General features: G+C 67.8%; 57 protein-coding genes, 1 tRNA gene and 4 pseudogenes (1 of these 62 running past the window's edge). 32 read left to right on the top strand and 30 right to left on the bottom strand.

Annotated features, from left to right (window positions below; genetic code table 11):
- Both TY51_RS03775 and TY51_RS03780 read left to right on the top strand, forming a co-directional pair.
- Positions 1-1,155, top strand: a 1,155-nt coding sequence (locus TY51_RS03775) for a cbb3-type cytochrome c oxidase subunit I (RefSeq protein ID WP_042246052.1), incomplete at its 5' end; no start/stop codon positions are given.
- 13 nt (positions 1,156-1,168) lie between these two features.
- Entirely contained in the window at positions 1,169-1,663 is a 495-nt protein-coding gene (locus TY51_RS03780; protein ID WP_042246054.1) for a DUF2244 domain-containing protein, read from the top strand.
- On the opposite strand, the gene TY51_RS03785 is transcribed toward TY51_RS03780, so the two are convergent.
- The gene (locus tag TY51_RS03785) at positions 1,660-1,848 is read right to left on the bottom strand and encodes a DUF3008 family protein (protein ID WP_042246056.1); all 189 of its coding nucleotides are present in this window, start codon (positions 1,846-1,848) and stop codon (positions 1,660-1,662) included. The genes TY51_RS03780 and TY51_RS03785 overlap by 4 nt on opposite strands.
- 45 nt (positions 1,849-1,893) lie before the next feature.
- On the bottom strand, positions 1,894-2,355 hold the full coding sequence (locus TY51_RS03790; RefSeq protein ID WP_042246217.1) for a GatB/YqeY domain-containing protein: 462 nt from the start codon (positions 2,353-2,355) through the stop codon (positions 1,894-1,896).
- A 154-nt stretch (positions 2,356-2,509) separates the two neighbouring features.
- Between TY51_RS03790 and carA the strand changes: the two genes are divergently transcribed.
- Both carA and TY51_RS03800 read left to right on the top strand, forming a co-directional pair.
- Positions 2,510-3,658 (top strand): glutamine-hydrolyzing carbamoyl-phosphate synthase small subunit, encoded by a 1,149-nt coding sequence (carA, locus tag TY51_RS03795; RefSeq protein WP_042246059.1) that lies wholly within the window; start codon positions 2,510-2,512, stop codon positions 3,656-3,658.
- Between the two features lie 107 nt (positions 3,659-3,765).
- The gene (locus TY51_RS03800; RefSeq protein WP_052649740.1) at positions 3,766-5,901 is read left to right on the top strand and encodes a glycosyltransferase; all 2,136 of its coding nucleotides are present in this window, start codon (positions 3,766-3,768) and stop codon (positions 5,899-5,901) included.
- Here the strand turns inward: TY51_RS03800 and TY51_RS03805 are convergent.
- A pseudogene (locus TY51_RS03805) lies at positions 5,898-8,697 on the bottom strand (glutamine-synthetase adenylyltransferase). The gene TY51_RS03800 and the pseudogene TY51_RS03805 sit on opposite strands and share 4 nt — an antisense overlap.
- A 207-nt stretch (positions 8,698-8,904) precedes the next feature.
- On the opposite strand from TY51_RS03805, the gene TY51_RS03810 reads away from it, so the two are divergent.
- From TY51_RS03810 to ilvN, 3 genes and pseudogenes are all read left to right on the top strand, one after another.
- A complete protein-coding gene (locus TY51_RS03810; protein ID WP_042246223.1) occupies positions 8,905-9,744 on the top strand; it encodes an arginyltransferase in 840 nt (279 codons plus the stop codon).
- 160 nt (positions 9,745-9,904) lie between these two features.
- Positions 9,905-11,658, top strand: a pseudogene (locus TY51_RS03815) (acetolactate synthase 3 large subunit).
- Positions 11,659-11,683: 25 nt separating this feature from the next.
- Positions 11,684-12,244 (top strand): acetolactate synthase small subunit, encoded by a 561-nt coding sequence (ilvN, locus tag TY51_RS03820; protein WP_042246061.1) that lies wholly within the window; start codon positions 11,684-11,686, stop codon positions 12,242-12,244.
- A 6-nt stretch (positions 12,245-12,250) separates the two neighbouring features.
- Here the strand turns inward: ilvN and TY51_RS03825 are convergent, their stop codons facing one another.
- Positions 12,251-12,622 carry a hypothetical protein gene (locus TY51_RS03825; protein WP_156117867.1) on the bottom strand — a complete coding sequence of 124 codons (372 nt, stop codon included), beginning with the start codon at positions 12,620-12,622 and terminating at the stop codon, positions 12,251-12,253.
- Positions 12,623-12,806: 184 nt separating this feature from the next.
- Positions 12,807-13,577, bottom strand: coding sequence for a M48 family metalloprotease (locus TY51_RS03830; protein ID WP_052649743.1), 771 nt, complete (start codon positions 13,575-13,577; stop codon positions 12,807-12,809).
- A 140-nt stretch (positions 13,578-13,717) separates the two neighbouring features.
- On the opposite strand from TY51_RS03830, the gene TY51_RS03835 reads away from it, so the two are divergent.
- The 3 genes from TY51_RS03835 (at position 13,718) to TY51_RS03845 (ending at position 15,312) form a co-directional block, all read left to right on the top strand.
- Positions 13,718-13,963, top strand: coding sequence for a hypothetical protein (locus TY51_RS03835; RefSeq protein WP_042246064.1), 246 nt, complete (start codon positions 13,718-13,720; stop codon positions 13,961-13,963).
- A 63-nt stretch (positions 13,964-14,026) separates the two neighbouring features.
- Positions 14,027-14,599, top strand: a complete 573-nt coding sequence (locus TY51_RS03840; RefSeq protein ID WP_042246066.1) for a nitroreductase family protein — start codon at positions 14,027-14,029, stop codon at positions 14,597-14,599.
- On the top strand, positions 14,596-15,312 hold the full coding sequence (locus TY51_RS03845) for an EI24 domain-containing protein (RefSeq protein ID WP_231558898.1): 717 nt from the start codon (positions 14,596-14,598) through the stop codon (positions 15,310-15,312). The genes TY51_RS03840 and TY51_RS03845 overlap by 4 nt, the downstream gene beginning before the upstream one ends.
- Here TY51_RS03845 and TY51_RS03850 read toward each other — a convergent pair.
- Positions 15,269-15,538: a DUF1467 family protein gene (locus TY51_RS03850; protein ID WP_042246069.1), complete on the bottom strand. Its 270-nt coding sequence runs from the start codon at positions 15,536-15,538 to the stop codon at positions 15,269-15,271. The two genes, TY51_RS03845 and TY51_RS03850, sit on opposite strands and share 44 nt — an antisense overlap.
- The gene (gene mce, locus TY51_RS03855; RefSeq protein ID WP_042246072.1) at positions 15,538-15,942 is read right to left on the bottom strand and encodes a methylmalonyl-CoA epimerase; all 405 of its coding nucleotides are present in this window, start codon (positions 15,940-15,942) and stop codon (positions 15,538-15,540) included. Before mce ends, TY51_RS03850 begins: the two co-directional genes overlap by 1 nt.
- 129 nt (positions 15,943-16,071) lie before the next feature.
- Here mce and TY51_RS03860 point away from each other — a divergent pair, with 129 nt between their 5' ends.
- Positions 16,072-16,806, top strand: a complete 735-nt coding sequence (locus TY51_RS03860) for a response regulator (RefSeq protein ID WP_081994695.1) — start codon at positions 16,072-16,074, stop codon at positions 16,804-16,806.
- A 1-nt stretch (position 16,807) separates the two neighbouring features.
- On the opposite strand, the gene TY51_RS03865 is transcribed toward TY51_RS03860, so the two are convergent.
- The 6 genes from TY51_RS03865 to TY51_RS03890 all read right to left on the bottom strand — a co-directional run bounded on the left by TY51_RS03865 (position 16,808) and on the right by TY51_RS03890 (position 23,195).
- Positions 16,808-17,983, bottom strand: coding sequence for a DUF1501 domain-containing protein (locus TY51_RS03865; RefSeq protein WP_042246076.1), 1,176 nt, complete (start codon positions 17,981-17,983; stop codon positions 16,808-16,810).
- Positions 17,984-18,019: 36 nt separating this feature from the next.
- Positions 18,020-19,354, bottom strand: a complete 1,335-nt coding sequence (locus TY51_RS03870) for a DUF1800 domain-containing protein (protein WP_231558899.1) — start codon at positions 19,352-19,354, stop codon at positions 18,020-18,022.
- 65 nt (positions 19,355-19,419) lie between these two features.
- The gene (gene aspS / locus TY51_RS03875; protein WP_042246079.1) at positions 19,420-21,195 is read right to left on the bottom strand and encodes an aspartate--tRNA ligase; all 1,776 of its coding nucleotides are present in this window, start codon (positions 21,193-21,195) and stop codon (positions 19,420-19,422) included.
- A 75-nt stretch (positions 21,196-21,270) separates the two neighbouring features.
- The gene (locus TY51_RS03880; RefSeq protein ID WP_042246240.1) at positions 21,271-21,933 is read right to left on the bottom strand and encodes a CPBP family intramembrane glutamic endopeptidase; all 663 of its coding nucleotides are present in this window, start codon (positions 21,931-21,933) and stop codon (positions 21,271-21,273) included.
- Entirely contained in the window at positions 21,906-22,703 is a 798-nt protein-coding gene (locus tag TY51_RS03885; RefSeq protein ID WP_042246243.1) for a GH25 family lysozyme, read from the bottom strand. The genes TY51_RS03880 and TY51_RS03885 overlap by 28 nt, the downstream gene beginning before the upstream one ends.
- A gap of 183 nt (positions 22,704-22,886) precedes the next feature.
- Positions 22,887-23,195 (bottom strand): hypothetical protein, encoded by a 309-nt coding sequence (locus TY51_RS03890; protein ID WP_042246083.1) that lies wholly within the window; start codon positions 23,193-23,195, stop codon positions 22,887-22,889.
- Positions 23,196-23,322: 127 nt separating this feature from the next.
- Here TY51_RS03890 and TY51_RS03895 point away from each other — a divergent pair, with 127 nt between their 5' ends.
- Both TY51_RS03895 and TY51_RS03900 read left to right on the top strand, forming a co-directional pair.
- Positions 23,323-24,171, top strand: coding sequence for a glycosyl transferase (locus tag TY51_RS03895; protein ID WP_042246086.1), 849 nt, complete (start codon positions 23,323-23,325; stop codon positions 24,169-24,171).
- Positions 24,171-24,725, top strand: a pseudogene (locus tag TY51_RS03900) (NAD-dependent epimerase/dehydratase family protein); the annotation flags it as partial. The gene TY51_RS03895 and the pseudogene TY51_RS03900, both read left to right, overlap by 1 nt.
- A 55-nt stretch (positions 24,726-24,780) precedes the next feature.
- Here TY51_RS03900 and cobT read toward each other — a convergent pair.
- Both cobT and cobS read right to left on the bottom strand, forming a co-directional pair.
- Positions 24,781-26,916 carry a cobaltochelatase subunit CobT gene (gene cobT / locus TY51_RS03905; protein WP_231558900.1) on the bottom strand — a complete coding sequence of 712 codons (2,136 nt, stop codon included), beginning with the start codon at positions 26,914-26,916 and terminating at the stop codon, positions 24,781-24,783.
- A gap of 30 nt (positions 26,917-26,946) precedes the next feature.
- Positions 26,947-27,918: a cobaltochelatase subunit CobS gene (gene cobS / locus TY51_RS03910; RefSeq protein WP_042246092.1), complete on the bottom strand. Its 972-nt coding sequence runs from the start codon at positions 27,916-27,918 to the stop codon at positions 26,947-26,949.
- 154 nt (positions 27,919-28,072) lie between these two features.
- Here cobS and TY51_RS03915 point away from each other — a divergent pair, with 154 nt between their 5' ends.
- The 10 genes and pseudogenes from TY51_RS03915 to TY51_RS03960 all read left to right on the top strand — a co-directional run bounded on the left by TY51_RS03915 (position 28,073) and on the right by TY51_RS03960 (position 36,879).
- On the top strand, positions 28,073-28,627 hold the full coding sequence (locus TY51_RS03915; RefSeq protein WP_042246095.1) for a sigma-70 family RNA polymerase sigma factor: 555 nt from the start codon (positions 28,073-28,075) through the stop codon (positions 28,625-28,627).
- Positions 28,624-29,328 carry an anti-sigma factor domain-containing protein gene (locus TY51_RS03920; protein ID WP_042246098.1) on the top strand — a complete coding sequence of 235 codons (705 nt, stop codon included), beginning with the start codon at positions 28,624-28,626 and terminating at the stop codon, positions 29,326-29,328. The genes TY51_RS03915 and TY51_RS03920 overlap by 4 nt, the downstream gene beginning before the upstream one ends.
- Before the next feature lie 102 nt (positions 29,329-29,430).
- The gene (locus TY51_RS03925; protein ID WP_042246101.1) at positions 29,431-29,997 is read left to right on the top strand and encodes a fasciclin domain-containing protein; all 567 of its coding nucleotides are present in this window, start codon (positions 29,431-29,433) and stop codon (positions 29,995-29,997) included.
- Positions 29,998-30,181: 184 nt separating this feature from the next.
- Entirely contained in the window at positions 30,182-31,237 is a 1,056-nt protein-coding gene (locus tag TY51_RS03930; RefSeq protein WP_081994697.1) for a DUF808 domain-containing protein, read from the top strand.
- A gap of 52 nt (positions 31,238-31,289) precedes the next feature.
- Entirely contained in the window at positions 31,290-32,603 is a 1,314-nt protein-coding gene (gene ugpB / locus TY51_RS03935) for a sn-glycerol-3-phosphate ABC transporter substrate-binding protein UgpB (protein WP_042246103.1), read from the top strand.
- A 79-nt stretch (positions 32,604-32,682) separates the two neighbouring features.
- Positions 32,683-33,561 carry a sn-glycerol-3-phosphate ABC transporter permease UgpA gene (gene ugpA, locus TY51_RS03940; protein ID WP_042246106.1) on the top strand — a complete coding sequence of 293 codons (879 nt, stop codon included), beginning with the start codon at positions 32,683-32,685 and terminating at the stop codon, positions 33,559-33,561.
- Complete coding sequence (ugpE, locus tag TY51_RS03945; protein ID WP_042246109.1) at positions 33,561-34,409, top strand: sn-glycerol-3-phosphate ABC transporter permease UgpE; 849 nt, start codon at positions 33,561-33,563, stop codon at positions 34,407-34,409. The genes ugpA and ugpE overlap by 1 nt, the downstream gene beginning before the upstream one ends.
- 1 nt (position 34,410) lies before the next feature.
- Positions 34,411-35,417 (top strand): annotated as a pseudogene (locus tag TY51_RS03950) (sn-glycerol-3-phosphate import ATP-binding protein UgpC).
- A gap of 84 nt (positions 35,418-35,501) precedes the next feature.
- A complete protein-coding gene (locus TY51_RS03955) occupies positions 35,502-36,572 on the top strand; it encodes a M4 family metallopeptidase (RefSeq protein ID WP_042246112.1) in 1,071 nt (356 codons plus the stop codon).
- Positions 36,573-36,600: 28 nt separating this feature from the next.
- Positions 36,601-36,879, top strand: a complete 279-nt coding sequence (locus tag TY51_RS03960) for a protealysin inhibitor emfourin (RefSeq protein WP_045981624.1) — start codon at positions 36,601-36,603, stop codon at positions 36,877-36,879.
- On the opposite strand, the gene TY51_RS03965 is transcribed toward TY51_RS03960, so the two are convergent.
- The 6 genes from TY51_RS03965 to TY51_RS03990 form a co-directional block, all read right to left on the bottom strand.
- Positions 36,876-37,838 (bottom strand): magnesium transporter CorA family protein, encoded by a 963-nt coding sequence (locus tag TY51_RS03965; RefSeq protein WP_042246118.1) that lies wholly within the window; start codon positions 37,836-37,838, stop codon positions 36,876-36,878. The two genes, TY51_RS03960 and TY51_RS03965, sit on opposite strands and share 4 nt — an antisense overlap.
- 114 nt (positions 37,839-37,952) lie before the next feature.
- Positions 37,953-38,150, bottom strand: coding sequence for a CsbD family protein (locus TY51_RS03970; RefSeq protein WP_042246121.1), 198 nt, complete (start codon positions 38,148-38,150; stop codon positions 37,953-37,955).
- Between the two features lie 59 nt (positions 38,151-38,209).
- On the bottom strand, positions 38,210-39,157 hold the full coding sequence (locus TY51_RS03975) for a D-glycerate dehydrogenase (RefSeq protein WP_042246124.1): 948 nt from the start codon (positions 39,155-39,157) through the stop codon (positions 38,210-38,212).
- Positions 39,154-39,483, bottom strand: a complete 330-nt coding sequence (locus TY51_RS03980; RefSeq protein WP_042246127.1) for a tRNA-binding protein — start codon at positions 39,481-39,483, stop codon at positions 39,154-39,156. Before TY51_RS03980 ends, TY51_RS03975 begins: the two co-directional genes overlap by 4 nt.
- Positions 39,480-40,289, bottom strand: coding sequence for a pyrroline-5-carboxylate reductase (gene proC, locus TY51_RS03985; RefSeq protein ID WP_042246130.1), 810 nt, complete (start codon positions 40,287-40,289; stop codon positions 39,480-39,482). Before proC ends, TY51_RS03980 begins: the two co-directional genes overlap by 4 nt.
- Before the next feature lies 1 nt (position 40,290).
- Positions 40,291-40,794: a YbjN domain-containing protein gene (locus TY51_RS03990; protein ID WP_042246133.1), complete on the bottom strand. Its 504-nt coding sequence runs from the start codon at positions 40,792-40,794 to the stop codon at positions 40,291-40,293.
- A gap of 178 nt (positions 40,795-40,972) precedes the next feature.
- Here TY51_RS03990 and cobD point away from each other — a divergent pair, with 178 nt between their 5' ends.
- Positions 40,973-41,935 carry a threonine-phosphate decarboxylase CobD gene (gene cobD / locus TY51_RS03995; protein WP_042246136.1) on the top strand — a complete coding sequence of 321 codons (963 nt, stop codon included), beginning with the start codon at positions 40,973-40,975 and terminating at the stop codon, positions 41,933-41,935.
- Here cobD and TY51_RS04000 read toward each other — a convergent pair.
- The gene (locus tag TY51_RS04000; protein ID WP_042246139.1) at positions 41,932-42,228 is read right to left on the bottom strand and encodes an alkylphosphonate utilization protein; all 297 of its coding nucleotides are present in this window, start codon (positions 42,226-42,228) and stop codon (positions 41,932-41,934) included. The genes cobD and TY51_RS04000 overlap by 4 nt on opposite strands.
- Positions 42,229-42,404: 176 nt before the next feature.
- On the opposite strand from TY51_RS04000, the gene TY51_RS04005 reads away from it, so the two are divergent.
- Genes TY51_RS04005 through TY51_RS04025 form a run of 5 tightly spaced genes read left to right on the top strand, consistent with a single transcriptional unit; the run spans position 42,405 to position 45,425 of the window.
- Positions 42,405-42,821, top strand: a complete 417-nt coding sequence (locus TY51_RS04005) for a hypothetical protein (protein ID WP_052649746.1) — start codon at positions 42,405-42,407, stop codon at positions 42,819-42,821.
- Between the two features lie 54 nt (positions 42,822-42,875).
- A complete protein-coding gene (gene ppk2, locus TY51_RS04010) occupies positions 42,876-43,778 on the top strand; it encodes a polyphosphate kinase 2 (RefSeq protein WP_042246142.1) in 903 nt (300 codons plus the stop codon).
- Between the two features lie 17 nt (positions 43,779-43,795).
- A complete protein-coding gene (locus TY51_RS04015; protein ID WP_042246252.1) occupies positions 43,796-44,653 on the top strand; it encodes a PhzF family phenazine biosynthesis protein in 858 nt (285 codons plus the stop codon).
- The gene (locus TY51_RS04020; RefSeq protein ID WP_042246145.1) at positions 44,650-44,943 is read left to right on the top strand and encodes a DUF1330 domain-containing protein; all 294 of its coding nucleotides are present in this window, start codon (positions 44,650-44,652) and stop codon (positions 44,941-44,943) included. Before TY51_RS04015 ends, TY51_RS04020 begins: the two co-directional genes overlap by 4 nt.
- 38 nt (positions 44,944-44,981) lie before the next feature.
- Positions 44,982-45,425, top strand: coding sequence for a TerB family tellurite resistance protein (locus TY51_RS04025; RefSeq protein ID WP_307534528.1), 444 nt, complete (start codon positions 44,982-44,984; stop codon positions 45,423-45,425).
- Here the strand turns inward: TY51_RS04025 and TY51_RS04030 are convergent.
- From TY51_RS04030 to TY51_RS04040, 3 genes are read right to left on the bottom strand one after another with little or no spacing between them, the layout of a single operon-like run.
- Entirely contained in the window at positions 45,414-46,709 is a 1,296-nt protein-coding gene (locus tag TY51_RS04030; protein ID WP_042246151.1) for an FAD-binding oxidoreductase, read from the bottom strand. The two genes, TY51_RS04025 and TY51_RS04030, sit on opposite strands and share 12 nt — an antisense overlap.
- Positions 46,706-48,061: a glutamine synthetase family protein gene (locus TY51_RS04035; RefSeq protein ID WP_042246154.1), complete on the bottom strand. Its 1,356-nt coding sequence runs from the start codon at positions 48,059-48,061 to the stop codon at positions 46,706-46,708. The genes TY51_RS04030 and TY51_RS04035 overlap by 4 nt, the downstream gene beginning before the upstream one ends.
- A complete protein-coding gene (locus TY51_RS04040) occupies positions 48,058-48,765 on the bottom strand; it encodes a type 1 glutamine amidotransferase (protein WP_042246157.1) in 708 nt (235 codons plus the stop codon). Before TY51_RS04040 ends, TY51_RS04035 begins: the two co-directional genes overlap by 4 nt.
- A gap of 138 nt (positions 48,766-48,903) precedes the next feature.
- Between TY51_RS04040 and TY51_RS04045 the strand changes: the two genes are divergently transcribed.
- Together TY51_RS04045 and TY51_RS04050 are read left to right on the top strand one after the other, a co-directional pair.
- The gene (locus TY51_RS04045) at positions 48,904-50,043 is read left to right on the top strand and encodes an aminotransferase class V-fold PLP-dependent enzyme (RefSeq protein WP_042246160.1); all 1,140 of its coding nucleotides are present in this window, start codon (positions 48,904-48,906) and stop codon (positions 50,041-50,043) included.
- Positions 50,044-50,110: 67 nt separating this feature from the next.
- On the top strand, positions 50,111-50,572 hold the full coding sequence (locus tag TY51_RS04050; RefSeq protein ID WP_042246164.1) for a GNAT family N-acetyltransferase: 462 nt from the start codon (positions 50,111-50,113) through the stop codon (positions 50,570-50,572).
- Positions 50,573-50,622: 50 nt separating this feature from the next.
- Here TY51_RS04050 and TY51_RS04055 read toward each other — a convergent pair whose 3' ends face one another.
- Positions 50,623-50,919 (bottom strand): hypothetical protein, encoded by a 297-nt coding sequence (locus tag TY51_RS04055; protein ID WP_042246166.1) that lies wholly within the window; start codon positions 50,917-50,919, stop codon positions 50,623-50,625.
- A 170-nt stretch (positions 50,920-51,089) separates the two neighbouring features.
- Here TY51_RS04055 and TY51_RS04060 point away from each other — a divergent pair.
- Positions 51,090-51,166 (top strand) — tRNA-Arg (locus TY51_RS04060).
- A 169-nt stretch (positions 51,167-51,335) separates the two neighbouring features.
- Here TY51_RS04060 and TY51_RS04065 read toward each other — a convergent pair.
- The 4 genes in view from TY51_RS04065 to nikC are tightly spaced (at most 1 nt apart) and all read right to left on the bottom strand, a layout consistent with a single transcriptional unit that may run on beyond the window.
- A complete protein-coding gene (locus TY51_RS04065; protein ID WP_042246168.1) occupies positions 51,336-52,727 on the bottom strand; it encodes a M20 family metallopeptidase in 1,392 nt (463 codons plus the stop codon).
- Positions 52,724-53,485 carry an ABC transporter ATP-binding protein gene (locus TY51_RS04070; RefSeq protein ID WP_042246171.1) on the bottom strand — a complete coding sequence of 254 codons (762 nt, stop codon included), beginning with the start codon at positions 53,483-53,485 and terminating at the stop codon, positions 52,724-52,726. Before TY51_RS04070 ends, TY51_RS04065 begins: the two co-directional genes overlap by 4 nt.
- A 1-nt stretch (position 53,486) precedes the next feature.
- Positions 53,487-54,326 carry an ABC transporter ATP-binding protein gene (locus TY51_RS04075; RefSeq protein WP_042246174.1) on the bottom strand — a complete coding sequence of 280 codons (840 nt, stop codon included), beginning with the start codon at positions 54,324-54,326 and terminating at the stop codon, positions 53,487-53,489.
- On the bottom strand, positions 54,323-54,365 hold the 3' portion of the coding sequence (gene nikC / locus TY51_RS04080; protein WP_042246177.1) for a nickel transporter permease. It continues 881 nt past the right edge of the window; the window shows 43 of its 924 coding nt (coding positions 882-924); its start codon lies beyond the right edge, outside the window — the gene reads right to left on this strand; the stop codon is at positions 54,323-54,325. Before nikC ends, TY51_RS04075 begins: the two co-directional genes overlap by 4 nt.

Below are 54,365 nucleotides of genomic sequence, written 5' to 3' on the forward strand. Positions count from 1 at the left end.
GGCGGGTATTCGACCGACCTCGCGATCTTTGCGGTGCACGTTTCGGGCGCCTCGTCGATCGTCGGCGCGATCAATATCATCACCACCTTCCTGAACATGCGCGCCCCCGGCATGACCCTGTTCAAGGTGCCGCTGTTCGCCTGGTCGGTGTTCATCACTGCCTGGCTGATCCTGCTGGCCCTGCCCGTTCTGGCCGGCGCCATCACCATGCTGCTGATGGATCGCAACTTCGGCACGAACTTCTTCAACCCGGCCGGCGGCGGCGACCCGGTGCTGTACCAGCACATCCTGTGGTTCTTCGGCCACCCGGAAGTGTACATCATCATCCTGCCCGGCTTTGGCATCATCAGCCACGTCATCGCGACCTTCTCGCGCAAGCCGATCTTCGGTTACCTGCCGATGGTCCTGGCGATGGCCGCGATCGGGATCCTGGGCTTTGTCGTGTGGGCGCACCACATGTACACCGTCGGGATGTCGCTGACCCAGCAGAGCTATTTCATGCTGGCCACCATGACCATCGCCGTGCCCACGGGCATCAAGGTGTTCTCGTGGATCGCGACGATGTGGGGCGGCTCGGTCGAGTTCAAGACGCCGATGCTCTGGGCCTTCGGCTTCCTGTTCCTGTTCACCGTCGGCGGCGTGACCGGCGTGGTGCTCAGCCAGGCGCCGCTGGACCGCGTGTATCATGACACCTACTACGTCGTGGCGCACTTCCACTATGTGATGTCGCTTGGTGCGGTCTTCGCGATCTTTGCCGGCGTCTATTACTGGATCGGCAAGATGTCGGGTCGCCAGTACCCGGAATGGGCCGGCAAGCTGCACTTCTGGGCGATGTTCATCGGTTCGAACATGACCTTCTTCCCGCAGCACTTCCTGGGACGTCAGGGCATGCCGCGCCGCTACATCGACTATCCGGTCGAGTACGCATTCTGGAACGCGATCAGCTCGTGGGGCGCCTATCTGTCCTTCACCTCCTTCGTGTTCTTCATCGGCGTGGTGTTCTACACCCTCTTGGCCGGCAAGCGCGTCACCCAGAACAACTACTGGAACGAGTACGCCGACACGCTGGAATGGACCTTGCCCTCGCCCCCGCCCGAGCACACGTTCGAGCAGCTGCCCAAGCGCGAGGACTGGGACCGCAGCCCGGCCCACTGAAGGCACATCCTCGATGCCATATCGTTGGACAGAAACGGCCCCGGACACGTCCGGGGCCTTTTTGCAAACCGTGATCCTGTGGCCGCACCGATCTCTGCCCAAGCGGGGCTTCGTGTGGTTCATCGGCATCACGGCCGTGCTGCTGCTGCTGCCGATCCTGGCGGTGCTTGGCACGCAGGTGCTGTGGGGGCTGCTGCCGTTCATGGCGCTGACGGTGGGGGGCGTCTGGATCGCCCTGCGCCAGACCTATCGCACCGGCCAGACGCGCGAGGAGCTGGTCATGGACCGCACCCACCTGCAGATCCGGCGCAATGATCCGGGTCGCCCGGAACGCCTGTGGCAGACCAACAGCTATTGGGTGCGCCCCGGCCTGCGCAACGGACCAGTCGAGGCCTATCTGACCCTGTCGGACGGCCAGCGCGAGATCGAGCTGGGCGCGTTCCTAACCCCCGACGAACGCCGCACCCTGTGCGACGAGCTGATGCGGCGGCTGGCGCGCCTGCGCTAGTCGTCGTCGGCGCGGTCGGGCAGGCCGTCGTGGTCGGTCGCGGCAAAGTCTTCCAGCTCGGCCTCGGTCATGCTGTGATACATGTCCTTGGACGCGCCCTGCAGGTCGCAGACCTTTGTTTCGCCGCGCTTGGCGGACAGGGCGGCGCCGGCGGCGCGTTGCTGGGCTTTGGATCGTGCGGGCATGGGGTCACCTCCTGCCCGCACAACGCCTGATCCGCCGGGGCGGTTTCAGGCCAGCAGGCGCGCCTTGACCGCCGGACCCACGGCGCCAAAATCCATCTGTCCGGCATGGCGTTCCTTCAGCGCGGCCATCACGCGACCCATGTCGCGGATGCCCTCGGCGCCCAGATCGGCGATGGCGGCATCGATCGCGGCGGTCGTCTCGGTGGCGTCCATCGGGCGGGGCAGGAATTCCTGGATCACGCCGATCTCGTCCTCTTCCTTGGCGGCCAGTTCCAGACGGCCGCCCTCCTCATAGGCACTGGCCGATTCCTGGCGCTGCTTGACCATGCGCGACAGGATCAGGACCAGGTCGCCCTCGGTCAGGGTGCCGTCGGTGTCGCCGCCGCGCGCGGCGATCTCGCGGTCCTTGACGGCGGCGGCGATCAGGCGCAGCGTCGACAGCCGGGCGCTGTCGCGGGCCTTCATCGCCTCTTTCGTGGCGGCTTGCAGCTTGGCGCGCAGATCCATCTTCGTCTCCAACCCAAGGCGCGGGATGCGCCCGAAAGAACCGCATCTAGCCCCCCGCGGTCCGTGTTTCAAGCGCGGCCCCCGGACCGCTGCGGGTTGACCTTGGGGCGCGCGCCCCCTATTCACCGCCTGATTTCATTCCAGAGGTGCCGACATGGCTGCTAAACCGACCGCGTGCCTGGCGCTTGCCGACGGGACCGTCTTCTATGGCATGGGCTTCGGCGCCCCCGGCGAAGTCGTCGCCGAACTGGTCTTCAACACCGCGATGACCGGCTACCAGGAGATCATGACTGATCCCTCCTATGCCAGCCAGATCGTGACCTTCACCTTCCCCCATATCGGCAACACCGGCGTCACCGAAGAGGATGACGAGGCACCCGACCCGGTCGCCAGCGGCATCGTCGTGCGGTGGGACCCGACAGAGCCGTCGAACTGGCGCAGCACGTCGGAACTGACCGACTGGATGGCGCGCCGCGGCCGCATCGGCATCGGCGGCGTCGACACCCGCCGCCTGACCCGCGCGATCCGCCAACAGGGCGCGCCGCACGTCGTGCTGGCCCATGACCCCGACGGCAATTTCAACATCGAGGCCATGATCGCCCGCGCCCGCGACTGGCCGGGTCTGGTCGGGCTGGACCTGGCCCGCGGCGTCAGCTGCGCCCAAAGCTATCGTTGGGACCAGGGCGCATGGGAATGGGGCACGGGCTTTGGCACCGCGCCCGGCGACCGGCCGTTCAAGGTCGTGGCGCTGGACTACGGCGCGAAACGCAACATCCTGCGCTCGCTTGTGGCGTTCGGGGCCGATGTCACCGTCCTGCCGGCCACCGCCACCGCGGCCGAGGTGATGGCGCATGAGCCCGAGGGCGTGTTCCTGTCCAACGGCCCCGGCGATCCGGCCGCGACCGGCGCCTATGCCGTGCCGATGATTCAGGACCTGCTGGGCCGTGACATGCCGATCTTTGGCATCTGCCTGGGTCACCAGATGCTGGCGCTGGCGCTTGGCGCCAAGACCGTCAAGATGAGCCACGGCCATCACGGCGCGAACCATCCCGTGCGCGACGTGGAGACCGGCAAGGTCGAGATCACCTCGATGAACCACGGCTTTGCGGTCGATTCGCAAAGCCTGCCTGTCGGCGTGATCGAGACTCATGTCAGCCTGTTCGACGGCAGCAACTGCGGCATCCGCATGCAGGACAAGCCGGTCTTCTCGGTCCAGCACCACCCCGAGGCGTCCCCCGGGCCGCAGGACAGTCTGTACCTGTTCAAGCGGTTCACCGATTCGATGCGCGCACGCCGCGCCTGACGGTGAAATGCCCCCGTGCGACCAGTTTTTACCGGTCGCACGGGATCGCTTAATCTTCTGTTAACGCATGACGTTCCAAGACGGGTCGATCCTGATGGGAAACGACCATGGCGCAGCCTGCCCCCCTGCCCCGGCCTGCCAACCTGCCCGATCCGGCGACCGCCGGCAGTGCGGTCCTGTGCGGGCCGACGCTGGCCCCGCGCGACCGTCGGTCGCTTGGGCAGATCCTGCTGGAGGATGGGGCGGTCGATGCGGGCGACCTGCTCAAGGCGACGGTGATCCAGCAAAGGCTGCGCATTCGGCTGGACCAGGTTCTGCTGGCCCAAGGAATGGTCCAGCCGTCAGCCCTGGCCCGCGCGCTGTCGCGCCAATGGCGCACCACCGCGATCGACCCCGACGTGACGCCCGCCGATCCGCGGCTGATCGACGATGCGGGCGCCGGGTTCTGCCTGACGCACGGGCTGCTGCCCTGGCGGCGAATCGGCGGGGTGACCTGGATCGCAACCGCGCGGCCCGATGATTTTGCGGCCGTGCTGCCCCTGCTGCCGCGCCAGTTCGGCCAAGTCCGCATGCTGCTGTGCAGCGCCGACCAGGCCCAGGGCGGGGTGCTGAATTCGCGCCGCACCCGCCTGATCCGCGAGGCGGAGACCCGCGTCCCCGCCATCGAAAGCTGCCGCACTCAGAACCAGGCCCGCACCGCACGCCTGGCGATCGCGGCGCTGGCCCTGACCGGGGCGGGGCTGGTCCTGATTCCGACGGTGATCGTGGGACTGCTGACCTTTTGGGCGGTGCTGACCCTGGTGACGCAGAGCGGGCTGAAGCTGGCCTCGTTCCTGGCGGCGCGGCGTGCGGTGCGCGAACAGGACGAACATGCGCTGGCCGTTCGGCAGGGGCATTTGGTCCCCCCGCAAATGGAAACCGCGCTGCCGCTGATATCGGTCATGGTGCCGCTGTTTCACGAAGACGACGTGGCGGGCAAGCTGGTCGCGCGGCTGGCCCGGTTGGACTATCCCCGAGAGCTGACCGACATCCTGCTGGTGATCGAGGCCAGCGACGAGATCACCGAGGCCGCGCTGGACGGCGTGCGCCTGCCGCACTGGATCCGCGTCGTGCGGGTGCCGGACGGGCCGATCAAGACCAAACCCCGGGCGCTGAACTATGCGCTGAATTTTTGCCGCGGGCAGATCGTGGGCATCTGGGACGCCGAGGATCGCCCCGACCCCGATCAGCTGCACAAGGTCGCGCGGCGGTTCCATTTCGCCCCGGCGGACGTCGCCTGCCTGCAGGGGGCGCTGGATTATTACAACCCGCGCACCAATTGGCTGGCACGGTGTTTCACCATCGAATACGCAGGCTGGTTCCGCATTCTTTTGCCGGGGGTGGCGCGGCTTGGGCTGATCGTGCCCCTGGGCGGCACCACGTTGTTCTTTCGCCGCGATCTGCTGGAACAGGTCGGTGCCTGGGACGCGTGGAACGTGACCGAGGATGCCGATCTGGGCGTCCGTCTGGCGCGCCGCGGCTATCGGACAGAGATCATCGAGACGACCACCGACGAGGAGGCCAACTGTCGCGCCCTGCCTTGGGTCAAGCAGCGGTCCCGCTGGCTCAAGGGTTACGCGATGACTTGGGCCGTGCACATGCGCGATCCGGCAGCGCTCTATCGCGATCTGGGGGCGTGGCGGTTCTGGGGCTTTCAGGTCCAGTTCCTGGGCGCGCTGTCGCAATACCTGCTGGCGCCGATCCTGTGGAGCTTCTGGCTGCTGACCTTTGGCCTGCCGCATCCCCTGCGCGCGCCGCTGGAGACCAGCGTCGGATCCTGGGCGATCGCCGGCCTGTTCGGTCTGTTCGTCGCCTCCGAGGCGCTGAGCATCTTTGTCGGCATGCGCGCGGTCAGCGGCGCGAAACATCGCCACCTGATGCCGTGGGTTCCGACGCTGCATTTCTATTACCCGCTTGGCTGCCTGGCGGGATGGAAGGCCATCTACGAAGTCGTGGCCAAGCCCTTTTACTGGGACAAGACCGCCCACGGCCTGTTCGTCGAGGCCGGTGACGCGCCCGAGATCCCGCTGGCGCCGGGCATGGTGTCGATCCCGGTCCTGGGCCAGATTGGCGGCCGGTCCCTGGCCGAGGTCGCGGCAGACCTGCAGGCCAGCGCGGGACACGCCCGCGTCGGGCAAATCGATGCCCCGACCGTCGAACCCGAATCCATGCGCTTTCCCCAGGATCGCGCCGCCAGCGGCTAGCCGGGCGGGGTGTCGCCGGACAATCGTTCTTCGACGATGGCCTGCACCGTGTCGAAATCCCGAACCAGACGGTCGCGCAGGGCCTGCGGGCTGTCCGCCTCGACCTCGCGCAGCAGGAAGTCCTGGCCGCCGCGTCCGATCTCGTCCATGTCCAGCGGCCTGTCGGTCAGCAGGCGGGCGGCGGCATGCACGCGCCACAACCCCCGCCAGATCGACGACAGACGGTCCGCCTGTTCCGCGGACAGCAGGCCTGCCCTGCGACCCGCGCGAAGCTGCGCCAGCGTCGACCGCGCCGGATCGCCCGCCCGCAGCGCACAGCTTTGCGCCAGCAGGTCGATGTCCTGCAGCCGCCCGGCCCCCTGACGCACGTCGAAGACCCCGCCCGGCGGCTTGGCCGCGAACAGGCGGTCGCGCATCTGGCCGGTGTCGGGCAGCACCCGGGGGTCGGTGCCGCGTTCGGTCAGGACCTGCAGACGCAGGGCCTCGATCTGCTGGCACAGCGTCTCCGCGTCGGGACCGATCTGCGCCACGCAGCGGGCACGGGTCAGGGCCAGATGCTCCCACGTCCAGGCCTCGGTCATCTGATAGGTGCCGAAACTGTCGATGGAGGTCGCCACCGGCCCCTGCCGCCCCGACGGGCGCAGCCGCATGTCGACCTCGTAGAGGCGGCCTTCGGCGGTGGGGGCGGACAGGGCGGTGACCATCGCCTGTGTCAGGCGCGCGTAATAGGGGCGCGCGGCCAGCGGGCGCGGCCCATCGGATGCGTCGACCCCGTCCGCGTCATAGATCACGATCAGGTCCAGATCCGACCCCGCGTTCAGCACCCGCGCACCCAGAGAGCCCATGCCCACGACCACCGCGCCCCGCCCCGGCGGCGGGCCGTGGCGGCGGGCGAAATCGGCGGCCGTCACCGGCAGCAGCGCCGCCACGCAGCGCCGGCAAGGTCGGCGTATTGCACCGCGGCCTCGTCCGCGCCGATCAGGCCGCGCAGGTGATGGACGCCGATGCGGAACTGCCATTCATGCGCCCACCGGCGCGCCGCATCCAGCGCGCGTTCATAACCGCCGCCGGGCTGGGTCAGCGCGCGCTGCAGGACCGCGTCCAGCTCCGCCACCAGACCCGCCTCGGCGGGCCATGGCGCGAAGAAGCTGCCCGCCAGCACGCCGTCCAGGACCGACGGGTGGCGCGCCAGGTAGGCGGCCAGCGCGGGCGCGGTGCCGCAGATGTCGACGATCAGGTCGATCAGCTGGGGATTGGCCTCGAACAGGGAAAACAGCTGGACCCCCGCAGGCAGCCCGGACAGGACGCTGTCGAACCGGGCCAGCGCCTCGGCCGGGTGGCCGGCGCGGGCCATGCGCGACAGAAGCGGCGCCTCGATCCGGTGAAAGATCTGGCGCGCGCGGTCGGACCGCAGCGCCGGATAGGTCTGCCAGCCTGGATCACCGCCCGCGATTCGTCGGACAGGTCGGGAACGGTGTCGGTCGGCTCGGACGGGGCGAAGAAACGCTCGGTCAGCGCATGCACGCGTTCCAACCGCGATTTCAGTCGGGCGCACCACGCATCGGCATCGGGCTCGCCCATCAGGGCGGCGATGGTGGTCAGGCCCTGATCGTCCTTGGGCAGGCTGTGGGTCTGGGCGTCATTCACCATCTGGATACGGTGTTCGATGTCGCGATGTTCGCGGTAATGCGCCGTCAGTTCGTCGGCGACGTCCCGGGGGATCCAGTTCTTGGCCGCCAGCGCGGCCAGCCCGCCGACCGTGTCGCGGCATTGCAGGTCGCGGTCGCGCCCGCCCGCGATCAGCTGACGGGTCTGGGTAAAGAACTCGATCTCGCGGATGCCGCCGCGGCCAAGCTTCAGGTTGTGGCCCGCCACCTCCAGCCGCCCGCCCAGACCCTTGTGGTCGCGGATGCGCAGCCGCATGTCATGGGCGTCCTGGATGGCCGCGAAATCCAGATGCTTGCGCCAGACAAAGGGACGCAATTCGCGCAGCAGGCGTTCGCCCGCGGCGATGTCGCCCGCCGCCGCGCGCGCCTTGATGAAGGCCGCGCGTTCCCAGGTCCGCCCCTCGGCCTCGTAATAGGCCAGCGCCGCGGCGGTCGAGATGCAGACCGGCGTCACTGCCGCATCGGGCCGCAGCCGCAGGTCGGTGCGAAAGACATAGCCGTGGTCGGTCACGTCAGACAGGGTCGCGGCCATCCGCCGCGTGGCACGGATCAGGGCGGCGCGGGCCTCCATCTGGTCGGCCTCGGCGTAGGCGGTCTCGTCGAACAGCACGATCAGGTCTATGTCGGAACTGTAGTTCAGCTCTCGTGCGCCGCCCTTCCCCATCGCCAGCGCGAAGATGCCGCCCGCATCGGCGGTGGTGGCGGGCAGCTTGCCGCGCCGGATCTCGGTCGCGACATGAACGCGCAGGGCCAGGTCGACGGCGCGGTCGGCCAGGTCGGACAGCGCGCCCGTCACCTGCTCCAGTGACCAGACCCCGCCCAGATCGGCCAGCGCCGCCAGCAGCGCCACCCGCCGCTTGGCCCGGCGCAAGGCCACGCCAAGCGCGTCCGCGTCCAGCGATTGCAGGCCCTGCGTCTCGCGCGCGACGACATCGTCGTGGTCCAGCGCATCGGGCAGCCAGTCGGCCTCGGACCGCAGCAGGCCTGCCAGATAGGGGCTGCTGCCCGCAGTACCCGCGATCAGGTCGCGCATCCGGTCGGACAGGGTCGGGAACAGCGCCGCGACATCCGCCCCACGGGCGGCGTCGACGGGCAGCGGAAGGCGGGTGATGCGGGTCTGAAAGCTCATGCGCGCCACCTTGCCGGGGCCGCCCCGGCCCGTCAACGCAACGCGCGGTAAACCATGTCGGACGGAACCGTCCGGCGCGCTGCTTTCCCCGCTTGGCCTGCCGGGAAATCGTTGCTAGGCTTTCGCGCATACCAACCCGCGATATGGAACCTTCCGCGCCCGCATGATCAGTCGCGACCTGACCAGATGCTGCAAGGGGCGCACCTGATGCGCCATACGTTGCCCCATGCGCCACAGTTCTATGTGACCGCGCCCCAGCCCTGCCCGTATCTGCACGGCCGCGCCGAACGAAAGCTGTTCACCGCACTGCAGGGGGACAACGCCGCCGAACTGAACAACGCGCTGTCGCGGCAGGGTTTCCGGCGGTCCCAGAACGTGCTGTACCGGCCCAGCTGCGAAAGCTGCGTGGCCTGCATGTCGGCGCGCATCCGGGTCGCGGATTTCCACCCCTCCAAGACGCAGCGCCGCATCACCACCCGCAACGGTGCCCTGCGCCGCCTGGCCACCAGTGCCTGGGCGACCGAGGATCAGTTCGAACTGTTCCGCCGTTATCTGGACAGCCGCCACGCGGATGGCGGTATGGCGGACATGGACATCTTCGAGTTCGCCGCGATGATAGAGGAGACGCCTGTCAAGACCCGCGTCATCGAATACCGCTGCAGCGACGATGCGATGCCGGTGCTGGCGCAGGGCGACGATCATCTGGCCGGGGTCTGCCTGACCGACGTGCTGGATGACGGGCTGAGCCTTGTCTACAGCTTCTATGACCCGCTGCTGCGGCCGGCCAGCATGGGCACCTATATCATTCTGGACCATATCGAGATCGCGCGCGCCGCGGGCCTGCCCTATGTCTATCTGGGCTATTGGGTGCCCGGCAGCCGCAAGATGGACTACAAGGCCCGCTTCAGCGCGCTGGAGATCTACAAGGGCGGCGTGTGGCAGGATATCGGCAACCCCGAGGATCATTCGAACGAGGCGCACCCCCTGTCGGTCGATCCCATCGTCGAACAGGTCGCCCGCATCGCCCTGCCGCAATTCGACCGATAGCGTCGGCCAAACCGCGAAATAAAGTTTCAATTTACGCCGCCCCTGCGTCACTTTCTCCACCAAATGCCATTGACCCTGTCGGAGCCTGACCCTAGGTTGCGCCGACGCGGGGCTGCAAATGGTGCGCCTTGCAGGTGTTTTTGATGGATGGAGCAAGACGATGTCCCGAACAATGACGGGTGCGAGAATGGTGGTCGAGGCGCTGCGCGATCAGGGCGTCGATACCGTATTCGGCTATCCGGGCGGGGCCGTGCTACCCATCTATGACGAGATCTTTCAGCAGAACGACATCACCCATGTCCTGGTCCGCCACGAACAGGGCGCCGTCCACATGGCCGAGGGCTATGCCCGCGCCACGGGCAAGCCGGGCGTCGTGCTGGTCACCTCGGGTCCGGGGGCCACGAACGCGGTGACCGGCCTGACCGATGCGCTGCTGGATTCGATCCCGCTGGTCGTGCTGTCGGGCCAGGTCCCGACCTTCATGATCGGCACCGACGGGTTCCAGGAGGCCGACACGGTCGGCATCACCCGCCCCTGCACCAAGCACAACTGGCTGGTCAAGGACACGGACAAGCTGGCCGCGACGATCCACAAGGGCTTTCACGTCGCCACCTCCGGTCGCCCCGGTCCGGTCCTGATCGACATTCCCAAGGATGTGCAGTTCGCGACCGGCACCTATGTCGGACCCAAGCAGGTCGACAATGGCCGCTACAACCCGACGAAAAAGGGCGATCTGGGCGCGATCACGCGTCTGGTCGAGCTGATGGAACAGGCCGAACGCCCGATCCTGTATACCGGTGGCGGTGTCATCAACTCCGGTCCCGGCGCCAGCCAGCTGCTGCGCGAACTGGCCGAGGCAACGGGATTCCCCGTGACCTCGACCCTGATGGGGTTGGGCTGCTATCCGGCGTCGGGCGACAAGTGGCTGGGCATGCTGGGCATGCACGGCACCTATGAGGCCAACCTGGCGATGCACGGCTGCGATCTGATGATCAACATCGGCGCGCGCTTTGACGACCGGATCACCGGGCGGATCGCGGATTTCAGCCCCGGCTCGGTCAAGGCGCATATCGATATCGACCCCTCCTCGATCAACAAGGTCGTGCGCGTCGACGTGCCGATCGTCGGCGACGTGGGCCATGTATTGGAGGATCTGCTGAAGGTCTGGAAGTCGCGCGGCCGCAAGACGAACAGCCCGGCGCTGAAGCAGTGGTGGGGCCAGATCGCCGAATGGCGCGCCAAGAAATGCCTGGCCTATCGGGGCAGCGACACGATCATCAAGCCGCAGCACGCGCTGGAACGCCTTGAGGCGCTGACCAAGAACCACGACCGCTATATCACCACCGAGGTCGGCCAGCATCAGATGTGGGCCGCACAGTATCTGGGCTTCGAAGGACCGAACCGCTGGATGACATCGGGCGGTCTGGGCACGATGGGTTATGGCCTGCCGGCGTCGATCGGCGTGCAGATGGCGCACCCCGAGGCGCTGGTCATCAACGTCGCGGGCGATGCCAGCTGGCTGATGAACATGCAGGAGATGGGCACCGCGGTGCAGTTCCGCCTGCCGGTCAAGCAGTTCATCCTGAACAACGAACGCTTGGCATGGTGCGCCAATGGCAGCAGCTGCTGCATGGCGAACGTTACAGCCAGTCCTGGTCTGACAGCTTGCCCGATTTCGTCAAGTTGGCCGAGGCATTCGGCTGCAAGGGCGCGCAGGTGCGCGACCCCAAGGATCTGGATGCCGCGATCCAGCAGATGATCGACTATGACGGTCCCTTCATCCTGGACGTGCTGGTCGAGAAGCACGAGAACTGCTTCCCGATGATCCCTTCGGGCAAGCCGCATAACGAGATGCTGCTGGGCGAGGCCGAGACCCTGGGCGTGATCGAATCCGAAGGCGCGGTGCTGGTCTGAGACCGGCCTGAGAAAGAGCAGAACCATGAACGCTTTGAACATCCAGAAGGGCATGTCCAGCCATTCGGCCTATGACCTGCGCGACCCGCATTCGCCCATCGAGGAAAGCCACACCTTGGCTGTCCTGGTCGAGAACGAGCCCGGCGTGCTGGCGCGCGTGATCGGCCTGTTCGCGGGCCGCGGCTATAATATCGACAGCCTGACCGTGGCCGAGGTCGACCATACTGGCCACCGGTCGCGCATCACGGTGGTGACGCGCGGCACGCCCGCGGTGATCGAACAGATCAAGGCGCAGCTGGGCCGAATCGTGGTCGTCCACGAGGTGCATGACCTGACCGTCGAGGGTCCGGTGGTGGAACGCGAGCTGGGCCTGTTCAAGGTGCGCGGCACGGGCGACAAGCGCGTCGAGGCCCTGCGAATCGCCGAGATCTTTCGCGCGAACGTGGTCGATTCGACGCTGGAGAGCTTTGTCTTCGAACTGGTCGGCACGCCGTCCAAGCTGGAGGCATTCGCCGATCTGATGCGCCCGTTGGGCCTGACCGATCTGGCGCGCACCGGGGTCGCCGCGCTGTCGCGCGGCGCCTGATCGCCCCTAGCGCGCGGCCCCGCTGCGGGGTCGCGCATAGGTCGTGGCCGGACGGCGGGTCGCCGACGGCACGGACCCGCCCGGAAACGTATCCTGATGCGCCACCACCCGCAGGGCCGGACGCGGAGCCTGCTGCGCATCGGCCAGGATTCGCGGCAGTTGCAGACAGGTCTTTTCCGACAGCATCGTCACATTCAGCGCATGGCGCAGATTGCCGACGGTCTGAGTTTCCAGTTCGACCAGATCGCCAGGCTGGGGCCATTCGCCGGGACCGGCGAAATTCGCGGTTCCCTGCAGATAGGCCAGCGTTGCTTGATCTTCGCACCAGATGATCGCCTTTTCACGCGACCCGCTGCTCCATACGACAACCCCGATCATGGGCGCCCCTTCATAGAAAAAGCGCCGAAGCGCCGGATGGTATCAATTCAAGGATCTGTCTTGTGCGAACCTATGGCGACTAAAGCAGAAAACCGCCGACATGCCAGCTTTTTCCTTTCATAGCCTGAATTTTGTTGCAGCCAGAGGTTGTCGCGTTGCGGCGCAGGCACAACCCGATCCGCGCTCAGCGGATGCGCCCGGCCTGCACGTCGGCCACGGCGCGACGCACCTGCGCCAGCCGCTGCGCCCGCGCCGGGTGGGTGCCCAGAACGTGGTTTCCGGGGTCCGGGATGCGCTGGAACAGGCCTGACCCGCTGATCGGATCATAGCCGGCGTTCAGGGTAATGATCGCGCCCAGATAGTCGGCCTCCAGCTCCCACTCCTTGGAGTAGTAGCGCGCGCCGACCGATGCGCCGATCTCCTGCGCGCGAGCGATGGCGCCGGTGTCGCCGCCATAGGCGGAGGCCAGGCTGCCCAGAACCACGGCCGCGGCGGTGGCCGCGCCCGACTTGCGGTCCAGGTGGTTCAGGATGTGGTGCGCGGCCTCGTGACCCACGACGAACGCGATTTCGTCGGGGTTCTGCGTCTGCGCGATCAGCGACAGGGTAAAGCCCACCACCGGGCGTCCGTTGCGGTCGACGGTCTGGAAGGCGTTCGGCTCCAACCCCGGCCGGTCGTCGACGACGAAGATGAAATCACAGCTGATCGGCGCGGTGCGGCGGTTCAGGCAGTCTTGGCGGACCGCGGGCTCCATCCGGCGCATGACCTGAACAAAGCTCCGCGCGGCCCCGTCGGGCGTCGCCGCATGTGGGGCCGAAGGGGCCGGCAGGGCCGGTCCCTGCTGGACGGGCGCCGGTGCGGTGCCGACGCCGGGGGCGGGCAACGGTGCACAGCCCGCGACGGCCAACGCCGCGATCAACCCTGCCAGCCAGCTGCGCGCGATCATCTGTCCCATCGTTCCTGCCCTGTTGCGACGCCCCGCGTCGGCGCGATCCTGAGGGCGCAGAATACCCCCTGCCCGTCCGGCGTAAACCCCGACCGCTTGCCGCAGGCCCCCTTTCACGCGATTGTCGGGCCTTTCCCAAGGAGATTCGGATGTTCACCATCGAACACGACTTCGACGCGACCGTGATCACCCTGATCGACGAGGCCGAGGCCCAGACGCGCCCCCTGAACGAGGACGTCGTCATTCTGGGTTTTGACGACCGGGTGATTCTGGAACAGATGAGCGACGACGGCGAAGAGGTCGTCCGCATCACCCTGTCCATGCATCAGCTGACCGAACTGCGTCTGGCGCTGAACCTGCCCGAAGGCAATTACCGGATCGAAAAGGAAGGCTGACCGCGTGCTTGCGGGCCGCGACCGGTTCATGAGACACCGCCCCCGACCCTACAGGAGATCCGCATGGACCACCGCAACGACGCCGCCCTGCAGTTTCTGGCCACCCGCCGGTCACACCCGCCCAAGATGATGATCGGTCCGGGCCCGGACCGCGATCAGCTGGCCGAGCTGCTGACGCTGGCGGCCCGCGTTCCCGATCACGGCAAGCTGGAGCCGTGGCGTTTCATCGTGCTGGGCCGGCAGACGCTGGATGCGCTGGCCCCGACCCTGCGCGATGCGGTCTTGGCGGCGGGGCAGGATCAGGCGGCGGCGGACAAGGCGGCCTCGGCCATGGCGTCGCCGGTGATCGTGGCGGTGGTGTATTCGCCGGTCGACAGTGCCAAGGTGCCCGAATGGGAGCAGGTCCTGTCGACGGGCGCGCTGTGCCTGGGGTTGGTGAACGCAGCGCTGGCATCTGGCTGGGCTGCCGCGTGGCTGACCGGGTTCGCGGCGCTGAACCAGGATTTCGCGCAGGCGCATCTGGGCATCGCGGCGCATGAACGCGTCGCAGGGCTGGTCCATATCGGCACGCGCGGCGCGCCGCCGCCCGAACGTCCCCGCCCCGATGTCATGGCCAAGACCCGGTGGCTGCCATGATGCCCGTCCGCGCGCTGCTGCGGGGTTGGGCCGACCTGCTGCGCCCGTCGGTGCTGCGGCTGGTGCTGCTGGGCATCGGGCTGACGCTGGTGCTGTTCGTGGCGCTGCAGGCGGCGATCTTCTGGGCGCTGCGGCTGTGGCTGCCGGGCGGGGTCACCCTGCCTTGGCTGGGCCAGATCGAATTCGGGCAGGTGCTGTCCTGGGGGTCGCTGGCGCTGTTTCCGGTGATGGGGATCTTCCTGATGGCCCCGGTCGCCGCCGGCTTTGCGGGCCTGTTTGCGGAAACCGTCGCCGAAAAGGTCGAGGCGATCCACTACCCGAACCGTCGCGGCACGTCGCTGGATTTCTTCGACGGGCTGCTGGAATCGGTGGCGGTCGTGCTGGCCGTGCTGGGCGTTCTGGTGGTCAGCCTGATCCTGACGCCGTTCATCGGCCCCTTCGCGCCCCTGCTGTTCCTCGGCGCGAACGGTTGGCTGCTGGGGCGCGAGTTCTTTCAGATGGCCGCCCGCCGCCACCTGGACGAAGGCCCGGCCAGCGACCTGCGCCGCGCGCATTCGGCCCGCGTGACCGTGACGGGCGTGCTGGTCGCGATCGGTCTGGTCATCCCGGTGGTCAACATCGCGGTGCCGCTGCTGGCGGCCGCCGCCTTTACCCACCTGTTCCAGATGATCAGCGGATCCACTGATCCAGGTTCGAGATATCCGCGCGCGTGATCACGCCGCCCAGGATGATCCAGGCCAGCACCGCCCACATCGCGCTGGTGATGGCCGTGGTCCAGATCAGCTTGCGCCGCCAGTTGATGCCCGACGGCGCGCCCGCATGGGTGCCGGGGATGACCTCTCCGGCATCGGCCTGACTGCGCTGCCCGATCGGCATGACGCAGAACAGGGTCAGGAACCACAGGGAAGCGAACAGAACGATACCGCCGGTCAGGTTCATCAGATTTGCTCCAGTTCGATCAGGCAGCCGTTGAAATCCTTGGGGTGCAGGAACAGCACGGGCTTGCCATGGGCGCCGATCTTCGGCTCTCCGGTGCCCAGCACGCGGGCGCCTTGTGTCTTCATGTGGTCGCGCGCGGCGATGATGTCATCCACCTCGAAGCACATGTGATGGATGCCGCCCGACGGGTTCTTGTCCAGGAAACCGCGGATCGGGCTGTCGTCGCCCAAGGGGTACAAAAGCTCGATCTTGGTGTTCGGCAGCTCGATGAAGACGACGGTGACGCCGTGGTCGGGTTCGTCCTGGGGCGGGCCCACGGTGGCCCCCAGGGTGGTCTGGTACTGTGCCGCCGCCGCCTGCAGGTCGGGGACGGCAATGGCGACATGGTTCAGGCGACCGATCATCGTCACATCCTCCGTTTTGTGGGGTTCTAAGGGTTTGCGCGTCGGCGGGAAAGGAAAAGCATCGCCGTTAACCGGTTCTTAGCGAATCGCGGCTTAACTGAGGGTGAAGACGTGGATGGGGACACAGACATGCTGACGGATATCACGGCCGACACGCCCAAGCCCTTGCCGCAATGGCGTTTGTCGCTGCCCAACCGACCGCTGACCGGCCTGACCGTGCTGGTGATCGAGGATTCGCGCTTTGCCAGCGAGGCCGTGCGGCTGTTGTGTCTCAAGTCCGGTGCGCGGATTCGCCGCGCGGATTGCCTGCGGTCCGCGGCGCGCCATCTGCGCAGCTATCGCCCCGCGGTGGTGGTGATCGACCTGGGCCTGCCGGATGGCGACGGGGTCGCGCTGATTGCCGAACTGCACGCGGCCGAGCTGCGGGTGCCGGTGATCCTGGCGATGTCCGGCGACCCCGACCGCGCGTCCGAGGCGCTGGCGGCGGGTGCGGACGGCTTCCTGCCCAAGCCGGTCGAGAGCCTGGCGGTGTTTCAGCAGGCCATCCTGCGGGTGCTGCCTGCCGATACCGGTGCCATGACGCTGCGCGCCCTGCCCGACGACGTGATCCAGCCCGACCCGTCTGGCCTGCGCGACGACCTGGCCCATGTGGCCGAGGTGCTGTCCAGCGCCCATGACACGACCGAGATCGACTATATCGCCCGCTTCCTGGCCGGGGTGGCGCGGTCCGCCCACGACCCCGCGCTGGAGGCTGCGGCCACGGCGCTGGCGCGCGACTACAACGCCGGGCACGCGCTGGCGACCGACCTGGCGCGCATCAGCGGCATGGTCCAGGACCGCCTGTCGCGCGTGGCCGAGATGTAGGTCAGGCGGTCATGCCCGGATCGGACCCCATGTCCAGTCCGGGAAAGACCGACCCCTCCAGCGTGGCGCGGGAAACGCCGAACTTGGCGTGCATGGCCCAAGCCGCATAGGCGCGAATGTCGCGCAGGGGCATCAGGTCGCGCCCGTCATACAGATCGCCCTCGGCCAGACCTGGCCAATCGCCCATCGCGCGCCCGCCCCGCACCGCGCCACCCGCCACCAGCAGCGTGCCCCCGGTGCCGTGATCGGTCCCCGCCGATCCGTTCTCGCGCACGGTGCGCCCGAACTCGGTCATCGCCATGACGGTCGTGCGGTCCCAGTTCGCGCCAAGATCGGCCTTCAGCGTCAGGATCGTGTCGGCCAGCCGCCCCAGCATCCGCGGCAGCGACCCCGCCTGCCCCGCATGCGTGTCCCACCCGCCGATGGAAAAGCTGGCGATCCGCGTCTGCCCGTTCAGGCGATCGGCGGCGAAACGCGCGATCTCAAGGTGGTCCTGTCCGGGCTTGCCGGTGGCAAGGTCCGGCGACAGGCTGGCCACGATCTCCATCGCCTGCGTGCTGGCGTCGCGGAACAGCGGATCGTCGTGATAGATGCGCGTCAGCAGCTGCTGCGCCTGCGGGCTGAGGTCCATCTCCGCCTTGGGGGTCCAGCTTTTGGCCGGGGCCTGCCCCTGCAGGATGCGCATCTGCGAGACGCCCACCGAATAGGCGGTCTCCGACGCCTGCCCCGGCATCGCCTGCAGCAGCCGGTTCAGCCAGCCGTCCTGCTGGGCATCCAGGTCCAGGTCGGTGCCGGTGCCGGCCTCCAGCATGTTCTGGCCATCGAAATGGCTGCGCTTGTCGCGGTAGGGCGTCGAGACCGCGGGCGCGAACGTCAGCTGTCCCGCCTGCCACAGTGGCAGCAGCTCCGACAGGGCCGGATGCAGCGCAAAGAACCCGTCCAGATCGGTCGCCCCGTGATCCGGTCCAAGCGACAGGGTCCGGCGCAAGCCGCCAAGCGCGCGGTCGCCATAGGGCTGGAAGGCGTCCAGCCCGTCCATCGCGCCGCGCAGGATGATGACGACCAGGCGGTTGTCGCCCGGCGCCGCCGCGAAGGTCGCCGACGACAGCAGCGGATGCGCCGCCGCAGAACAGCCGATCAGCGCGGTGGATTTCAGGAACAGCCGCCGAGACAGCATCGCGTCACCTCCGGTTGAAATCGGCCGAGGCCAGGATCAGGGCCACGCCCTCGGCCTGGCTTCCGCGCGCGGGACGGCCCAGGACAGCGCCTCGGACGCTGTGTCGCCCAGGGCAGTGCGCAGCAACGTGCGCGCATCGGGCAGCGGGTCGGCCAGCAGCGAAGGCGCGCTGAGCGCCCAGGTGATGCGCATCGCCAGACCCTGGGGGCTGGCCCAGGCGGCCTGTTCCTCCGGCCAGCCGTCGGGGCCAAGCGGGCTGCCCCAGGCCTGCCCCATCGCGGTCATCGGCTGCAGCAGCAGGCGTTGCACCTGCGGCGGCTTCATCGCGCGGACCCGGAGACCGTCGATGCCAAGGCTGCGCATCGCGGCCACCAGAAAATCAAAGGGCTGGCGCATCTTCTGGCGGAACTGCTGCTGCAGTTCAGGCGCCTGCGCCAGCGTCAGGTTCATCGCGCCCAGATCGCCGCCGGTATCGACGAACACCGCCGCCAGCCGGTCGACCAGCGGTTGCGGCGGATCGTCGGCGACGAAATGCACCGCCATCTTGCGGGCGATATGCCGGGCTGTCGCCGGATGGCGCGCAAGATCGGCGATGACCCCGCGAATGTCGTCCAGGCTGGCCCTGCCGCCGCCATAGCTGGCGCCCAGAACCGTCTCGGCCCCCGGCTCGGCCTGGACGGGGCGAAAGATGCCGGTCTGGCGGGGGTGATAGGCCAAACCGGTCAGCAATTCGGCCAGCTGTGTCACGTCCTGCTGGGAATAGTCGGCCCCGACGCCCAGGCTGTGCAGCTCGATCATCTCGCGCGCCAGGTTTTCGTTCAGGCCCAACGGCTTGTCGGGGTTCCTGCGCGCACGGGCCGAGTTCGGGCCGACCGACCGGTCCTGATCCAGATAGCGCACCATCGCCGGATGGGTTTCGGCCGCCAGCATCATGTCGGCAAAGCGCCCGTTCAGATGCGGCCGGATCGCGTCCTGGACAAAGGCGTCGGTCATCAGGTTCCAGTAGACCGTCCCGCCGGTGACCGTGAAATGATCGGCCCAGAACCAGACCAGCCGTTCCCCGAAGCCCGACGGGTCGTCGACCGCGCGGGCGAAACGGTTCTGGATCGTCGCGCGATAGATGCCGCCCAGCCTGCGGCGATAGGCGACGTCACGCTCGCGGGCAGCAGGGTCGCCGGTGCGGCCCGCGGCCCCCAGGTCCAACCCCCGATCCTGCCACGCGCGCACCCTGTCCAGGGTCACGGCCCCCTGCCCGATCCGGACGGACCCCGCGACCGATGCAGCCATCCCCGCCGGATCGGCGGGCGACGTCAGGCGCGGCGACAGGCCGAACCCAAGGCGGATCGCGGCGATTTCGGCATAGGACGGCATCGGGCGAGGAGCTCCGGCTTGTGCTGCTGTGCAGCATCATGCCATGCCGGTCGCCCGGGGTCAGGTCACTCTTTCGGCAACGCGCGCAGGCGCAGGTCGCGCATCTGCTCGTTGGTGGGCTCGCTTGGCGCGCCCATCATCAGGTCCTCGGCACGCTGGTTCATCGGGAACATGATGACCTCGCGGATGTTCTGCTCATCGGCCAGCAGCATCACGATGCGGTCGATGCCGGCGGCACAGCCCCCGTGCGGCGGCGCGCCATAGCGGAACGCCTTGACCATGCCGCCGAACCGCTTTTCGACCTCGGATGCCGGATAGCCAGCCAGCTCGAACGCCTTGAACATGATCTCGGGCTTGTGGTTCCGGATCGCGCCGCTGATCAGCTCATAGCCGTTGCAGGCCAGGTCATACTGGTATCCCAGCACCTCCAGCGGGTCGCCGTTCAGCGCCTCCATCCCGCCCTGCGGCATGGAGAAGGGGTTGTGGCTGAAGTCGATCTTGCCGTCGTCGGTCTTCTCGTACATCGGGAAATCGACGATCCAGGCGAACTTGAACTGGTTTTCGTCGATCAGGCCCAGCTCTCGGCCGATCTCGGTGCGGGCCCGGCCCGCGACGGTCTCGAACTGGTCGGGACGACCGCCCAGGAAGAAGGCCGCGTCACCCTCGGCCAGACCCAGCTGAGCGCGGATCGCCTCGGTCTTCTCGACGCCAAGCGCCTTGGCGATCGGGCCCGCGGCCTCGGTCGATCCATCCTCGGCCTTGCGCCAGATGATGTATCCCATGCCGGGCAGGCCCTGCTGTTGGGCAAAGGCGTTCATGCGGTCTGCGAACTTGCGGCTGCCGCCGGTGGGCGCGGGAATGGCGCGAACTTGCGTCCCCTCCTGCTCCAGCAGCTTGGCAAAGATGCCAAAGCCCGACCCGCGGAAATGCTCGCTGACGACCTGCATCTCGATCGGGTTGCGCAGGTCCGGCTTGTCGGTGCCGTATTTCAGCAGGCTGTCGGCATAGGGGATCAGCGGCCAGTCGGCATCCACCCGGCGACCATTGCCGAACTCCTCGAACAGGCCCTGGATGACCGGCTGGACGGTGGCGAACACGTCCTCCTGGCGGACAAAGGACATCTCCATGTCCAGCTGATAGAAATCGGTCGGGCTGCGGTCGGCGCGGGGGTCCTCGTCGCGGAAACAGGGCGCGATCTGGAAATACTTGTCGAAACCCGCGACCATGATCAGCTGCTTGAACTGCTGGGGGGCCTGCGGCAGGGCATAGAACTTGCCCGGATGCAGGCGCGACGGCACCAGGAAATCGCGCGCGCCCTCAGGGGACGACGCGGTGATGATCGGTGTCTGGAATTCGGTGAAATCCTGGTCCCACATGCGGTTGCGGATCGACCGCACCACCTTGGACCGCAGCATGATGTTGTTGTGCAGGCTCTCGCGGCGCAGGTCCAGAAAGCGATAGGCCAGCCGCGTTTCCTCGGGATAGTCCTGGTCGCCAAAGACCGGCAGGGGCAGCTCGTCCGCGGGGCCCAGCACCTCGATCTCGGTCGCATAGACCTCGATCTCTCCGGTGGGCAGCTTGGCGTTGACCAGCGAGGCGTCGCGCATCTTGACCCGGCCGTCGATGCGCACGACGGTCTCTGCGCGCAGCTTGTCCATCGCGGCAAAGGCCGGGCTGTCGCTGTCGGCCAGCACCTGCGTCATGCCGTAATGATCGCGCAGGTCGACGAACAGCACGCCCCCGTGGTCGCGGACCCGGTGGACCCAGCCCGACAGGCGGACGGTGGTCCCGGCATCGGCGGCCTTCAGGTCGCCGCAGGTATGGCTGCGATAGGCGTGCATGAGCGTTTTCCCCAGTTTTTCAGCCCCCGCACAAAGCGCGGGACGGCGGGGAAGTCAACCTCTCAGAATGGGCGCTCAGAACGGGCGCACCACATTGCCGCTGTAGAAATAGACCCCCATGCCGACCGCGAACAGCACGTTCCCCGCCACCGCATGCAGCGCCCAGGCCGCCGGAAAGCCGTGGCGCAGATAGGCGCGGGCAAAGAACCAGCCGCCCACAAAGGTCATGATCGCCACGATCCAGGACCAGTACATCAGGTGCGCGAAGGAAAAGATCGCCGCGTTCAGCGCGATGGCGGCCCGCCCCTCGGGCAGGATGGCGCCATAGCGGTGAAAGAACAGCGGGCGAAAGATCAGCTCCTGCGGCAGGGCCGACAGGATGGGATAGAAGGTCCAGATGACCAGCAGGAATTCGGGCCGGTTCCGGGGGATCGAAAACAGCGCTTCGGGGCGGGCGATCGCCAGGATCACCCATCCCGCCGCCAGCGTGGCCAGCGCGATGCCCGCCAACTCCTGCCACGGCATCCGCCGCCAGCCCCGCACCAGCACGCGCCAGCGGAAACCGCCCGTGACCCACAGCAGCGCCATGCCCGCCAAGCTGAACACCGCCAGCGCGGTGAACAGCTGATCCGGCGGCAGGAACAGCGCGATCGCCATCGGCGCGCCGACATACAGCGCCGCGAATTCGACCCGCAGCCAGCGCCGGGACGCTAGCGGACCAGACGTGCCTGCAACCATCGCGCCCAATCCGCAGCAGAGCCCGCAAAGGCGTTGATGTCCGTGTCACCCTGGATGCCCGGAACGATGCCCGTGCCCGTGTACTGCCAGAAGGTCCAGCGCTGGCCCGGATAGGTGACGCTGGGATGGTCCGCGACCGAACGCAGCCAGAATTCGGCGTTCATGCGGCCCATCTGGTTTTCGCGATAGAAATCGACGGTGGTGTAGATGATCGGGCGCTGGCCATAGTGGCGGCCGACGATCTGCATGAACACCTCGGCCTCGCGCAGGACCTCGGCGGCCGGGGGCCGGCGGGGACAGTTGCGCGAGTTCGTCCATTCCATGTCCAGAACGGGGGGCAGCGATCCCGCCTCGCGCGGGACGTTGCGGATGTACCAATAGGCGTTCTCGGCGCCCGTCCGGCAGAAATAATAGAAATGGTACGCCCCCCGCGGGATGCGCGCCTGCGCGGCCTGTGCCCAGTAGCGGCGGAAGTTAGGGTCGGCATGATCGCCCCCCTCGGTCGCCTTGATGAAGGCAAAGCTGATGCCCGCGCCGCGAACGCGGTTCCAGTCGATATCCCCCTGCCAACGAGAGATGTCGATGCCATGGACCGCATGGCCATAGGGTGCGCCGTTGCGCCACTGGTGCGGCGCACGGTCGCCCAGCTGGGGATTCGCGCCGGGTCCCGGTGCCACCTGATACCCGGAAGGCGCACCGCCGCGCGGCGGCGTTCGTCCGCAGGACACGGCGAATGTCACCACCGCCAATCCCAGCAACAGCTTTGTCAGAAATTTCATGCCTGCCCCGTCCTTCCGTCCGAAGATACCGCCCGCAGCGCTTTGCGCGCCATTCTGTGGCCGTTATCTCAAAACCGTGAGGCAATGTCATGGGTCCAAGGCGGTCACGGTTGCGTCAGCAGAACGCCCGGACCTTTTCGGGTCCGCGCGGGTATCGCGGTCAATGGTGGTGGATCAGTTCGCGGGCGCCGGGGTGGCTTCGCCTGCGGGCCGATCGGCCGTGCCGGTGGGGCCGGTGGTCGCGTCGGCTGGGGTTTCCGCACCCGGCGTGATGGGCTCTGCGACATCTTCGCCCAGACCCTCGGCATCGCTGATCGGGGTGTCGCCCGGCGGGGCGGTGGTGGCGATGCCGTCTTCCTGTTCGTTCACGCCGGGCGTGAAGACAAAGAACACCAAGGCGGCCACAACCAGCGCGGCGATGATGGCGATGATGGCGGGCTTGTGGTTGCGCGCGGCTTTTTCCGGCTCGTGGTTGTGGGACATGGGGTCACTTTCCTGTTGGGGTCGCAAGCCAACGTGGCCGAAGGGGGGCGGTTCCGCATCAGCTTGGCAAACCCCGCACCCGTCTGCCATGAAGGCCGGACACCCGCACCGATCAGGACCCCCGCCGATGACCGACCCCACGCTTCCCACCGGCCTTGTCGCAGACGGCCCCGCGACCGCGCGCCGGGCCTTTGTCACGCTGGTCAGCAACGCGGCCTATCTGCCCGGCGCCGAGGCGCTGCTGCGGTCGCTGCGACTTACGGGAACGCAGGCCGATCTGGCGGTGATGCATCGCGGCCTGGATGCCGACGCGCAGGCCCGCCTGTCGGCGCATGGCGCCCGGCTGATCCGGGCGGACCTGCTGCCGACGTCGGATGCCTTCGATCAGGCCCATGCCCGCGACGCGCTGCATGCGCGGGCCGCGTTCCTGAAGGGCGGCAAGCCCGACTTCCACACGCCACTGGACAATTTCATCAAGCTCCGGCTGTGGCAGCTGGACTATGACGCCTGCGTGTTCATCGACGCCGACGCGATCGTGCTGCGCCCGGTCGACAAGCTGTTCGATTTTCCCGAATTCTGCGCCGCGCCGAACGTCTATGACGGGCTGGACGGGTTCGGGCGCATGAATTCGGGCGTGTTCACCGCGCGCCCCGACCCCGCGACCTTCGCGGCGATGATGGCGCATCTGGACCGGCCGGGCGTCTTCTGGCGGCGCACCGACCAGACCTTCCTGCAGGATTTCTTTCCCGACTGGCAGGGCCTGTCGATCCATCACAACCTGCTGCAATACGTCTGGACGCACATGCCGCAGCTGTGGGACTGGACCCAGATCCGCATCCTGCATTTCCAGTATGAAAAACCGTGGCAGGACCACGACAAGGCCGATGGCCTGCGCCCGCTGATCGACCTGTGGCGGCAGGTGGCGGCGGGCGGACCTGTGCCCGACCTGTCGGCCCTGCCCGGCCCGCCCGCCTGATGCGCGTGGCCCTGACCGGCGCGTCCGGGATCATCGGCCGCTATGCCGCGCGCGCCCTGTGCCGGGCGGGCCACGACGTCACGCCCCTGGACCGCGCCCACGGCTGGACCCTGGGGCAGCCCGCGCCGCTGCAGGGTCACGACGCCCTGATCCATTGCGCCTTCGCCCATGCCCCGGGCCGCTATCGCGGCGGAGAGGGCGACGATCCGGCGGCGTTCGTCGCCGCGAACCTGGACGGCACGCGCGCCCTGTTCGACCAAGCGGTGCAGGATGGCGTGCGGCGGGTGCTGTTCCTGTCATCGCGCGCGGTCCATGACGGCCACCCGCCGGGGATGCGCCTGCCGGACGACCTGCCCGCAGCGCCCACCACCCTCTATGGCCAGGTCAAGGCCGGGGCCGAGGCGCATCTGGCGACGCTGCCCCTGACCGGCTGCGCGATCCGCGCCACCGGGGTCTATGGCCTTGGCCCGGCCCACAAATGGCACGCCCTGTTCGCCGATTACCTGTCCGGCCGCCCCATCCCCCCGCGCATCGCGACCGAGGTTCACGCCGCCGACCTGGCCCGTGCGCTGGTCCTGTTACTCTCGACGCTCACGCCCCCGCCGACGGTCAACTGCAGCGATCTGGTCCTGGACCATCACGACCTGCTGGCGATCGTCCGCGATGCCACCCGCAGCCGCCATCCGCTGCCCCCGCGTGCCGACGCGTCGCGCCTGCGCATCCCGGACTGCACGGCACTGATCGCCGCCGGATGGCGACCCGGCGGCCAGCCCCTTCTGCGCCGCATGGTCCGGCAGTTGCTGCTGGGATAGCTGTCGGATCAAAGATGCCTTCGGGGGGTCCGGGGGGCAGCGCCCCCCGGCGTCGCGGGACGCAATCAGCCCCGCCGAATCGACGCCATGCCCAACACCCGCGCCGCTTGCGCGGGTCGCTGTCAAACAGTGCCGCCAGCTGTTCGGTGATCGCCCCGGCCAACTGCTCGGCATCGGTGATGGTCACCGCCCGCTGATAGTATCGGGTCACGTCATGGCCGATGCCGATGGCCAGCAGTTCGACCGCGCGGCGCTTTTCGACCATGGCGATCACGTCGCGCAGGTGGCGTTCCAGGAAATTTGCCGGGTTGACCGACAGCGTGCTGTCGTCGACCGGCGCGCCGTCGGAAATCACCATCAGGATCTTGCGCGCTTCGGGGCGGCGGGTCAGGCGCTTGTGCGCCCATTCCAGCGCCTCGCCGTCGATATTCTCCTTCAGCAGCCCCTCCTTCATCATCAGCCCCAGATTGGGACGGACGCGGCGCCAGGGCGCATCGGCGGACTTGTAGATGATATGGCGCAGGTCGTTCAGGCGACCGGGCTGGGCGGGACGGCCCGCGGCCAGCCACGCCTCGCGCGATTGCCCACCCTTCCAGGCGCGGGTGGTAAAGCCCAGGATCTCGACCTTGACGTTGCACCGCTCCAGCGTGCGCGCCAGAACATCGGCGCAGATCGCGGCGATGCTGATCGGACGCCCGCGCATCGACCCGGAATTGTCGATCAGCAGCGTCACCACGGTGTCGCGGAACTCTGTGTCCTTCTCGATCTTGAAGGACAGCGGCATAGTCGGGTTCGCCACCACGCGGGCCAGGCGGCCGGCGTCCAGAACGCCCTCCTCCTTGTCGAACTCCCAGCTGCGGTTCTGTTGCGCCTGAAGGCGGCGTTGCAACTTGTTCGCAAGGCGGCTGACCGCCCCGCGCAGGGGCTCCAGCTGCTTGTCCAGATAGGCGCGCAGACGCTCCAGCTCGGCGATGTCTGCCAAGTCCTCGGCGCGGATCTCCTCGTCCCAGGTCTGGGCAAAGACGCGGTAATCGGGGCTGGCCTCGCTGACCGGGGGCGGCAGGTCGGGCGGGCTGTCCTGATCGGGCATCTCCGCCTCGTCGGCCATCTCATCGTCGGCACTGTCGTCCATGCCGACCTGAGCCTGGCGTTCGTCCTGGGTCTGCTCCTGGCTGCGCTCGGGGCTGGCATCGCTCTCCTCGCTGTCGTCCTGATCCTGCGATTCGCTGTCACCGGACTCCTCGTCCTGCTCGGCGTTCTCGTCGCTGTCGTCGTCCTGCGGCTGGTCGGGGTCCTCGCCCAGCTGGTCGCCATAGCCGAGGTCGGTGATGATCCGCCGCGACAGGCGCGAGAACGCGGCCTGATCGGCCAGCGCATCGTTCACATCCGCCAGCGCACCCGCCGCCTGGCTTTCGACGAACGGACGCCACAGATCGGCCACGTGCTGCGCCCCGGACGGCAACGCGCGCCCGGTCGCCGCCTGGCGCAGGATGTATCCCGCCGCCACCGACAGCGGCGCATCGGCCGGGGCCTTGATCTGGGCATAGCCCTTCTTGTCGGCCTCGGCGCCGATCTTGGCGTCGATGTTGGACAGCGCGCCCGGCATGTCGCGGGCACCCAAAGCCTCGCACCGCGCGGTCTCCAGCGCCTCGTACAGCTCCTTGGCCATAGGGCCCGCGGGGGAATAGCGCGCATGCGTGCCGGCGTCGTGGTGGCGCATCCGCATCGCCAGCGCGTCGGCGGTACCGCGCGCCAGCAGCACCTCGTCGCGGCCCATGCGGCGGCTGACCTGCGGCAGGCGCATCGTGTCGCCCGCAACCCCGGCCGGGTCCGCGCTGAAGGTCACGTTGAGCTCGTGTTCACCCGCCAGCGCCCGCGTCGCCTCGGTCAGGGCCTTCTTGAACGGGTCGGCGGGGTTGTCGGATTTCTTCATCTGCGGATGGCCCCCTTGGCCGCGCGGGCCTCAGCCCGCCTTGGCGGCTGCGCTTTCCGGCAATTCCTCGTCGAACAGGCGCTGATAGAACTCGGCCACGGTCTGGCGCTCCAGCTCGTCGCACTTGTTCAGGAAGGTCAGGCGGAACGCGTAACCCACGTTGTCAAAGATGCGCGCGTTCTGCGCCCAGGAAATCACCGTGCGCGGGCTCATGACGGTGGACAGGTCGCCCTGCATGAAGGCGGTGCGCGTCAGGTCGGCCAGCGTCACCATCTGCCCGATGATCTTGCGGCCCTTCTCGGTGTTGTAATGCGGCACCTTGGCCAGCACGATCGCCGCCTCGGCGTCGTGGCGCAGATAGTTCAGCGTGGCGACCAGCGACCAGCGGTCCATCTGGCCCTGGTTGATCTGCTGGGTGCCGTGATAAAGACCCGTCGTGTCGCCCAGGCCCACGGTGTTCGCGGTCGCGAACAGGCGGAAGAAAGGGTTCGGCGTGATGACCTCGTTCTGGTCCAGCAGGGTCAGCTTGCCGTCGGCCTCCAGCACGCGCTGGATCACGAACATCACGTCCGCGCGGCCGGCATCGTATTCGTCGAACACGATCGCGGTCGGGTTGCGCAGCGCCCAGGGCAGGATGCCCTCGTGGAACACGGTGACCTGCTTGCCGTCGACCAGCTTGATCGCGTCCTTGCCGATCAGGTCGATCCGGCTGACATGGCTGTCCAGGTTCACGCGCACGCAGGGCCAGTTCAGGCGCGCCGCGATCTGTTCGATATGCGTGGACTTGCCCGTCCCGTGATAGCCCTGGACCATGACCCGGCGGTTGTAGGCAAAGCCCGCCAGGATCGCCATCGTGGTGTCGGGGTCGAACTTGTAGGTGCTGTCGATCTCGGGGACGCGCTCCGTGCGGTCGGCAAAGCCCTTGACCTTCATGTCGCTGTCCAGACCGAACACCTCGCGCAGGTCGATCTCTTCGGTGGGTTTCGCGTTCATGTCCAGCATCGGCCCTAGCCCTTTCCATCACATCGGCGCATTGATCGCGCATTCGGGCAACGGGTGCAAGGCACGGCAAGGGTCTGCCGCGGCCCCGTGCGCGCGTTGACGCGGGGGGGTGTGCTTCATAAGGTGCCACAACCCTTGGAAGGATGCCCCGGTTTTGACAGACGCACGCCGTTCCGAACTGGAAACCCTGATCGCCCGTACCGCCATGGGCGATCGCGACGCTTTCGACCGCCTGTACGACGCGACCTCGGCCAAGCTGCACGCCGTGTGCCTGTCCGTCCTCAAGGACCGCCCCGAGGCCGAGGAGACCCTGCAGGAGGTGTATATCCGCGTGTGGCAAAGCGCCGCCCGCTATGCCTCGAACGGGCTGTCGCCGATGACCTGGCTGATCACCATCGCCCGCAACCGGTCCATCGACAAGCTGCGCGCCCGCGGATCGCGCCCCGTCACCGCCCCCGAGGATGCCGCGGCCTTTGTCGCCTGCAGCGCGCCGGGCCCCGAATCGGCGACGATCATGGCCCAGGAACGCCGCATGCTGGACGACTGCCTGGCCAGGCTGGCCGAGGCGCAGGCCGGCGCCGTGCGCGCGGTGTACCTTGAGGGCGTCAGCTATGCCGACTTGGCCGCACGCGAAGGTCTGCCCATCAACACCGTGCGCAGCTGGCTGCGCCGCAGCCTGTTGCGACTGAAGGATTGCGTAAGCCAATGACCGACGACGCCCCGCTGACCCCGTCCCAGGAAGACCAGGCGCTGGCGGCCGAGCTGGCGCTTGGCCTCTTGGACGGACCCGAGGCCGCCGCCGCCACGGCCCGCATGTCCACCGACGCGGATTTCGCCCGCATCGTGCATGACTGGTACGAACGCATGGCCGGCATGGCCGAGGCGCTGACCCCGGTCATGGCCCCGGCGCGCGCGCGCCAGGCGATCCGCGAACGGCTTGGCCATATCAACGCGCCGCTGGCCAACGATCCGACCGAACGCCGCGCCTGGTGGCGTGGGCCGTTGGTCGCGCTGACCGGCGTGCTGGCCGTTGCCGCGACCGCCGCGTTCCTGTGGCTGCCCGGACTGCAGCAGCCCGCCGCCCCCGGCTATCAGGCCCAGCTGTCGACCCAGGATCAGGCCCTGCGCGTCGCCGCCCGCATCGACGGCCGCGACATGGAGATCGCGCTGGAAAGCGGCGCCGCCCCCGAAGGCCGCGACTGGGAGATCTGGTGGGTCGAACCCGACGGATCGGCGCCGGTCTCGATCGGGCTGGTCCCGCGCGACGGCAGCCTGCGCATGACCCTGCCCGATGGGTTGGACCCGTCGGCCGACATCCAGATCGCGTTGTCGGACGAACCGGCGGGCGGATCGCCCACCGGTCAGGCGACCGGCCCGGTCGTGGCCATCGCGCCGCTCACGTCTTTGTGAACACGGATTGACCGGGGGCTGGCGCAACTAACCCGCCCCTGCCGCGTGTTTGGTCCTGTCGGGCGCAGAAATGCAGCCCAGAACCAAACCCGGAGGAAGTCCATGACCACCCGCTTCACCAAAGTCGGCGCTTCGATCATTGCTGCCACCATCGCGCTTGGCGCACCCGCATTCGCCCAGAACACCATGGTCGGCGGCGCCGAGATGCTGCCGTCGCGCAACATCGTCGAAAACGCCGTGAACTCGGCAGACCACACCACGCTGGTCGCCGCCGTTCAGGCCGCGGGCCTGGCCGAGACGCTGTCGGGCCCCGGCCCGTTCACCGTCTTCGCCCCCACCAACGCGGCCTTTGAAAAGCTGCCCGACGGCACCGTCGAGGGCCTGCTGGAGCCGGAAAGCCTGGAAGCCCTGCAGACCATCCTGACCTGCCACGTCGTGCCGACCGAGGCGATGTCCTCGGCCGTGGGTCGCATGATCCAGCAGGGCGGCGGTTCGGCCGCGCTGGAGACCGTGGGCGGCTGCACGCTGACCGCGACCATCCGCGCCAGCGACAACGCACTGCAGATCACCGACGAGAACGGCAACGTCGCCACCGTGCTGATCCCCGACGTGGACCAGTCGAACGGCGTGATCCACTCGATCGACACCGTGCTGCTGCCGGCGTCCTAAGACGCCCCGCAGGACCTGCCCGTCCCCCGACAGGCAGGTCATGGCCCGCGCAGTCCCCTCTGCGCGGGCCTTTTCTATGCGGATCGGCATGGGGCGGTGAAACCGCTTGCGCTGGCGCGCGTTGCCGGGTGCTGATGGCCTGCGGCACGGCGCCGCACTGGGCCAATTTCCGAAGGGACACTGCATGAGCGGGTTGATCGCGCTTCTGGACGACGTTGCGGCAATTTCAAAGGTCGCGGCGGCGTCCATCGACGACGTGGCGGGTCAGGCGGCCAAGGCCGGGGCCAAGGCCGCGGGCGCGGTCATCGACGACGCGGCGGTGACGCCGAAATACGTCCACGGTTTCGACGCCAGCCGCGAACTGCCGATCGTGTGGAAGATCGCGCGCGGATCGCTGTTCAACAAGATGGTCATCCTGCTGCCGGTGGCGCTGCTGCTGTCCGCCTTTGCGCCCTGGGCCATTCCGCCGCTGCTGATGCTGGGCGGCGCCTATCTGTGCTATGAGGGCGCGCACAAGGTCGCGCACCTGTTCCACAAGACCGACACCCACGACAGCGAAAAGCATACCCATCCCGACACCGATGGTGCCGCGCTGGAGGAGGCCCGCGTCGCCGGCGCCATCAAGACCGACTTCATCCTGTCGGCCGAGATCATGACAATCGCCCTGTCCACCATCCCGACCGAAGACAGCCTGGTGATGAAGGCCGTCATCCTGGCGCTGGTCGCCGTGGCGATCACCGTGGCGGTGTACGGCTTCGTGGCGCTGGTGGTGAAGGCGGACGACGTGGGCGTGCACCTGGCGCAGCGTCGCAGCGGCGCGGTCGCGGCATTGGGTCGGGGCATCGTCAAGGTCATGCCGGGCTTCATGACCACGCTGACGGTCGTCGGCACCGCCGCGATGATCTGGGTCGGCGGGCAGATCATCGTGCACGGTCTGGACCAGATGGGTTGGGGCGCGCCCTATCACCTGATCCATGACTGGGCCGAGGCCGCAGCCGCCGCCGTTCCCGCAGCCCCCGGGGTCGTCGCGTGGATCGTCACCGCCTTTTGCGACGGCGTCATCGGCCTGATCCTGGGGCTGGCCCTGCTGCCGGTCGTGACCAAGGTCATCAACCCGGTGATCGGGGCCGTCATGGGGTCATTCGCGCAACTTCGGAAAAACCGAACGCCAACGAAACCCGTTGACCCAAACCTCCCGACGTCACAAGACTGTCATATGAGCGTTGCGATGCTGTCGTGAACTGCCGATAGGCGGGGTCAGTATCGCAACTCTGTTAGGGAGGGAAGACAACATGATCCGATACGGAACCGCATCCGCGGTGGCGCTGGTCGCGTCGCTGACTGCAGCGCAGGCACAAACGAACATCGAGTGGTGGCACGCCATGGGTGGCGAGCTGGGCGCGAAACTGGAAGAGATCGCCCAGGGCTTCAACGACAGCCAGGACGAATACACCGTCACCCCCGCCTACAAGGGCACCTATCCCGAGACGATGACCGCCGCGATCGCCGCCTTCCGCGCGAACCAGCAGCCCGCGATCGTCCAGGTCTTCGAGGTCGGCACCGGCACCATGATGGCGGCCCAGGGCGCCATCGTCCCGGTCCACGAACTGATGGAACAGCACGGCCAGGCCTTTGATCAGGCGGCATTCCTGCCGTCCGTGGTCGGGTACTACACCGATGCCGACGGCAACATGCTGTCGATGCCGTTCAACAGCTCGACCCCGATCCTGTATTACAACAAGACCGTGTTCGAGGCCGCGGGCCTCGACCCCGAGACGCCCCCAAAGACCTGGGCCGAACTGGAACAGTTCAGCAAGCAGATCATGGAATCGGAAGCCGCCAGCTGCGGCTTTACCACCCAGTGGATCAGCTGGGCCCAGACCGAAAACCTGTCGGCCTGGCACAACCAGCCCATCGGCACGCTGGAGAACGGCTTTGGCGGTCTGGACGCGCGCCTGTCGCTGAACGGTCCCGTGCAGGTCAAGCACTGGGAGAACCTGAAGCGCTGGTCCGACGAGGGCGTGTTCAAGTACGGCGGCCCGGTGGGCGCCGACAACGCGGCCCCGATGCTGTATTCGCAGGAATGCGCGATGATGATGGGCAGCTCGGCCAGCCGTGCGGGCGTCGTCGCCAACTCGACCGCGTACGAGGTCGGATACGGCATGCTGCCCTATTACGACGACGTCGAGGGCGCGCCGCAGAACTCGATCATCGGGGGCGCCTCGCTGTGGGTGCTGTCGGGCAAGTCGGACGAGGAATACGCGGCCACCGCGGCCTTCTTCGAATACCTGACCCAGCCCGAGGTGCAGGCCGATTGGGCGTCCTTCACCGGATACCTGCCGATCACCGCGGCCGCGCGTGAACAGATGGCCGACTACTATGCCGAGAACCCCGGCGCCGACACCGGCATCAACCAGATCACCCTGAACGAGCCGACCGAGAACTCCAAGGGTCTGCGGTTCGGAAGCTACGTCCAGATCCGCGGCGTCATCGACGAGGAGTTCGAGCAGCTGCTATCGGGCGACAAGGACGCACAGGGCGCGCTGGACGCGGTCGTCAGCCGCGGCGACGCGCTGCTGGAAGAGTTCCAGGCGCAGAACCAGTAACGTCCCCACCCTCCTTCGGCCGGGGCCGCGCATCAGGCGCGGCCCCGGTCTTTTCCCGTTTACGCCCCAAGGTCCCGCGATGAAGCGCACCATTTTTCGAAACCAGCTGCTGCCCTGGCTGCTGCTGGCACCCCAGCTGATCATCACCTTCATCTTTTTCCTGTGGCCTGCCGGTCAGGCCATCCGTCAAAGCTTTCTGCGCGAGGATGCCTTTGGCACCCGGACGACCTTTGTCGGGCTGGAAAACTTTGCCCGCCTGTGGGGCAGCCCCGAATACCTGAACAGTCTGCAGGTGACGGCGGTCTTCGCCATTTCGGTCACGGTGCTGTCGATGGGGCTGTCGCTGCTGCTGGCGATCGCGGTGGACCGGATGATCCGCAGCACGCGGGTCTATACGACGCTGCTGGTCTGGCCCTATGCGGTCGCGCCTGCGGTCGCGGGCATCCTGTGGTGGTTCATCTTCAACCCCACGATCGGGATCATGCCCTATCTGCTGGGGGGCCTGGGCTATGACTGGAACCACATCCAGGACAAGGACGACGCCATGACCCTGGTGGTCATCGCCAGCGCGTGGAAACAGATCAGCTACAACTTCCTGTTCTTCCTGGCGGGCCTGCAGGCGATCCCGGCCTCCCTGCGCGAGGCTGCGGCCATCGACGGGGCGGGCCCGGTGCGGCGGTTCTTCGACATCACGTTTCCGCTGCTGTCGCCGACCACGTTCTTCCTGCTGGTCGTCAACATCGTCTATGCGATGTTCGACACCTTCGGCGTCATCGACGCCACGACCGAGGGCGGCCCGGCACAGGCCACCAACATCATGGTCTACAAGGTCTATTTCGACGGCTTCGTGGGCCAGAACCTGGGGTCGTCCGCCGCGCAGTCGGTGGTGCTGATGGCGCTGGTCCTGGTGCTGACGGTGATCCAGTTCCGGTTCGTTGAAAAGAAGGTGGCCTACTGATGATCGAGAACCGTCCCTTCCTGAACCTGGCCGCCCACCTGACGCTGATCCTGGGGGTCTGCGTCGTGGCGCTGCCGGTCTGGGTGGCCTTCGTGGCCTCCACCCACAGCGCGACCGCCTTCATGTCGGGCACCATCCCGATGTGGCCGGGCGACCAGATGATCCAGAACTACAGCCAGATGCTGGGCGCGGGCGTGTCCACCAGCGGCACCCCCCCGGTCGGCGTGATGATGTTCAACAGCTTGATCATGGCGCTGGCGATCGCCATCGGAAAGATCGTGATCTCGGTCCTGTCGGCCTTTGCGGTGGTCTATTTCCGCTTTCCGTTCCGCGGTCTGGCCTTCTGGTGCATCTTCATCACGCTGATGCTGCCGGTCGAGGTGCGCATCGTGCCGACCTTCCAGGTGGTGGCCGATCTGGGCATGCTGAACAGCTATGCCGGCCTGTCCATCCCGCTGATCGCGTCGGCCACGGCCACCTTCCTGTTCCGCCAGGTCTTCCTGACCATCCCGGACGAGCTGACCGAGGCCGCCCGGATCGACGGCGCCGGACCCATGAAGTTCTTTCGTGACATCCTGCTGCCGCTGTCGCGCACCAACATCGCAGCGCTGTTCGTGATCCTGTTCATCTATGGCTGGAACCAGTACCTCTGGCCCCTGCTGATCACGACCAGTTCGGACTATTACACCATCGTTGCGGGGATCAAGCGCATGGCGGATGCCGTGGACGGTCTGCCGCAATGGCACCTGGTCATGGCGACCGCGATGCTGGCGATGATCCCACCCGTGATCGTGGTGGTCGCCATGCAGCGCCTGTTCGTCAAAGGTCTTGTCGAGACGGAGAAATAAGATGGCTTCCATCACCCTGAACAATGTCGGCAAGATCTATGCCGGTGGAGCCCGCGCCGTGGGCGGCGTCAACATCGACATCGCGGATGGCGAATTCCTGGTCCTGGTCGGGCCGTCTGGCTGCGGGAAATCCACCCTGCTGCGCATGGTCGCGGGCTTGGAAAGCATCAGTGAGGGCGAGGTCCGCATCGGCGACCGCGTCGTCAACGAGGTCGAGCCCGCGGACCGCGACATCGCGATGGTGTTCCAGAACTATGCCCTGTACCCGCACATGTCGGTGCGCCAGAACCTGGCCTACGGCCTGAAGAACCGCGGCACCCCCAAGGCCGAGATCGAGCGCCGCGTGGGCATCGCCTCGGACATCCTGCAGATCGGTCCGTTCCTGGACCGCAAGCCCCGCGCCTGTCGGGCGGCCAGCGTCAGCGCGTCGCCATGGGCCGCGCCATCGTGCGCGAACCCGCGGCGTTCCTGTTCGACGAACCGCTGTCGAACCTGGACGCGAAACTGCGCGTCGCCATGCGGCTGGAGATCAAGGAACTGCAGAAACGTCTGCGCACGACCTCGATCTATGTCACCCACGACCAGCTGGAGGCGATGACCTTGGCCGACCGGCTGGTGGTGCTGAACGGCGGGCAGATCGAACAGATCGGCACGCCCTTGGAGGTCTATCGCCGCCCGGCCTCGGCCTTTGTCGCCAGCTTTATCGGCAGCCCCGCCATGAACCTGATCGAGGCCAGCGCCGTCCCGCATCTGCCCGGCACCGCGCATGCCGGCCACGTCGGCATCCGCCCCGAAGACCTCAGTGTCACCGCCGACGGCCCGATCGAAATGTCGGTGCTGGCGGTCGAGGAACTGGGCGCGCAGCGTCTGGTCCACGGCAAGACGGGCGATGCGCGCATCACCATCACCCTGCCGTCCGACGCGCCGCTGGCGGATCAGATGCGCCTGTCCTATCGCCCGGGCGCGCTGCACCTGTTCGACAAGGATAGCGGCAAGCGCATGGACTGACGTGAATGAAACGTGAACATCCGGCCCTTGCGGGTCGGGCGTTCCGTGCTACCTTGGGGCGATCCAACGCGGAAAGGTCGCCCCATGTGCCTGTCGTTCGGCTGTTCCCACCACAATCCCATCGCCTGCATCGTGCCGCCCTACATGCTGCGGGTGCTGGCGCTGCGCGGCGATCCCGCAACCGCCGACATGGCCCGCACGCTGCTGCGCCATGACGAACAGCTGCGGGTGGAACGCGCGGCATGGGCCAGCCCGCCCCCCGGCCCGCAGGGAATCGCGCCCGATCCCGACCTGTGCTGTCCCGACCGCCGCATCCATGACGGCGAATTCCGCGCCGCCCTGCCCGGACGCCTCGTCCGGGCCGAGGGCGACGCCCCGTCGGGCATCCCCGATGCCGACATGGCCTATGACAGCGCCGGTCAGGTGTTTGCGATGTTCGCCGAGGAATACGGGCGCAACTCGCTGGACGGGCGCGGGATGCCGCTGGTGGCGACGGTCCAGCACCGCCGCAACTACAACAACGCCTTCTGGGACGGGCAGCAGATGGCCTATGGCACGGGCGACGGAAAGATTTTTCGGACCTTCCTGCAGCTCTCCGTCATCGCGCATGAAATGGCGCATGGCGTCATCCAGCATTCCGGCGGGCTGATCTATGAGAACCAGTCCGGCGCCCTGAACGAACATGTGGCCGACGTCTTTGGCGCGTTGGCCGAACAGCGGGTGCTGGGCCAGACCGCGCATCAGGCCGACTGGCTGATCGGGCGCGGCATCCTTGGTCCGGGCATCAACGGCGTGGCGCTGCGCAGCATGAAGGCGCCCGGCACCGCCTATGCCGACGATCTGCTGGGCACCGACCCCCAGCCCTGGCACATGGATCAGTTCAACACCACGACCGACGACAATGGCGGCGTCCACATCAATTCGGGCATCCCGAACCACGCCTTTTACCTGTTCTGCAGCTATCTGGGCGGCAACGCGTGGGAGTTGCCGGGCCGGATCTGGTACCGGACGCTGCAGGATCTGAACAACCCGATGGCCAGCTTTTCCGATTTCGCCGACCAGACCCTGCGCAGTGCGGCGGCACTGGCCGGGGCGGGCAGCCAACAGGCGCTGCTGCTGCGGCGCGCATGGAAACTTGTGGGAATCGCGGTCTGATCCTATGATCCGCGGACCGGAGGACCGCATGATCATAGAGATCCGCAGCCATGGCGGCTTTGGCGGCATCACCGCCGCCACGTCGCGCCGCATCGACACCGACGCACAGCCCGAACCCCGGGCGCAGGAACTGTGCGCGGCCTTCCACCCAAAGGCGCTGGCGGACATGGCGGCCACCCCCTGCCCCGGCTGCCCGGACCGGATGCGCTATGCGATCACCGTCACGGACGCGACCGGCCCGCACGCCATCACCCTGTCCGAAGGCCAGATGCCGCCCGAAATGCTGGACCTGCTGGACGACCTCTAGATCCAGCCCTTCCAGCGCAGGAACAGCCATGTCCCAAGGGTCGTGCCGCCCATCAGCACCAACGCGAACGCATAACCCCAAGGCTGGTCCAGTTCCGGCATGTTGGTGAAGTTCATCCCATAGATGCTGGCGATCAGGGTCGGCGGCAGGAACAGCGCGGCCACGACCGACAGGATGCGGACGGTGTTGTTCTGTTGCAGGTTGATCAGGCCAAGCGTCGTGTCGACCGCCAGGCTGACCCGCCCGCCCAGGAAATCGGCATGAACCTCCAACGCTTGGACATCGCGCATCTGGGCGCGGGTGGCGGCGCGCAGGCGGCCTTCCTCGGGGCGGTCCTCCAGCGTGGCGGTATAGAAGGCCAGCATCCGTTCCACGGTCAGCAGGGCCAGGCGCACGCGGGCCATCGTCTCGGCCTCGCGGCCCACGTCCTGCAGCGCGGCCTGCAACCGGTCGGACGCGGCGGCCACCGCGCGGCGTTCGAAGACCGAGGCGGTGGTCTGGTCCAGCGTGCGGCCCGCCCCCTCCAGGATGTCGGCCAGCCGGGCGATGATCTCCTCGATCAGGCCCAGAAACAGGCGGTCGGGCGTGCCGCAGCCCAAGGTGGATCGCTCGGCGCGGTCGGGATAGGTCAGGAAGGGTCGCGGCGAATGGTGGCGCACCGTCACCAGACGGTCCGCCGACAGGATGAACGTCACCGGCATCGATGTCCGGTCGCCCCCCACCCGCTCTCCCGGCAGCATCACGGTCATGTAGTCCATCCCATCCTCGCGATAGAGGCGGTTGGACAGCTCGATCTCCTCCATTTCGGCAAGGCTGGGCACGGGCACGCCCAGATCGCGCAGGCGCGCCATCTCGGCGTCGCCGGGCTGGATCAGGTCGATCCATGCCGCGTCGGCCAGATCGCGGTCGGCGTCGTTGCGGACCAAGCGGCCACCCTGAAGGGAATAGGCGTAATGCATGCGACGCTCCGGTCGGTTCGACCCTTGGTGCCCTACCGCGACAGGGCGATCAAGCGGATGCGGAAAGGGGCGCCCCGGATGGGACGCCCCTGATCGGCTTTCGCCGGAAGACGATCACTTGTCGTGATAGTAATCGTCGATTTCCTTGTCGGCCTGATCCTTGGTCCAGCCGTACTTTTCCTGCAGCTTGCCGGCAAGCTTGTCCTTGTTGCCGTCGATCTGATCCAACTCGTCGTCGGTCAACTCGCCCCATTTGACCTTGGTCGCGCCCTTTAGCTGCTTCCACTTGCCTTGGATAATATCCCAGTTCATGTCCGTCTCCTTTTCAGACATTCGCATGCAGGAATAACGTCCAAGGCCGCGACGGGTTCCTAGCCGACCGGGTCGGGCAAGGCGGCGCCGTCGATATGCGCCTGCAGGTTCGCCAGCGCGCGCAGGCCCATGCGGGTGCGCGTGTCGTCGGTGGCCGTCCCCAGATGCGGCAGCAGCGTGGCGTTGGGCGCGTCCAGCAACGCCTGCGGCACATGCGGTTCGCGCGCATAGACGTCCAGACCCGCGCCCGCGATGCGACCCGCCACCAGCGCGTCGATCAGCGCATCCTCGTCCACCACGTCACCGCGGGCGATGTTGACCAGCACACCGTCGGCACCCAACGCATCCAGCTCTGCCGCGCCGATCAGGCCGCGCGTCGCAGCACCCCCCGGCACCGCGATCACGGCAACGTTGCAGGCCGCCAGCATGGCGCGCAGGTCGGCGATCTGGCGCGCCGGAAAGTCCAGCCCCGTCACGGTCGACCGGTTGAAGAACACCACGTCCATCCCGAAACCCAGATGCGCGCGCCGGGCGATGGCCTGCCCGATCCGGCCCATGCCGACGATGCCCACGGTGCGGCCCGACATCTCCGATCCCAGCAGCTGCGTGGGGTTCCAGCCGGTCCATCCGCCCGCGCGCAGCAGGCGTTCGCCCTCGGACGCGCGGCGCAGCGTCATCAGCATCAGCGTCAGCGCGATATCGGCGGTGGCGTCAGTCACCACGTCGGGCGTGTTGGTGACCGCCACCCCGGCGGCGCGGGCGGCGGCGATGTCGATATGGTTGAACCCTGCACCGAAATTGGCCAGCAACCTGCAGCGCAGATCGCCCCGGAACGCATCGGCCCCGAAGGCATCGCCCAATGTCGGGATGATCGCGTCATAATCGCGCATCGCCTGCCCCGCCTGATCGACGGTGAGCGGCGTGTTGTCGTGGAATGTCGCGTCGCAGGCCGCGCGGATGGCGGCTGTGGCGCGGTCGGTCATCGGGCGGGTGACAAGGACTTTCAATACAGGCGGCCTCCGTTGGGGACGGGCAGGTCGGGGCGGATCAGCACCACATGGTCATCGGGGTCGGGCACGCCCAGGACCAGAACCTCGGACATGACGGGGCCGATCTGGCGCGGCGGAAAGTTCACGACGCACAGCACCTGCGTGCCGATCAGCGTTTCGGGGTCGTAATGCCGGGTGATCTGGGCCGACGATTTGCGCTCGCCCATCTCGCCCAGGTCCAGCCACAGTTTGATTGCAGGCTTGCGCGCTTCGGGAAAAGGTTCGGCGCGGGTGATGGTGGCGACGCGGATATCGACCTTGAGGAAATCGTCAAAGGTGATCATGCCCGCCCCAGTTCCCGCCCGCGTTCGGTGGCCGCGGCCACGGTGCGGACCATCAGGGGCGTCAGGCCCGTGTCGTCGTCCATCAGCACCGCCAGCCCCGCGGCGGTCGTGCCGTTGGGCGATGTCACGTTGCGGCGCAGCACGGCCGGATCCTCGTCCGCATGGACGGCCAGCGCGCCGGCCCCGGCCACGGTCATGCGCGCCAGCTCCAGCGACAGCGCGGGCGACAGGCCCTGCGCCTCTCCGGCGGCGGCCATCGCCTCGATCAGGTGGAACACATAGGCTGGGCCACTGCCCGACAGGCCGGTGACGGCGTCCATCTGGTCCTCGGCCTCCAGCCGGACCACGCGGCCCACGGCGCGCATCAGCGCCTCGGCCAGGTCCAGATGGGCGGGGGTCGCGGCACCGTTGCCGATCATTGCGGAAATGCCCTGCCCGATGGCTGCAGGCGTGTTGGGCATCACGCGGATGACGGGCGCGCCGGGAAAGGCGGCCTCGAACGTGGCGATGGTCGTGCCCGCCGCGACAGAGATCACCAGGCTGCCCGACAGGTCCGGCATGGCAGACAGCGCGCCGCCCATCATCTGCGGCTTGACCGCCAGCACCACCACCGCCGGATCGGCGGGCAGCCCCGCGTTCACGCGCAACCCGCGGTCCTGCCATTCCGGTGCCAGGTTCGGGTCGACGACCGTCACCGCCCCCGCATCCAGCCCGCGCGCCAGCCACCCCTGCAGCATCGCGCCGCCCATGCGGCCGCATCCCACCAGGACCAGTCCGCGCGCGTTGATATCGTCGAAATCGTTCATGTCAGGCCCGTCCGTAGGTTTCGCCCAAGGCAATCTCCAACGCCGCCGCAGGCGAGGTACCGCCCCACCCGGCCAGCTGGAACGAGGGATAGAACCGCTCGCACGCGGCCAGCGCGGCGCCGATCATCCGGTCGACCTGTTCGGGCAGCGCGATCGCCTCGCCCGCCAGAACCAGCCCGTACCGCCAGACCATCTGCCGCTGTGGCGCGACATAAGTGAAGGCGCCGTCCCAGACCCGGTCATTGGTTAGGTTGATCGTCTGATAGATCGCGGGCATGCGTTCGGCGGGCGGATCCATGTCAAAGCTGCAGATCAGCCGCAGCACCGCGTCGCGCGGCGACCATGCCAGCGTCAGCGCATAACGGCGCCACTGGCCGTCCACGTCCATGACGATCTGATCTTCGGCCAGGCGGTCGAAATCCCAGGCGTGATGGGTGGCGACGGCCTCGACGATGTCGATCGGGTGGATGTCGTCGATGCGCATGGAGGAATCGATCTGCGTCATGGCCTGCCTGTGGCTGCGGTCTTGCGCCGCGGTTGTCCTTGGGTGGCCACACAACACCGGGGGTCGGTGGCCATGGCGCTTACAACATATCGTGGTCGGCTTTGCCACTGGTGTAAAGTCCGAATTGCCCCCGCAGCGGTGGTGCCCTAGCAGGGACGGACAGGACCAAGGGGGCGGTATGGCACGCGATCACGGCGGCAATCTGGATGCGGCGCAGGCGCGTTTCGGGACGGGCGACTGGATTGACCTGTCCACCGGCATCAACCGCAGGCCATGGCCGGTCCCGCCGCTGTCGGACACGGCCTTTCGGGCGCTGCCGATGGCCGCGGCGGAACGGGCTCTGGTGCGGGTGGCGGCGGACTGGTTCGGCTGTGCGGACGATCATGTTCTGCCGATGGCCGGGGCCACGGCGGCGATCCAGCTGGTGCCGCGCCTGCGGCCCGCGGGCCATGCGGCGGTGCTGACGCCCAGCTATAACGAACACGCGGCCAGCCTGACCGCCGCTGGATGGCGCGCCACCCCCGCCCCCGACCTGAACGCGATGGAGGTGGCCGACCTGGCCGTCGTCGTGAACCCGAACAATCCCGACGGGCGCGAATGGTCGCCCATGGCGCTGTCGGCGCTGGCGCGGCGGGTCGGCCTGCTGATCGTCGACGAAAGTTTCGCGGATGCCCGCCCCGACCTGTCGCTGGCCCCGGCCCTGCCAGCCAACGCGGTGGTGCTGCGCAGCTTTGGCAAGTTCTGGGGTCTGGCCGGGCTGCGGCTTGGCTTTGCGCTGGCCGACCCTGCCCTGCTGGCGCCGCTGCGCGAGGCCGCGGGCCCGTGGTCCGTCAGCGGCCCCGCGCTGGAGATCGCGACCGCCGCCATGGCCGACCGGGCCTGGGCCGACGACACCGTGACCTATCACGCGGAGGCCGCGCTGAACCTGGACCGGCTGGCCGCGCGCGCGGGCTGGCAGCCCTTGGGCGGCACGCATCTGTTCCGCCTGTACGACACGCCCGACGCGCGGGCAGCCCAGGACGCCCTGGCCCGCGCCCATGTCTGGACGCGGCGCTTTCCCTATTCCGATCGCTGGCTGCGGCTTGGCATTCCCGGCAGCCGGGACGAATTCGCCCGCGTCAGGGACGCCCTGAACCCCTAGCGCTTGCGCAGGAATTCGGCGCGCAGCACCAGGCCCTTGATGCTGTCGTGGCGACAGTCGACCTCGGCCGGGTCGTCGGTCAGGCGGATGCTGCGGATCACGGTGCCCTGCTTGATCACGGTGCTGCTGCCCTTGACCTTCAGGTCCTTGATGACGACCACCTGGTCGCCGTCGGCCAGCGGGCTGCCCGCGCTGTCGCGCACGATGCCCCCGGAGGCGGCTTCGGCCGCGACATCGGCGGCGGGACGCCATTCGCCAGTGGCCTCGTCATAGACATAATCGTCGTCGGCCATGGTCTGCCCTTTCGCGGCTGGCGGCGCAGGGTGCCGCCCATCCGGCTTAGGGCGCGCGGGCGTGCCGCGCAACCTCTGGCGCAGGGCGCGGGGTTTGGCCATGATGGGGACGCGAAAAGGATGCCCCCGATGATGCGACTTGCCCTGTTCCTGACGATGCTGGCCACCCCCGCGCCTTGGCCGACGCGCCGCTGGTGGTGCTGGACCGCACGCAGCTGCCGTTCGACCTGGGGCCGGGGAACCCCGCCAACAGCCCGGCGCGGGCGGGCAACGCGCCCCATGCGGCGTGGAATTCCGCCGGCAACACTGCCAACGCGCCGACCGCACCGGGCAACCGCCCCACTGATCGCGTGAACGAGGGGCGGGTGATCTTCACCTCCGACGGGTCGGTGGTGGGCTATTACGCGCCGAACGCAGTGGGGGTGCTGAACCTGTTCGACACCCAGGGCCGGCGCATCGCCTATCGCCCGGCGCGGGGCACGAAAAGCCTGTTCACCGTTCAGGGCGCCTGGTGCGGCACGGTCGACGGGCTGCGCGACGGCGGCTTGGTGCTGGCCGTCACGGCGGATTGCGCGCGCCAGTTCATGCGCTGACACGGCATCGTCACAATCCCGCCCTAGACCGCAGCAAAGCCATCGGAGACGCAGATGAACGACTACAAGGACTGGCTGCAGGCAGAGCTGCAGGAGACCCTGGACGAGGATATCGAGCTGGAGATGGAGGACGCCGCCCTGTCGGCCGAGATCCGGCGCATCTATCGCAGCCACCATCCCGACCAGATGGACCGCAAGCGCTATTTCCAGGAACTGCTCCGCCTGCAATCCGAACTGATCCGCCTGCAGGACTGGGTCAGCCACAACAACGAACGCGTCGTCGTGCTGTTCGAGGGCCGCGACAGTGCCGGCAAGGGCGGCGCCATCAAGCGTATCACGCAGCGGCTGAACCCGCGCGTGGCCCGTGTCGTGGCCCTGCCCGCTCCGTCCGACCGGGAAAAGACGCAATGGTATTTCCAGCGCTATGTCCCGCACCTGCCCGCGGGCGGAGAGATCGTGCTGTTCGACCGCAGCTGGTACAACCGCGCAGGCGTGGAACGCGTGATGGGTTTCGCGACCGAGGATCAGGTCGAGCAGTTCTTTCAGGACGTGCCGGAGTTCGAACGCATGCTGGTGCGGTCGGGCATCCGGCTGGTGAAATACTGGTTCTCGATCACCGACGAAGAACAGCAGATGCGGTTCCAGATGCGCATCCACGACCCGCTGAAGCAGTGGAAGCTGTCGCCCATGGACCTGCAGTCCCGCATCCGGTGGGAGGCCTATACCAAGGCCAAGGAGGACATGTTCGAGCGCACCAACATCCCCGAGGCGCCGTGGTACATCGTGCCCGGCAACGACAAGAAGCGCGCCCGCCTGAACTGCATCGACCACCTTCTGGGGCTGATCCCCTATGGCGACGTGGACCACGAACAGATCACGTTGCCCGACCGGGTCTTCAACCCCGATTATGAACGCGACGCCGTCCCGCGAGAGCTGTATGTTCCGCAGAAATACTGATGCCTCCGGGGGCCTTGATGCTGGAATACCATGTCTATGACGTCTTCACCGATCGGCCGTTCTCGGGCAATCCGCTGGCCGTGGTGATGGGGGCGGACGCGTTGAGCACGCGGCAGATGCAGACCATCGCCCGCCAGTTCAACCTGTCCGAGACAATCTTCGTCATGGCCCCGCGGGACCCCGCCCATCGCGCGCGTGTCCGCATCTTCCTGCCCTTGGCAGAGATCCCCTTTGCGGGTCACCCGACCATCGGCTGCGCGCTGCACCTGTCGGCGGGCGACGGCGATCTGGTGCTGGAGGAGGAGGCGGGGCTGGTCCCGGTGACCATTCGCGACGGCTTGGCGGAATTCGCGGCCCCGGTGCTGCCGCAGTTGGGCGACGCGGTCGCGGTCGATCTGGCCGCAGCCGGGCTGGGCCTGCGCGCGGATCAGATCGGCTTTGGCGATCATCGCCCGGTCGTGGCCCATGCGGGGCCCGCGTTCATCTTTGTCCCGCTGCGCGACACGCAGGCGCTGGCCGATGCCCGCCCGACCGGCGCGGGGTTCGAGGCGCTGACCGCCGATATCGGCAAGGTCTATGCCTATGCCCCCGATGGCGCGGGGTTCCGCGCGCGCATGTTCGCACCCGCAAACGGCGTCCCCGAAGACCCCGCCACCGGATCGGCGACCGCCACCCTTGCCGCTCCCCTGCTGACCGCGGGCGTTCTGCCCGACGGAGAGACCCGCCTGTGCCTGCGCCAGGGGGTCGAGATGGGGCGCCCGTCGGACCTGGGCCTGCGCATCACCGTGCGGGATGGCGCGCTGGCGCAGGTCTGCGTGTCGGGCCGCGCCGTTCCCGTGGCCCAGGGCCGCATCCGCATTCCGGAGGAGACATGACCAAGGCCTATTGGATCGCCCATGTGACCATCGACGACGCCGACGCCTATGACGCCTATCGCCGGGCCAATGCCGCGCCCTTTGCCGAATTCGGGGCGCGGTTCCTGGTCCGCGGCGGCGCGCAGCAGGTGGTCGAGGGGCAGGCCCGCCCCCGCAGCGTGGTGATCGAGTTTCCGTCGCTGGAGGCCGCGCAGGCCTGCTACGACAGTCCCGGCTATCAGGCGGCCAAGGCGCTGCGCGAGCCGGTCTCTGCCGCAGATGTGATCATCGTCGAGGGCTGGCCCGGCTAGACCCCTGCGCCGCGGGCGGGCATCCTGAGCGGATGTTCATGGACCTTCTGACACGCCTGATGGGCGACACCGCCGGCCCGATCGACAGCGGCGACGCCGAACTGGCGATCGCCGCCCTTCTGGTGCGCGTCGCGCGCGCCGACGATCATTACGATCAGGCCGAACGCGACCGGATCGAACAGGTCCTGTCCCGCCGCGGCCTGACCGCGCCCGAAGCCGCCGCCCGTCGCGCGCAGGCCGAGGCGCTGGAGGCCGAGGCCAGCGACACGGTGCGCTTTACCCGCCAGATCAAGGACCGCATCGCGCTGGAGGATCGCCGCGCCGTGCTGGCCGGCCTGTGGGAAGTGGCCTTGGCCGACCACAACCGCGGCGCGGACGAGGACAGCCTGATCCGCCTGGTCTCCAGCCTGCTGGGCATGACCGACCGCGAATCGGCCCAGATCCGTCAGCAGGTGCTGGCCCGGATGGGTCTAGAACCCTAGACGGTCGCGCAGCCCGAACCACGCCATCCCCGCCACCAGCAGTGGCTTGCGCAAGCCCGCGCCGCCCGGAAATGGCCGCGTGGGCACGGCGGCCATCGCGTCGAACCGGTCGGCCTGGCCCGCGACGGCCTCGGCCATCAGCCGCCCCGCCAGCGTGGCCATCGCCACGCCGTGCCCCGAATAGCCGCTGGCCGATAGGCAGTTCGGCGCAGGTCGGGCGAAACACGGCATGCGGTTCATCGTGATCGCTAGCGTCCCGCCCCAGGCATGGGTCAGGGGCACGTCGCGCAGCTGCGGATAGACCGACAGCAGATGCGGCCGCACCACCGCCGCGATGTCGCGCGGAAAGCGATAGGTCACCGTTTCCCCACCGCCAAAGACCAGCCGCCGTTCATCGTCCAGCCGCCAATAGTTCACCACGAACTTGGTGTCCGCCGCCGCGATGCGGTCCGGCAGGATCGTGGGGTGGTCGTCCAGCGGCGGGGTCGCGACGATGTAGTTGTTGATGGGCATCACCCGCGCGGCGACCCCCCGGTCCAGATCGCCCAGATAGCCGTTGCAGGCCAGGATGACGTGATCGGCCCGCAGCACGCCCTGATCGGTGCGGATCGTGCTGGGCGCGCCGTGGGTCAGGCCGGTGACCTGGCTGCGTTCATGGATCACCGCGCCAGCATCCCGCGCCAGCCGCGCCATGCCAAGCGTCAGCGCCAGCGGCTGCACATGCCCCGCCCCCCGGTCCAGATCGCCGCCGACATAGGCCGCACTGCCAAGCGCCGCAGCCAGCCCGTCACGGTCCAGCGCGGTGACCTGCGCGTAATCGTAATGCCGCGCCAGATGGTCGGCGATGTGGCGGGCATGATCGACCTCTGACGCCGTGCGGCAGGCATGGGCGATGCCGTCCCGCACCGGCACGCCCGCCTCCGCCGCGATGGCGCGGACGACGGCCTTGGCCTCCTCGGCCAGATCCCACAGGCGGCGAGCCACGTCGGGACCGAGGTTCGCCTCCAGCCAGTCGACCTCCTGCCGCTGGCCGGACCCGATCTGGCCGCCGTTGCGGCCCGACGCGCCGAAACCCACGCGCTGCGCCTCCAGCACCGTCACCGACAGACCCCGCCGCGCCAGATGCAGCGCCGCCGACAGGCCGGTATAGCCCGCCCCGATAACCGCGACATCCGCCCGCGCCTCGCCCTGCATGGGCGGCAGGTCGGGCTGCGGCCCGCACTGGTCGGCATAAAGGCTGGGCGGATAGACGCCGGGCCGGTCGTTCAGATGCAGCAGGTTCATACGTTCAGCAGCAGATGTTCGCGTTCCCACGGGCTGATCACCTGCAGGAACTCCTTGTATTCATTGCGCTTGACGGATTCATAGACGGCGGTGAACTCCTCTCCCAGAACGCCGCGCATCGCCTCGTTCTCCATCATCAGGTCCAGCGCGTCGCCCAGGTTATAGGGCAGCTCGTCCTGCGACATGTAGGCGTCGCCCAGGCATTCGGCGCGCGGGTTTTCCGCCTCCAGCAGGCCCAGATAGCCACAGGCCAGCGACGCGGCGATGCCCAGATAGGGGTTGCAGTCCATCCCCGCCAGCCGGTTCTCCAGCCGCCGCGCCTCGGGGCCCGAGATCGGCACGCGCAGGCCCGTGGTGCGGTTGTCGCGCCCCCATTCCAGGTTGATGGGTGCCGCAAAATCCGGGACATAGCGGCGATAGCTGTTCACATAGGGCGCCAGAAGGGCGATGGCCGCGGGCAGGTGCTTTTGCATCCCGGCGATGAAATGCAGGAAGGCCGGTGTCTCTCGGCCCTTTTCGTCGGAAAAGATGTTCTGGCCGGTCTCGATATCGGTGATCGAGTGGTGGATGTGCATCGCGCTGCCCGGCTCGCCCTCGATGGGCTTGGCCATGAAGGTCGCGAAACAGTCGTGGCGCAGGGCGGCCTCGCGGATCAGCCGCTTGAAATAGAAGATCTCATCGGCCAGGGCCACCGGATCGCCGTGGTTCAGGTTGATCTCGACCTGGCCCGCGCCGCCTTCCTGCAGGATGCCGTCGATCTCGAACCCCTGCGCCTCGGCGAAATCATAGATGTCGTCGATGACCTTGCCGTATTCGTCGACCGCCGACATCGAATAGGCCTGTTTCGCCGCCGCCCGCCTGCCGGTCCGGCCCATGGGCGGGATGATCGGCTGGTTGGGGTCGATGTTGCGGGCGACCAGAAAGAACTCCATCTCGGGCGCCACGACCGGGTTCCAGCCCTTGTCGCGGTACAGCTGCACCACGCGTTTCAGAACGTTGCGCGGCGCGATGGGCATCGGGTTGCCCTGCTGATCGGTCGCGTCATGGATGACCTGGATGGTCCAGTCCGCCGTCCAGGGCGCGGCGGTGGCGGTGGAATAGTCGGGGACCATCACCATGTCGGGTTCGGTGAAGGCACCCGACGGGTTGTCGGCCCATTCCCCGGTGATCGTCTGCAGGAAGATCGAGTTGGGCAGATAGAACTGGTTCTGCCGCGCGAATTTCGACGCTGGCATCGCCTTGCCGCGGGCCACGCCCGCGATGTCGGCCACGATGCATTCGACCTCGTCCAGGCGGCGCCCGGCCATGAAGTCGCGCGCGGCCTGGGGCAGCTTTTCGGTCCAGTCGCTCATGCGGCACCTTTGTCCGGTCGCGCCAAGGCGCGGGGTTGCTTGAAGAAGGCCTCGATCTGGTCGGCGAGCAGAGAGGCGCCATCGGCCTGACCCATGCGGGCGGCGGCCGCCGCCAGCAGGTCGTCGGGCACGACCCCCTTGGCGCGGGTGTCCATCAGGCCTTGGATGAAGGAGTCGCCGAATTCCGGATGCGCCTGCACGGTGAACGCCCGGTCGCCATAGATCAGCGCGGCATTCTCGCAGAAGGCGTTGCGGCCCGCGACCTGCGCGCCGGGCGGTAGGGCCACGACCTGGTCCTGGTGCCAGGCGTTCAGCGTGACGGGCTGGCCGCCGAAATCATAGTCCTGTGCGCCCACGGCCCATCCGCCGGGGTGCTTTACCACCGTGCCGCCCAGGGCCTGGGCGATGATCTGATGGCCGAAACAGATGCCGACTATCGGCACACCCGCGTCATGGACGCGGCGAATGAAATCCTCCAGCGGCGGGATGAAGGCGTGATCCTCGTACGCGCCGTGGCGCGATCCTGTCAGCAGCCAGCCGTCGGCATCATGGATGTCGTCGGGAAACGCCATCTCCTCGACATGCCAGGTGGTGAAATCGAAACCGCGACCGTCCAGCAGGCGCACGAACATGTCGGGATAGTCGCCCAAATCCCGCTTCAGCTGCGCCGGCGACTGGCCGCATTGAAGGATGCCGATCCGCATGAATAACCTTGATGTTGCTTGTGTCCAAAGCCTAGTCGCCCCGCAGGGGGGGCCGCAAGGGGGGCGTTTGCGCCTTTTGGCGGTCTGGCCGCGCGGGTGCACAGGCGCTAGGCTGCGCGCAACGGAAAGGATGTTCCCATGCCCCATCAGCGCCCCGAAATCGATCCGGACGGATTGGACGAATTCTCGGTCGTGTTCACGGACCGGTCCCTGAACCACATGTCGAAACGCTTTCAGCAGGTCATGCGCGACCTGTCGGCGGGCCTGTGCGACGTCTATGGCGCGGCGCAGGTGGCGATCGTGCCGGGCGGCGGCAGCTATGCGATGGAATCGGTCGCGCGCCAGTTCGGCCGCGACGCGCATGCGCTGATTGTGCGGAACGGCTGGTTCAGCTATCGCTGGAGCCAGATCTTCGACGCGGGCGCCTTCGCGCGCGAGGTGACCGTGGTCAAGGCGCGCCCGCAGGGGAACGAACCCCAGCCCGCCTATGCGCCGCCCCCCATCGACGAGGTCGTGGCCCGCATCCGCGAGGCGCGCCCCGACGCCGTGTTCGCGCCGCATGTGGAAACCTCGGCCGGGCTGATCCTGCCCGACGATTATATCACCGCCCTTGCCGATGCCGCGCACGAGGTCGGCGCCCTGATGGTGCTGGACTGCATCGCGTCGGGTGCGATCTGGGTCGACATGAAGGCCACGGGCGTGGACGTCCTGATCTCGGCCCCGCAAAAAGGCTGGTCGGCCTCGCCAGCCGCGGGGCTGGTGATGCTGTCGGATCGGGCCGCCGAACGGCTGGCCACCACCGACAGCGACAGCTTTGCGCTGGACCTGAAGAAATGGCGCGCGATCATGCAGGCCTATCTGGACGGCGGCCACGCCTATCACGCCACCATGCCGACCGACGCCCTGCTGGGCCTGCGCGACGCGATGGAGGAGACCCGCGCGATGGGATTCGCCGCCGCCCGCGACGCGCAATGGCGCCTTGGCCGCGCGGTCCGCGACGATCTGGCGGCGCGCGGCATCCGGTCGGTTGCGGCCGAGGGGTTCCAGGCACCCGGCGTCGTGGTCAGCTATACCGACGACCCCGACGTCAAGTCGGGCCGCGCCTTTGCCGCCCTTGGCACCCAGATCGCGGCGGGCGTGCCGCTGGCCATCGACGAGGGGGCCGATTTCTCGACCTTCCGCATCGGGCTGTTCGGTCTGGACAAGCTGCGCGACGTGGACGGCACGATGGCCCGGCTGGTGCCGGTGCTGGATCAGGCGACGGCGCCGCGCGGCTAAGCCTTTGACGCGCGCGTCAAGGCGGGGTACTGCCCCGCCGGTGACCATGTGGCGACAGGACCCGAACATGACGCTGACGATCGATCTGGAAAGCCCGCTTGGGCCCGACCTGGACCTGCTGTTTGAACGCCACACCGCCGAGATGCATGCCGACACCCCGCCCGGCTCGATCCACATGATGCCCAAGGACGCGCTGGCCGACCCCGCCATCGCGTTCTTCGTGGTGCGCGACGATGGCCGGCCGGTCGCGATGGGCGCGGTCAAGAACCTCGGCGCGTCCGAGGGAGAGCTGAAATCGATGCATGTGCTGTCCGAACAGCGCGGGCGGGGCGTGTCGCGGATGCTGCTGCGGCATATGCTGGGCCATGCGCGGGACGCGGGCTATGCCAAGCTGTCGCTTGAAACCGGCGTGCAGCCCGGATTTGTGCCGGCCCGCGGCCTCTATGCGCGCGAAGGGTTCACGGAATGCCCGCCCTTCGGCAGCTATCGCGCCGACCCGCATTCGGTCTTCATGACGCTGATGCTGTAACGCAAACGGCGCGCATCCTGCGATGCGCGCCGTTGCAAGCTGTGGGTCGATCAGTGCTCGTGCGTGGGCAGAGCCTTCAGATCATCCTTGGTCCAGTGGGTATGGGCGTGAACCGTGCCGGACTCGTCGCGCATGAAGTCCAGATCGGTCGCCGAAACCAGGACCGGCTTGGCGCCGATGCCCAGAAAGCCGCCGACATCCAGTACGACCTGCGCGGATGCGCCCATGCCGTGGGTGTGCGACACTGTGCCGACCGTCTCGTCGCCGGGGCCATAGACGGTGGCACCGTCCAGAACGGCCTCGGTCAGTTCGTCGTGGGTCAATCGCGTGTGATTTGCGTGGTCCATGTCGACCTCCTTCAGGTGGTGTGACAGGACAACCCGGCACGGCCGGCGACGTTCCATGAACATATGATGGCGGCACGCACAAGTTCGTGCGCGGCGATGCGATTAGCGGCTGGATTGCCGATGCACCTGCCGCTAAGAAAGGCCAGACCGCCAAGACAGGCAAGCCTGCGGGCCCCGTAGCTCAACTGGATAGAGCAATTGACTTCTAATCAATAGGTTGCAGGTTCGAATCCTGCCGGGGTCACCATTTTCTATGTCCGATCAGCGCCTTACCGGCCCTGTTGCCGAACGGCACCCTGTCCATAAGGACAGGATGACGCCGCCCCCGACATCAGACAAAAGAGGCTTATCGGCCGGGCGTCCTTGGTGGTTGGTTTAACGAGTTCAGACGCCCGGCCGATCTGTCCCCCCTGCGGTCAATTGCCCTGCGCGGGCGTCCCGATATCCCACCACAGCCCCGCCATGATCGCCAGTGCCTGCCGCGACAGGGTTTGCAACGCATGTTCGTCGGGCGCGTGCTGGCAGCAGCCGCGATAGGAATGCGGCACCCAGATCGACGGCAGACCCAGGATTTCAGCAAAGCACTCGTTGGGCAGCGACCCGGCCAGGTTCGGCAGCAGATGCGGCGCCTGCCCGGTGGTCCGGCGCACCGATTCCGCGACCCTGCGCACCCAGTCATGGTCGGGCATCAGCCGCGTGGCATGCGCGGGGTCGCCGTCGCGGGGCAAAATGCGGACCGCGTGATGGCCGTGGCGGTCCAGATGGCGGCGCAGCGCGGGCAGGATGTCGTCGGGATCGGTCCCCACGACATAGCGCAGCTGGCAGGTCGCCCGTGCGCGGCCCGCAATGGCGTTCACCGGCGCGTCGGGCACCCCCGCGGTCATCGCCAGCACCGCAAAACTGTTCCAGCCAAAGGCGCGTTCGGTGGGTGTCAGTCCGACCTCTCCCCAATCGGGGTCGACATCGGGGCCGCCCGCCTCGATCACAGGCAGGTCGCGCAGGGCGTCGCGCAGCGCGGGCGTCAGGCTGTCGGGGCGCCATTCCGGGACCTGGATCTGACCGCGCCGGTCGCAGATCGTGGCCAGCGCATGCGCCAGGATCATCGCCGGATCGGCCAGCAGGCCGCCCCAGTTGCCCGAATGATGCGCCCCCGACCGCAGCTCCAGCACCAAATCAAAGGACAGCGCCGCGCGCGATCCCATGAACAGCGTCGGCACGTCGGCCTGCAGGCGCGGGCCGTCCGACGCGATCAGCACGTCGGCCGACAGCGCATCCGCATGGTCGCGACAGACCTGCGCCAAGCCCGGCGACCCGGTCTCCTCGGACATCTCGAAGATGATCCGCATGTTGAAGCCCAGATGTCCGCGCGTGTCGATGACCGCCTGCAGCGCGGCCAGGTTGATCAGGTGCTGTCCCTTGTTGTCGGCCGCGCCGCGCCCGTACAGGCGGTCGCCCTCGGCCGTCAGGACAAAGGGGGTCAGCCCATCGCGCCACTGGTCAGTCTGGGCGCGGACCACGTCGCCGTGGCCATAGGTCAGGACCGTGGTCAGGGACGGATCCTCGATCCGTTCCGCGATCAGCAGCGGGCCGCCGCGCGGGTCGGGATTGTCCAGGATGCGGCTGGCAAAGCCCAAGGTCGACAGCCGCGGCACCATCGCCTCGGTCAGATAGCGCCCCAGATGGGGCCGCTGCGCGGGGTCCTGGCTTTCGGTCGGATGGGCCACCAGGGCCGCCAGATCGGTCTGGAAGCCGCCTTGGTCGAAATAGGCTTCGGCCCGGTCCACCGCGGCCTGTCGCGCATCGGTCATGGGCGGGCCTCCGGGCGGTATCCGGCGGATGCCTCGATCAGGTGGGTGGTATAGGGCTGGGCCCCCTGCCCCGCCCGCAGGTTGGCCGCCGGCAGGATCTCGACGATGCGCCCGCGCTGCATGACGGCCAGCCGGTCGCACATATGGGCAATCACCGACAGGTCGTGGCTGACCATCAGATAGGTCAGCCCGTGTTCGTCGCGCAGATCGGCCAGCAGGTTCAGGATCTCGGCCTGGACGCTGACGTCCAGCGCGCTGGTCGGCTCGTCCAGCAGCAGCAGGCGCGGTTCGGCGGCCAGCGCGCGGGCGATGGCCACACGCTGACGCTGTCCCCCCGACAGCTGATGCGGATAGCGGAACCGGAACCCGCGGCCCAGGCCCACGTCGTCAAGCAGCTTGACGATGCGCTGATCGATCCGGTCCATGCCCTGCAGGCGCAGGGTCTCCGCCAGAACCGCATCGACGGAATGGCGCGGGTGCAGGCTGGCATAGGGGTCCTGGAACACCATCTGGACGGTGCGAAAGAACGCCCGGTCGCGGCGGTCGGCCCGCTGGTCGCGGCCATCGACCGTGATGCGCCCCGACCAGCCGGGGATCAGCCCGGCGATGGCGCGCAGGATGGTGGACTTGCCTGACCCGCTTTCGCCCACCAGCCCAAAGCTTTCGCCCTGCGCCAAGTCGAAGGTCGCGCCGTGGACGGCGGTGACGCGGTCGGGCTCCTGCCCGAACCAGACGGTCAGATCGGCGACGCTCAGCATCTCAGTTTTCCTTCCAGCTGTCCTGGCGTTCCAGCACCGGCAGGCGCGCCACGGGCGCGTCCAGCCGCGGCAGGCTGTTCAGCAGCCCGCGGGTATAGGGGTGCTGCGCCCGGTGCAGGTCGCGCGCGGGCAGCGTTTCGACCACGCGACCCGCATACATGATCAGCACCCGGTCGCAGAACTGCGCCACAAGGTTCAGGTCGTGGCTGATGAAGATCAGCCCCATGCCGCGATCGCGGACCAGCCGGTCCATGATGTGCAGCACCTCGGTCCGGACCGACACGTCCAGCGCGCTGGTCGGTTCGTCCGCGATCAGGATCTGCGGGTCGGGGGCCAGCATCATGGCGATCATGATGCGCTGACCCATGCCGCCCGACACCTGATGGGGATAGCTGTCCATGACGCGTTCGGGGTCGCGGATCTGCACCGCCTCCAGCATCTGCAGTGCCTTGTCGCGGGCGGCGGCACGGGGCGCGCGGGCGTGCAGGCGATAGGCCTCGATGATCTGCTGGCCCACGGTCATCACCGGGTTCAGGCTGAATTTCGGGTCCTGCATGACCATGCTGATGCGCCCGCCGCGGATGGCGCGCATCTGGCGGTCGGGCAGGTTCAGGATCGACTGACCCTCCAGCTCCATCCGGGCGGCCTCGACCCGGCCGGGCGGGCGGACAAGGCCCAGGATCGCGCGGCCGGTCATGGACTTGCCCGACCCGCTTTCGCCCACCACGCCAAGGCGTTCGCGGCCCAGGTCGAAATCGATGCCGCGTACGGCCTGGAATTCGCCCTGCCGGGTCGGAAAGGTGACGCGCAGGTCGCGCACGGACAGAAGGGGTTCGGTCACGACTTGTCTCCCTTGGGGTCCAGCACGTCGCGCAGCCCG

The sequence above is a fragment of the Paracoccus sp. PAMC 22219 genome (genome assembly GCF_000787695.1).
In the GTDB taxonomy this organism is placed as follows: Bacteria; Pseudomonadota; Alphaproteobacteria; order Rhodobacterales; family Rhodobacteraceae; genus Paracoccus.

What these genes read in the sequence shown, in the direction of transcription:
- ugpE (WP_042246109.1), top strand. Translation starts at nt 33,561, where the DNA reads ATGATCGAGAACCGTCCCTTCCTGAACCTGGCCGCCCACCTGACGCTG.
- TY51_RS03850 (WP_042246069.1), bottom strand. Translation starts at nt 15,538, where the DNA reads ATGAACCTGACCGGCGGTATCGTTCTGTTCGCTTCCCTGTGGTTCCTG.
- TY51_RS03930 (WP_081994697.1), top strand. Translation starts at nt 30,182, where the DNA reads ATGAGCGGGTTGATCGCGCTTCTGGACGACGTTGCGGCAATTTCAAAG.
- TY51_RS04035 (WP_042246154.1), bottom strand. Translation starts at nt 48,061, where the DNA reads ATGAGCGACTGGACCGAAAAGCTGCCCCAGGCCGCGCGCGACTTCATG.
- TY51_RS03980 (WP_042246127.1), bottom strand. Translation starts at nt 39,483, where the DNA reads ATGATCACCTTTGACGATTTCCTCAAGGTCGATATCCGCGTCGCCACC.
- TY51_RS03925 (WP_042246101.1), top strand. Translation starts at nt 29,431, where the DNA reads ATGACCACCCGCTTCACCAAAGTCGGCGCTTCGATCATTGCTGCCACC.
- TY51_RS03840 (WP_042246066.1), top strand. Translation starts at nt 14,027, where the DNA reads ATGGACCACCGCAACGACGCCGCCCTGCAGTTTCTGGCCACCCGCCGG.
- TY51_RS03965 (WP_042246118.1), bottom strand. Translation starts at nt 37,838, where the DNA reads ATGCATTACGCCTATTCCCTTCAGGGTGGCCGCTTGGTCCGCAACGAC.
- mce (WP_042246072.1), bottom strand. Translation starts at nt 15,942, where the DNA reads ATGATCGGTCGCCTGAACCATGTCGCCATTGCCGTCCCCGACCTGCAG.
- TY51_RS04030 (WP_042246151.1), bottom strand. Translation starts at nt 46,709, where the DNA reads ATGAACCTGCTGCATCTGAACGACCGGCCCGGCGTCTATCCGCCCAGC.
- cobS (WP_042246092.1), bottom strand. Translation starts at nt 27,918, where the DNA reads ATGCTGGACATGAACGCGAAACCCACCGAAGAGATCGACCTGCGCGAG.
- TY51_RS03865 (WP_042246076.1), bottom strand. Translation starts at nt 17,983, where the DNA reads ATGCTGTCTCGGCGGCTGTTCCTGAAATCCACCGCGCTGATCGGCTGT.
- TY51_RS03960 (WP_045981624.1), top strand. Translation starts at nt 36,601, where the DNA reads ATGATCATAGAGATCCGCAGCCATGGCGGCTTTGGCGGCATCACCGCC.
- ilvN (WP_042246061.1), top strand. Translation starts at nt 11,684, where the DNA reads ATGAACGCTTTGAACATCCAGAAGGGCATGTCCAGCCATTCGGCCTAT.
- TY51_RS03800 (WP_052649740.1), top strand. Translation starts at nt 3,766, where the DNA reads ATGGCGCAGCCTGCCCCCCTGCCCCGGCCTGCCAACCTGCCCGATCCG.
- TY51_RS04000 (WP_042246139.1), bottom strand. Translation starts at nt 42,228, where the DNA reads ATGGCCGACGACGATTATGTCTATGACGAGGCCACTGGCGAATGGCGT.
- TY51_RS04040 (WP_042246157.1), bottom strand. Translation starts at nt 48,765, where the DNA reads ATGCGGATCGGCATCCTTCAATGCGGCCAGTCGCCGGCGCAGCTGAAG.
- TY51_RS03825 (WP_156117867.1), bottom strand. Translation starts at nt 12,622, where the DNA reads ATGATCGGGGTTGTCGTATGGAGCAGCGGGTCGCGTGAAAAGGCGATC.
- TY51_RS03970 (WP_042246121.1), bottom strand. Translation starts at nt 38,150, where the DNA reads ATGAACTGGGATATTATCCAAGGCAAGTGGAAGCAGCTAAAGGGCGCG.
- TY51_RS03780 (WP_042246054.1), top strand. Translation starts at nt 1,169, where the DNA reads ATGCCATATCGTTGGACAGAAACGGCCCCGGACACGTCCGGGGCCTTT.
- TY51_RS03895 (WP_042246086.1), top strand. Translation starts at nt 23,323, where the DNA reads ATGACCGACCCCACGCTTCCCACCGGCCTTGTCGCAGACGGCCCCGCG.
- TY51_RS03890 (WP_042246083.1), bottom strand. Translation starts at nt 23,195, where the DNA reads ATGTCCCACAACCACGAGCCGGAAAAAGCCGCGCGCAACCACAAGCCC.
- TY51_RS04050 (WP_042246164.1), top strand. Translation starts at nt 50,111, where the DNA reads ATGACGCTGACGATCGATCTGGAAAGCCCGCTTGGGCCCGACCTGGAC.
- TY51_RS03955 (WP_042246112.1), top strand. Translation starts at nt 35,502, where the DNA reads ATGTGCCTGTCGTTCGGCTGTTCCCACCACAATCCCATCGCCTGCATC.
- aspS (WP_042246079.1), bottom strand. Translation starts at nt 21,195, where the DNA reads ATGCACGCCTATCGCAGCCATACCTGCGGCGACCTGAAGGCCGCCGAT.
- ppk2 (WP_042246142.1), top strand. Translation starts at nt 42,876, where the DNA reads ATGAACGACTACAAGGACTGGCTGCAGGCAGAGCTGCAGGAGACCCTG.
- TY51_RS04015 (WP_042246252.1), top strand. Translation starts at nt 43,796, where the DNA reads ATGCTGGAATACCATGTCTATGACGTCTTCACCGATCGGCCGTTCTCG.
- TY51_RS03860 (WP_081994695.1), top strand. Translation starts at nt 16,072, where the DNA reads ATGCTGACGGATATCACGGCCGACACGCCCAAGCCCTTGCCGCAATGG.
- TY51_RS03830 (WP_052649743.1), bottom strand. Translation starts at nt 13,577, where the DNA reads ATGGGACAGATGATCGCGCGCAGCTGGCTGGCAGGGTTGATCGCGGCG.
- TY51_RS03880 (WP_042246240.1), bottom strand. Translation starts at nt 21,933, where the DNA reads ATGGTTGCAGGCACGTCTGGTCCGCTAGCGTCCCGGCGCTGGCTGCGG.
- TY51_RS04025 (WP_307534528.1), top strand. Translation starts at nt 44,982, where the DNA reads ATGGACCTTCTGACACGCCTGATGGGCGACACCGCCGGCCCGATCGAC.
- TY51_RS03835 (WP_042246064.1), top strand. Translation starts at nt 13,718, where the DNA reads ATGTTCACCATCGAACACGACTTCGACGCGACCGTGATCACCCTGATC.
- ugpA (WP_042246106.1), top strand. Translation starts at nt 32,683, where the DNA reads ATGAAGCGCACCATTTTTCGAAACCAGCTGCTGCCCTGGCTGCTGCTG.
- TY51_RS03785 (WP_042246056.1), bottom strand. Translation starts at nt 1,848, where the DNA reads ATGCCCGCACGATCCAAAGCCCAGCAACGCGCCGCCGGCGCCGCCCTG.
- proC (WP_042246130.1), bottom strand. Translation starts at nt 40,289, where the DNA reads ATGAACGATTTCGACGATATCAACGCGCGCGGACTGGTCCTGGTGGGA.
- carA (WP_042246059.1), top strand. Translation starts at nt 2,510, where the DNA reads ATGGCTGCTAAACCGACCGCGTGCCTGGCGCTTGCCGACGGGACCGTC.
- TY51_RS04020 (WP_042246145.1), top strand. Translation starts at nt 44,650, where the DNA reads ATGACCAAGGCCTATTGGATCGCCCATGTGACCATCGACGACGCCGAC.
- TY51_RS04045 (WP_042246160.1), top strand. Translation starts at nt 48,904, where the DNA reads ATGCCCCATCAGCGCCCCGAAATCGATCCGGACGGATTGGACGAATTC.
- TY51_RS03920 (WP_042246098.1), top strand. Translation starts at nt 28,624, where the DNA reads ATGACCGACGACGCCCCGCTGACCCCGTCCCAGGAAGACCAGGCGCTG.
- TY51_RS04070 (WP_042246171.1), bottom strand. Translation starts at nt 53,485, where the DNA reads ATGCTGAGCGTCGCCGATCTGACCGTCTGGTTCGGGCAGGAGCCCGAC.
- TY51_RS03870 (WP_231558899.1), bottom strand. Translation starts at nt 19,354, where the DNA reads ATGCCGTCCTATGCCGAAATCGCCGCGATCCGCCTTGGGTTCGGCCTG.
- cobT (WP_231558900.1), bottom strand. Translation starts at nt 26,916, where the DNA reads ATGAAGAAATCCGACAACCCCGCCGACCCGTTCAAGAAGGCCCTGACC.
- TY51_RS03790 (WP_042246217.1), bottom strand. Translation starts at nt 2,355, where the DNA reads ATGGATCTGCGCGCCAAGCTGCAAGCCGCCACGAAAGAGGCGATGAAG.
- cobD (WP_042246136.1), top strand. Translation starts at nt 40,973, where the DNA reads ATGGCACGCGATCACGGCGGCAATCTGGATGCGGCGCAGGCGCGTTTC.
- TY51_RS03810 (WP_042246223.1), top strand. Translation starts at nt 8,905, where the DNA reads ATGCGCCATACGTTGCCCCATGCGCCACAGTTCTATGTGACCGCGCCC.
- TY51_RS03990 (WP_042246133.1), bottom strand. Translation starts at nt 40,794, where the DNA reads ATGACGCAGATCGATTCCTCCATGCGCATCGACGACATCCACCCGATC.
- TY51_RS04065 (WP_042246168.1), bottom strand. Translation starts at nt 52,727, where the DNA reads ATGACCGATGCGCGACAGGCCGCGGTGGACCGGGCCGAAGCCTATTTC.
- TY51_RS03845 (WP_231558898.1), top strand. Translation starts at nt 14,596, where the DNA reads ATGATGCCCGTCCGCGCGCTGCTGCGGGGTTGGGCCGACCTGCTGCGC.
- TY51_RS04055 (WP_042246166.1), bottom strand. Translation starts at nt 50,919, where the DNA reads ATGGACCACGCAAATCACACGCGATTGACCCACGACGAACTGACCGAG.
- ugpB (WP_042246103.1), top strand. Translation starts at nt 31,290, where the DNA reads ATGATCCGATACGGAACCGCATCCGCGGTGGCGCTGGTCGCGTCGCTG.